Annotated in this window: 52 protein-coding genes and 1 riboswitch (2 of these 53 only partly in view); of the genes, 25 read left to right on the top strand and 27 right to left on the bottom strand. The window is 72.3% G+C overall.

Annotated elements, in window-relative coordinates:
* The 3 genes in view from AW274_RS27150 to AW274_RS27140 are tightly spaced (each overlapping or abutting the next) and all read right to left on the bottom strand, a layout consistent with a single transcriptional unit that may run on beyond the window.
* A protein-coding gene (locus AW274_RS27150) for an N-acetylglucosamine kinase (RefSeq protein ID WP_083974947.1) crosses the window boundary here: on the bottom strand, positions 1-753 show its 5' portion. Its footprint begins 189 nt before the window's first position; 753 of the gene's 942 nt are visible here — the first part of the coding sequence; the start codon lies at positions 751-753; the stop codon falls past the left edge of the window.
* Entirely contained in the window at positions 753-2,009 is a 1,257-nt protein-coding gene (locus AW274_RS27145; protein ID WP_062437428.1) for a 6-phospho-beta-glucosidase, read from the bottom strand. Before AW274_RS27145 ends, AW274_RS27150 begins: the two co-directional genes overlap by 1 nt.
* Positions 2,010-3,191: an ROK family transcriptional regulator gene (locus AW274_RS27140; protein ID WP_062437427.1), complete on the bottom strand. Its 1,182-nt coding sequence runs from the start codon at positions 3,189-3,191 to the stop codon at positions 2,010-2,012.
* A gap of 95 nt (positions 3,192-3,286) precedes the next feature.
* On the opposite strand from AW274_RS27140, the gene AW274_RS27135 reads away from it, so the two are divergent.
* From AW274_RS27135 to AW274_RS27110, 6 genes are all read left to right on the top strand, one after another.
* On the top strand, positions 3,287-5,497 hold the full coding sequence (locus AW274_RS27135) for a HelD family protein (protein WP_062437424.1): 2,211 nt from the start codon (positions 3,287-3,289) through the stop codon (positions 5,495-5,497).
* Positions 5,498-6,059: 562 nt separating this feature from the next.
* Positions 6,060-7,622, top strand: coding sequence for an apolipoprotein N-acyltransferase (gene lnt, locus AW274_RS27130; RefSeq protein ID WP_083974849.1), 1,563 nt, complete (start codon positions 6,060-6,062; stop codon positions 7,620-7,622).
* A 9-nt stretch (positions 7,623-7,631) separates the two neighbouring features.
* A complete protein-coding gene (locus tag AW274_RS27125) occupies positions 7,632-8,375 on the top strand; it encodes a polyprenol monophosphomannose synthase (protein ID WP_062437422.1) in 744 nt (247 codons plus the stop codon).
* A gap of 65 nt (positions 8,376-8,440) precedes the next feature.
* Entirely contained in the window at positions 8,441-8,914 is a 474-nt protein-coding gene (locus AW274_RS27120) for an FxsA family protein (protein WP_062437420.1), read from the top strand.
* A 64-nt stretch (positions 8,915-8,978) separates the two neighbouring features.
* Positions 8,979-9,533, top strand: a complete 555-nt coding sequence (locus AW274_RS27115) for an RNA polymerase sigma factor (RefSeq protein WP_062437417.1) — start codon at positions 8,979-8,981, stop codon at positions 9,531-9,533.
* A complete protein-coding gene (locus AW274_RS27110; RefSeq protein ID WP_062437415.1) occupies positions 9,526-10,470 on the top strand; it encodes a hypothetical protein in 945 nt (314 codons plus the stop codon). Before AW274_RS27115 ends, AW274_RS27110 begins: the two co-directional genes overlap by 8 nt.
* A 65-nt stretch (positions 10,471-10,535) precedes the next feature.
* Here the strand turns inward: AW274_RS27110 and AW274_RS27105 are convergent, their stop codons facing one another.
* From AW274_RS27105 to AW274_RS27075, 7 genes are all read right to left on the bottom strand, one after another.
* Positions 10,536-10,880: an RNA polymerase-binding protein RbpA gene (locus AW274_RS27105; protein WP_030453745.1), complete on the bottom strand. Its 345-nt coding sequence runs from the start codon at positions 10,878-10,880 to the stop codon at positions 10,536-10,538.
* 147 nt (positions 10,881-11,027) lie between these two features.
* Complete coding sequence (locus AW274_RS27100) at positions 11,028-12,386, bottom strand: MFS transporter (protein ID WP_062437412.1); 1,359 nt, start codon at positions 12,384-12,386, stop codon at positions 11,028-11,030.
* Positions 12,387-12,388: 2 nt separating this feature from the next.
* Complete coding sequence (locus AW274_RS27095) at positions 12,389-13,189, bottom strand: glycerophosphodiester phosphodiesterase family protein (RefSeq protein ID WP_062437410.1); 801 nt, start codon at positions 13,187-13,189, stop codon at positions 12,389-12,391.
* Positions 13,190-13,302: 113 nt separating this feature from the next.
* On the bottom strand, positions 13,303-13,641 hold the full coding sequence (locus AW274_RS27090; RefSeq protein ID WP_063813677.1) for a peptidase inhibitor family I36 protein: 339 nt from the start codon (positions 13,639-13,641) through the stop codon (positions 13,303-13,305).
* A gap of 108 nt (positions 13,642-13,749) precedes the next feature.
* Positions 13,750-16,545 (bottom strand): M14 family zinc carboxypeptidase, encoded by a 2,796-nt coding sequence (locus AW274_RS27085; protein WP_198169432.1) that lies wholly within the window; start codon positions 16,543-16,545, stop codon positions 13,750-13,752.
* 405 nt (positions 16,546-16,950) lie between these two features.
* The gene (locus AW274_RS27080) at positions 16,951-17,505 is read right to left on the bottom strand and encodes a YdeI/OmpD-associated family protein (protein ID WP_062437405.1); all 555 of its coding nucleotides are present in this window, start codon (positions 17,503-17,505) and stop codon (positions 16,951-16,953) included.
* Entirely contained in the window at positions 17,502-17,888 is a 387-nt protein-coding gene (locus tag AW274_RS27075; protein WP_062437402.1) for a VOC family protein, read from the bottom strand. Before AW274_RS27075 ends, AW274_RS27080 begins: the two co-directional genes overlap by 4 nt.
* A 72-nt stretch (positions 17,889-17,960) precedes the next feature.
* On the opposite strand from AW274_RS27075, the gene AW274_RS27070 reads away from it, so the two are divergent.
* Positions 17,961-18,893 (top strand): helix-turn-helix transcriptional regulator, encoded by a 933-nt coding sequence (locus AW274_RS27070; RefSeq protein ID WP_062437400.1) that lies wholly within the window; start codon positions 17,961-17,963, stop codon positions 18,891-18,893.
* A 48-nt stretch (positions 18,894-18,941) separates the two neighbouring features.
* Positions 18,942-22,076, top strand: a complete 3,135-nt coding sequence (locus AW274_RS27065) for an ATP-binding protein (protein WP_198169431.1) — start codon at positions 18,942-18,944, stop codon at positions 22,074-22,076.
* Here AW274_RS27065 and AW274_RS27060 read toward each other — a convergent pair.
* Positions 22,031-22,927, bottom strand: coding sequence for a bile acid:sodium symporter family protein (locus AW274_RS27060; RefSeq protein WP_062437397.1), 897 nt, complete (start codon positions 22,925-22,927; stop codon positions 22,031-22,033). The two genes, AW274_RS27065 and AW274_RS27060, sit on opposite strands and share 46 nt — an antisense overlap.
* 117 nt (positions 22,928-23,044) lie before the next feature.
* Here AW274_RS27060 and AW274_RS27055 point away from each other — a divergent pair, with 117 nt between their 5' ends.
* Genes AW274_RS27055 through AW274_RS27035 form a run of 5 tightly spaced genes read left to right on the top strand, consistent with a single transcriptional unit; the run spans position 23,045 to position 27,751 of the window.
* Positions 23,045-24,313, top strand: coding sequence for an MFS transporter (locus AW274_RS27055; protein ID WP_198169430.1), 1,269 nt, complete (start codon positions 23,045-23,047; stop codon positions 24,311-24,313).
* Between the two features lie 60 nt (positions 24,314-24,373).
* Positions 24,374-25,276 carry an ABC transporter ATP-binding protein gene (locus tag AW274_RS27050; RefSeq protein ID WP_062437394.1) on the top strand — a complete coding sequence of 301 codons (903 nt, stop codon included), beginning with the start codon at positions 24,374-24,376 and terminating at the stop codon, positions 25,274-25,276.
* Positions 25,273-26,010, top strand: a complete 738-nt coding sequence (locus tag AW274_RS27045; RefSeq protein ID WP_062437392.1) for an ABC transporter permease — start codon at positions 25,273-25,275, stop codon at positions 26,008-26,010. The genes AW274_RS27050 and AW274_RS27045 overlap by 4 nt, the downstream gene beginning before the upstream one ends.
* A 2-nt stretch (positions 26,011-26,012) precedes the next feature.
* Positions 26,013-27,131 (top strand): sensor histidine kinase, encoded by a 1,119-nt coding sequence (locus AW274_RS27040; protein WP_232320396.1) that lies wholly within the window; start codon positions 26,013-26,015, stop codon positions 27,129-27,131.
* Positions 27,128-27,751, top strand: coding sequence for a response regulator (locus AW274_RS27035; protein WP_198169429.1), 624 nt, complete (start codon positions 27,128-27,130; stop codon positions 27,749-27,751). Before AW274_RS27040 ends, AW274_RS27035 begins: the two co-directional genes overlap by 4 nt.
* On the opposite strand, the gene AW274_RS27030 is transcribed toward AW274_RS27035, so the two are convergent.
* Positions 27,748-28,362, bottom strand: coding sequence for a TetR/AcrR family transcriptional regulator (locus AW274_RS27030; protein WP_157520750.1), 615 nt, complete (start codon positions 28,360-28,362; stop codon positions 27,748-27,750). The genes AW274_RS27035 and AW274_RS27030 overlap by 4 nt on opposite strands.
* Positions 28,363-28,412: 50 nt before the next feature.
* Here AW274_RS27030 and AW274_RS27025 point away from each other — a divergent pair, with 50 nt between their 5' ends.
* The 5 genes from AW274_RS27025 (at position 28,413) to AW274_RS27005 (ending at position 34,159) form a co-directional block, all read left to right on the top strand.
* Positions 28,413-29,327 carry an NADP-dependent oxidoreductase gene (locus AW274_RS27025; protein WP_062437387.1) on the top strand — a complete coding sequence of 305 codons (915 nt, stop codon included), beginning with the start codon at positions 28,413-28,415 and terminating at the stop codon, positions 29,325-29,327.
* Between the two features lie 187 nt (positions 29,328-29,514).
* The gene (locus AW274_RS27020) at positions 29,515-30,609 is read left to right on the top strand and encodes an alcohol dehydrogenase catalytic domain-containing protein (protein WP_062437385.1); all 1,095 of its coding nucleotides are present in this window, start codon (positions 29,515-29,517) and stop codon (positions 30,607-30,609) included.
* The gene (locus AW274_RS27015) at positions 30,606-31,352 is read left to right on the top strand and encodes an SDR family NAD(P)-dependent oxidoreductase (RefSeq protein WP_062437382.1); all 747 of its coding nucleotides are present in this window, start codon (positions 30,606-30,608) and stop codon (positions 31,350-31,352) included. Before AW274_RS27020 ends, AW274_RS27015 begins: the two co-directional genes overlap by 4 nt.
* 14 nt (positions 31,353-31,366) lie before the next feature.
* Positions 31,367-33,085: an IlvD/Edd family dehydratase gene (locus tag AW274_RS27010; RefSeq protein WP_232320394.1), complete on the top strand. Its 1,719-nt coding sequence runs from the start codon at positions 31,367-31,369 to the stop codon at positions 33,083-33,085.
* 18 nt (positions 33,086-33,103) lie between these two features.
* The gene (locus tag AW274_RS27005) at positions 33,104-34,159 is read left to right on the top strand and encodes a LacI family DNA-binding transcriptional regulator (protein WP_062437378.1); all 1,056 of its coding nucleotides are present in this window, start codon (positions 33,104-33,106) and stop codon (positions 34,157-34,159) included.
* On the opposite strand, the gene AW274_RS27000 is transcribed toward AW274_RS27005, so the two are convergent.
* The 7 genes from AW274_RS27000 to AW274_RS26970 all read right to left on the bottom strand — a co-directional run bounded on the left by AW274_RS27000 (position 34,144) and on the right by AW274_RS26970 (position 41,791).
* Positions 34,144-35,133 (bottom strand): Gfo/Idh/MocA family protein, encoded by a 990-nt coding sequence (locus AW274_RS27000; protein WP_062437376.1) that lies wholly within the window; start codon positions 35,131-35,133, stop codon positions 34,144-34,146. The genes AW274_RS27005 and AW274_RS27000 overlap by 16 nt on opposite strands.
* A 58-nt stretch (positions 35,134-35,191) precedes the next feature.
* Positions 35,192-37,498, bottom strand: a complete 2,307-nt coding sequence (locus AW274_RS26995; protein WP_062437374.1) for a glycoside hydrolase family 3 N-terminal domain-containing protein — start codon at positions 37,496-37,498, stop codon at positions 35,192-35,194.
* Positions 37,495-38,421 carry an aldo/keto reductase gene (locus AW274_RS26990; RefSeq protein ID WP_062437372.1) on the bottom strand — a complete coding sequence of 309 codons (927 nt, stop codon included), beginning with the start codon at positions 38,419-38,421 and terminating at the stop codon, positions 37,495-37,497. Before AW274_RS26990 ends, AW274_RS26995 begins: the two co-directional genes overlap by 4 nt.
* Before the next feature lies 1 nt (position 38,422).
* Complete coding sequence (locus AW274_RS26985; protein ID WP_062437370.1) at positions 38,423-39,268, bottom strand: SMP-30/gluconolactonase/LRE family protein; 846 nt, start codon at positions 39,266-39,268, stop codon at positions 38,423-38,425.
* On the bottom strand, positions 39,268-40,284 hold the full coding sequence (locus AW274_RS26980) for an NAD-dependent epimerase/dehydratase family protein (protein ID WP_062437367.1): 1,017 nt from the start codon (positions 40,282-40,284) through the stop codon (positions 39,268-39,270). The genes AW274_RS26985 and AW274_RS26980 overlap by 1 nt, the downstream gene beginning before the upstream one ends.
* A gap of 11 nt (positions 40,285-40,295) precedes the next feature.
* Positions 40,296-40,661 carry a tautomerase family protein gene (locus AW274_RS26975; protein ID WP_062437365.1) on the bottom strand — a complete coding sequence of 122 codons (366 nt, stop codon included), beginning with the start codon at positions 40,659-40,661 and terminating at the stop codon, positions 40,296-40,298.
* 83 nt (positions 40,662-40,744) lie between these two features.
* Complete coding sequence (locus tag AW274_RS26970; RefSeq protein ID WP_232320392.1) at positions 40,745-41,791, bottom strand: LacI family DNA-binding transcriptional regulator; 1,047 nt, start codon at positions 41,789-41,791, stop codon at positions 40,745-40,747.
* Between the two features lie 356 nt (positions 41,792-42,147).
* Between AW274_RS26970 and AW274_RS26965 the strand changes: the two genes are divergently transcribed.
* Genes AW274_RS26965 through AW274_RS26950 form a run of 4 tightly spaced genes read left to right on the top strand, consistent with a single transcriptional unit; the run spans position 42,148 to position 46,676 of the window.
* The gene (locus AW274_RS26965) at positions 42,148-43,539 is read left to right on the top strand and encodes an ABC transporter substrate-binding protein (RefSeq protein ID WP_062437362.1); all 1,392 of its coding nucleotides are present in this window, start codon (positions 42,148-42,150) and stop codon (positions 43,537-43,539) included.
* Between the two features lie 18 nt (positions 43,540-43,557).
* Positions 43,558-44,511: a carbohydrate ABC transporter permease gene (locus AW274_RS26960; RefSeq protein WP_198169428.1), complete on the top strand. Its 954-nt coding sequence runs from the start codon at positions 43,558-43,560 to the stop codon at positions 44,509-44,511.
* On the top strand, positions 44,504-45,292 hold the full coding sequence (locus tag AW274_RS26955) for a carbohydrate ABC transporter permease (RefSeq protein ID WP_062437359.1): 789 nt from the start codon (positions 44,504-44,506) through the stop codon (positions 45,290-45,292). The genes AW274_RS26960 and AW274_RS26955 overlap by 8 nt, the downstream gene beginning before the upstream one ends.
* Positions 45,293-45,305: 13 nt before the next feature.
* On the top strand, positions 45,306-46,676 hold the full coding sequence (locus AW274_RS26950) for a glycoside hydrolase family 5 protein (RefSeq protein WP_062437357.1): 1,371 nt from the start codon (positions 45,306-45,308) through the stop codon (positions 46,674-46,676).
* Here the strand turns inward: AW274_RS26950 and AW274_RS26945 are convergent.
* The gene (locus AW274_RS26945) at positions 46,673-47,560 is read right to left on the bottom strand and encodes an NmrA/HSCARG family protein (protein WP_062437354.1); all 888 of its coding nucleotides are present in this window, start codon (positions 47,558-47,560) and stop codon (positions 46,673-46,675) included. The genes AW274_RS26950 and AW274_RS26945 overlap by 4 nt on opposite strands.
* Positions 47,561-47,657: 97 nt before the next feature.
* On the opposite strand from AW274_RS26945, the gene AW274_RS26940 reads away from it, so the two are divergent.
* On the top strand, positions 47,658-48,206 hold the full coding sequence (locus AW274_RS26940; RefSeq protein ID WP_062437352.1) for a TetR/AcrR family transcriptional regulator: 549 nt from the start codon (positions 47,658-47,660) through the stop codon (positions 48,204-48,206).
* Here AW274_RS26940 and AW274_RS26935 read toward each other — a convergent pair.
* The 5 genes from AW274_RS26935 to AW274_RS26915 all read right to left on the bottom strand — a co-directional run bounded on the left by AW274_RS26935 (position 48,187) and on the right by AW274_RS26915 (position 53,033).
* On the bottom strand, positions 48,187-49,377 hold the full coding sequence (locus AW274_RS26935) for an aminotransferase class V-fold PLP-dependent enzyme (RefSeq protein WP_232320390.1): 1,191 nt from the start codon (positions 49,375-49,377) through the stop codon (positions 48,187-48,189). The two genes, AW274_RS26940 and AW274_RS26935, sit on opposite strands and share 20 nt — an antisense overlap.
* Before the next feature lie 16 nt (positions 49,378-49,393).
* Positions 49,394-49,509, bottom strand: a riboswitch (SAM riboswitch).
* Between the two features lie 31 nt (positions 49,510-49,540).
* Positions 49,541-50,281, bottom strand: a complete 741-nt coding sequence (locus AW274_RS26930; protein ID WP_062437347.1) for a GntR family transcriptional regulator — start codon at positions 50,279-50,281, stop codon at positions 49,541-49,543.
* Positions 50,278-51,057: a tryptophan synthase subunit alpha gene (gene trpA, locus AW274_RS26925; protein ID WP_062437345.1), complete on the bottom strand. Its 780-nt coding sequence runs from the start codon at positions 51,055-51,057 to the stop codon at positions 50,278-50,280. The genes AW274_RS26930 and trpA overlap by 4 nt, the downstream gene beginning before the upstream one ends.
* Positions 51,054-52,223, bottom strand: coding sequence for a tryptophan synthase subunit beta (gene trpB / locus AW274_RS26920; protein ID WP_062437343.1), 1,170 nt, complete (start codon positions 52,221-52,223; stop codon positions 51,054-51,056). The genes trpA and trpB overlap by 4 nt, the downstream gene beginning before the upstream one ends.
* 60 nt (positions 52,224-52,283) lie before the next feature.
* Entirely contained in the window at positions 52,284-53,033 is a 750-nt protein-coding gene (locus AW274_RS26915) for a nitroreductase family deazaflavin-dependent oxidoreductase (protein WP_062437340.1), read from the bottom strand.
* A 355-nt stretch (positions 53,034-53,388) separates the two neighbouring features.
* Between AW274_RS26915 and AW274_RS26910 the strand changes: the two genes are divergently transcribed.
* On the top strand, positions 53,389-54,165 hold the full coding sequence (locus AW274_RS26910) for an isoprenyl transferase (RefSeq protein ID WP_157520774.1): 777 nt from the start codon (positions 53,389-53,391) through the stop codon (positions 54,163-54,165).
* Between the two features lie 4 nt (positions 54,166-54,169).
* On the opposite strand, the gene AW274_RS26905 is transcribed toward AW274_RS26910, so the two are convergent.
* Both AW274_RS26905 and AW274_RS26900 read right to left on the bottom strand, forming a co-directional pair.
* A complete protein-coding gene (locus tag AW274_RS26905) occupies positions 54,170-54,658 on the bottom strand; it encodes a hypothetical protein (protein ID WP_062437335.1) in 489 nt (162 codons plus the stop codon).
* A gap of 94 nt (positions 54,659-54,752) precedes the next feature.
* Positions 54,753-55,607, bottom strand: a complete 855-nt coding sequence (locus AW274_RS26900) for an alpha/beta fold hydrolase (RefSeq protein ID WP_062437333.1) — start codon at positions 55,605-55,607, stop codon at positions 54,753-54,755.
* Positions 55,608-55,661: 54 nt separating this feature from the next.
* Here AW274_RS26900 and AW274_RS26895 point away from each other — a divergent pair, with 54 nt between their 5' ends.
* On the top strand, positions 55,662-55,797 hold the 5' end (the start) of the coding sequence (locus AW274_RS26895) for an AfsR/SARP family transcriptional regulator (RefSeq protein ID WP_062437331.1). The gene runs 1,748 nt beyond the window's last position; the window shows 136 of its 1,884 coding nt (coding positions 1-136); it begins with the start codon at positions 55,662-55,664; the stop codon falls past the right edge of the window.

Raw genomic sequence — 55,797 nt, 5'->3', positions numbered from 1 at the left:
CAGGACCACCTCACAGGGCCCGTCGAGCAGGCCGACGCGGCGCATCGCCACCACGCCGAGCACGGCGACCTCGTCGGCCTGCCGGGTGACGACCGACCGGGCGACCGGGTCTCCGGCGCGGGCGGTCTCCAGCAGCGGGGCCACGAGTTCGTGCAGGCGGTCGAAGGGGAGGTCGCCGAAGTGCAGGGCGATCACGGCCTCCTCGACCGTCGCCGTGCCGAAGGCCCGGCAGACCGCCGACGCCAGTTCGGTGGCCGGGCCCCGGCCGTCCTCGGCCCTGGCGGCGTGCCACAGGGCCTCCTCGGCTAGGCCCCCGCCGCCGCCCCAGTCGCCGGACAGGCGGCCGAGCGCGGGGAAGCGGGCCACGCGGCCGTCGGGGGCGACGGCCACCGCGTTGATCCCGGCGCCGCACACCACCGCCGCGCCCCACGGGCCGCTCGCGCCCGCCCGGAGCAGGGCGAAGGTGTCGTTGCCGACGACGATTTCGGGGGCGAAGCCGCGCCGGGCCATCTCGTCGCGGAGCCGGACCTCCTCGATGGGCAGGTCGGCCCCGGCGACGTAGGCGAAGACGTGGTCGGCGTGCGGGCCCGGCCCGCCGAGGGCCTGCTCGATCAGGTCGATCGCGGCCACGACGCCGCTGCTCTGCGGGGTGAACGGGCCGCCCCGCCAGGTGCCGAGCACCGAGCCGTCGGCGCCGACCAGCGCGAGGTCGGTCTTGCTGTTCCCGCCGTCGATCGCCAGGATGGTCCGCATCAAACGGCCCAGGGCAGGTGCGCGCGGTTGGCCGCGATCAGCCGGCTCGCCAGGCCCGTCGCCAGGTCGGCCTGGCCGATGAGCGGGTGGGCCAGCAGCGCGTCCCGCACGCGGCGTTCCCCGCCGTTCCTGGCCGCGTCCAAGGCCATCTCCTCGTACGCCGACACGTTCGCGATCAGTCCCCGGTAGAGCGGCTCGACGGCGGGCACCGGCAGCGGCGCGGCGCCGGACGCGCCGATCACGGCGGGCACCTCGATGACCGCCTCCGGCGGCAGGAACGGCAGCGTGCCGCCGTTGCGGGCGTTCACCACCTGCACGTCGCCCCGGTCGCCGGCCAGCGAGGCGATCAGCGCGACGGCGGCCTCGGAGTAGTAGGCGCCGCCCCGCTTGGCCAGCAGCTCGGGCTTGGTGTCGCTGGCCGGGTCGGCGTAGACGTCGAGCAGGGTCTGCTCCATCGCGGCCACCTCGGCGGCCCGCGACGGCTTGGTCCGCTGCTCGGCGACCACGGTGTCGTGCTCGTAGAAGTAGCGCAGGTAGTACGACGGCACGACGCCCAGGTCGCGCACGACCCACTCGGGCACCCCGACCTCGGCGGCGATCGCGGCGGCGTGCTCCTCGATCAGCGCGGGCAGCACCTCGCGCCCGTCGACGGTCACCGACCGCTCCCAGGTGAGGTGGTTGAGGCCGACGTGGCCGAGCCCGATCGACTGCCACGGCACGCCGAGCAGCCCGGCGAAGCGCCGCTGCATGCCGATGGCCACGTTGCACAGGCCGATGGCGCGGTGGCCCTCGTCGAGCAGGGCGCGGGTCACGATGCCGACCGGGTTGGTGAAGTCGACGATCCACGCGCCGGGCGCGCGGCGGCGCACCTCCTCGGCGATGTCCAGCACCACCGGAACGGTCCGCAGCGCCTTGGCCAGGCCGCCCGCGCCGGTCGTCTCCTGGCCGACGCAGCCGCACTCCAGCGGCAGCGTCTCGTCGACGTTGCGGGCCGCCTGCCCGCCGACGCGCAGCTGCAGCAGCACCGCCCCGGCGCCCTCGACGCCCGGCGCGACCGAGGCGTGCTCGGTCACGATCGCCGGGTGCCCGGCGCGGGCCAGCATGCGGCGGGCCATCCCGGCGACCAGGGACAGCCGGTGGGCGTCCGGGTCGACGAGCGCGATCTCACTCAGCGGCAGCTCCTCGCGCAGCCGCGCGAAGCCGTCGATCAGCTCTGGTGTGTACGTCGAGCCGCCCCCGACAACGGCGAGTTTCACTCATCCTCCTTGTAGTTTCGATCCGAAGACCTCGTCCCGGACCACGTCGAGCCCCAGGTGCAGCGCCCCGGCCAGCACCGGGTTGCCCTCGACGGCCGACAGCCGCAGCGGCGGCCGGGGCAGCGTGAGGGCGTGCAGTTCGCGTTCGGTCAGCGCCCGCAGCGTCTCGCCGCCGGCCAGCGGCATCCCGCCGGCCAGCACGATGACCTCGGGGTCGAGCACGGAGGTGATCGCGGCCAGCCCCATGGCGAGCCGCCGGGCGATCTCCCGCAGCCCCTCGGCGGCCTCCCCGGCCCGCTTGCCGCCCTCCTCGGCGACCCGTACGGCACGCTCCACGGCCTCGGCCGCCGACGTTCCACGGATGCCGCGCGCCCGCAGCAGCCGCAGCACGGCCTGGCCGCCGGCCAGCGCCTGGAAGCCGTGGTCGACCCGCTTGCCGACGTCGCGCGCGGTCGGCGCGCCGACGGCCGGCATGTAGCCCACCTCGCCCGCGCCACCGGTGGCGCCCCGGTGCAGCCGGTCGCCCAGCACGATCGCCGAGCCGATGCCGGAGTCGACCCACAGCAGCACGAAGTCGCGGTGCCCGCCGTGGGCGCGTTCGGCCAGCGCGACGAGGTTGACGTCGTTCTCCACGTCGACGGGCGTGCCGACGCCGTCCGACAGGGTCGGGACGAGGCCGGGCACGTGCCAGCCCGGGATGTGGGCGGCGTAGCCGAGCCGGCCCGTCGACGGGTCGACGGCGCCCTGGATGCCGATCACCACGCGGTTGACCCGGTGGGGCCAGGCCCCGGCCAGGGCGGTGCGCACCCGCTCCACGACGTCGCCGCCGGCCCGGCCGGGCGTCGGCAGCGTGGAGGCGCCGACCACGGCTCCGGTCAGGTCGGCCACGGCGACCTCGATCCGGTCGCGGGTCACGTCGAGGGCGGCGACGTGGGCGGCCCCGGCGTTGATGCGGTAGAGCTCGGCGGTCCGGCCCGGCAGGCCCTCGCGGATGCCGTCGAGCACGACCAGACCGGCCTCCTGCAGGCGCAGCAGCAGCTGGGAGGCGGTCGGCTTGGACAGGCCCGTGAGGGCGCCCAGTTCGGGCCGGGTCAGCGGACCCCGGTCGAGGAGGACCCGCAGGGCCGCGCGGTCGTTGATGGCCCGCAGCAGGCTGGGGGTTCCTGGAGTCGGCTGGCTCACTTTGGAGAAAGTAAAGAAACCTTCCAAACGAGTCAAGGGGCCGACACCGCATCGTGACCGGCAGGCTCGGGGGGACGCGTAGAATCTATCGGCCTATGCCACAGTCATCCGCGCCCGAGCTGACCCGTGAACGCGACTACGTCGCCGGCCTCTACGACCGGCTCGACCAGTTGCGGGTGCGCACCCGCGCGCAGCTCGACGGCGTGCTCGCCCAGGGCGCGTTCGGCACCCACCAGAACCGGTCGGAGCGCGACAACTTCGCCGTCATGTACTCCCAGCGCCTGGCCCGGTTGTGGGCCGTGGAGCGCGGCCTGTGCTTCGGCCGGCTCGACCTGGCGCCCGGCGCCGAGGAGACGCGCTTCTACATCGGCCGCATCGGGCTCACCGACGACGAGCAGCACCGGCTGCTGATCGACTGGCGGGCCCCGGTGGCCCAGCCGTTCTACCGCGCCACCCCGGCCGCGCCGATGGGCGTGACCCGCCGCCGCCACCTGCACATCAAGGGCCGCGAGGTCGTCTCGGTCGACGACGACCTGCTCGACCTCGACGGCCTGACCGCCGACGACCGGGCCACCCTCAACGGCGAGGCCGCCCTGCTGGCCGCGCTCTCCGAGACCCGGACCGGCCGGATGCGCGACATCGTCGCCACCATCCAGGCCGAGCAGGACCGCATCATCCGGGGCGACCTGTCGGGCGTCATGGTCGTCCAGGGCGGGCCGGGCACCGGCAAGACCGTGGTCGCCCTCCACCGGGCGGCCTACCTGCTCTACACGTACAGGGAGAGGCTGGAGCGCCGCGGGGTGCTCATCGTCGGCCCGAACCTCACGTTCCTGCGCTACATCGAGCAGGTGCTGCCGTCGCTGGGCGAGACCGACGTGCTGCTGTCGACCGTGGGGGAGCTGTTCCCCGGCGTCACCGCCACCCGGGCCGAGCCGGCCGCCGCGGCGGCGCTCAAGGGCGGGCTGCGGATGGCCGACGTGCTCGGCCGCGCCATCGCCGACCGGCAGCGCATGCCGGCCAAGCCCGTCGACATCAAGCTCGACCGCTACACGCTGCGGCTCGACCGGCAGAGCTTCGAGGCGGCCCGCAACCGGGCGGTCAAGTCGCGCCGCCCCCACAACCAGGCCCGCTCGGTGTTCGTGCGCCACCTGCTCAACACGCTGACCAAGCAGGCCGCCCGGCACCTCGGCCGCGGCGTGCTGTCCGACGAGGACTTCGCCGACCTGCGCGAGGACCTGCGCACCGAGGAGCCGGTGAAGGCCGCCCTCAACCGCCTGTGGCCCTACCTGACGCCCCAGCAGCTGCTCATCGGCCTGTTCACCTCGGCCGACCGGATGACCGCCGCCGGGCTCGGCCGGGCCGAGGCCGCGCTGCTGCTGCGCGAGCCGCCGCGCAAGGGCGAGCGCTGGTGGAGCGAGGCCGACGTGCCGCTCCTCGACGAGGCCGCCGAACTGCTCGGCGACATCGACGAGGGCGTGCTGCGGGCCGCCCGCCGCGCCGAGGAGGAGCGCGAGCAGCAGCTCGCCTACGCCCGCGAGGTCCTGGAGATGACCGGCCTGGCCGACATCATGGACGCCGAGCGCTTCGCCGAACGGCAGCAGGCGGAAGAGGGATATCTCACAACGGCCGAGCGCGCCGCCCGCGACCGGACGTGGGCTTTCGGCCACGTGATCGTCGACGAGGCGCAGGAGTTGTCGGCGATGGCCTGGCGCACCCTGATGCGCCGCTGCCCGTCGCGGTCGATGACGATCGTGGGCGACATCGCGCAGACCGGTTCGGCGGCTGGCGCGCCCAGCTGGAAGAGCGTGCTCGACCCCTACGTCCAGGGCCGCTGGCGCGAGTCGCGGCTGACCGTCAACTACCGCACCCCGGCCGAGCTGATGGCCGTCGCGGCCGACGTGCTGACCCTCGTCGACCCCTCGCTCAAGGCCCCCGACTCGGTCCGCGAGAGCGGCGAGAAGCCCACCTCCGTCCGCACGAACGACCTGGTCGCAGACCTGCCGGGGATCATCGAGCGGCAGAAGGTGGCCGACGGCCGGCTGGTCGTGATCGTCCCCGACGGCCTCGACGTCGGGATGGCCCGGATGACCGGTCCCGAGGCGCTCGACGCCGACGTGGCGGTGCTGTCGGTGACCGAGGCCAAGGGCCTGGAGTTCGACGCCGTCGTGGTGGTCGAACCGGCCCGGATCCTGGCCGAGTCACCCCGTGGCGCGAGCGACCTTTACGTGGCCCTGACCAGGGCGACCCGACGTCTTTGCGTCGTCCACACCGGCCCCTTGCCCGAGGTGCTGGCGGGCCTCCGATAGCGCCCCTTGTACCAGCCTGTCCCACCTGCGAAAACTTGGCGTTCCCGCTGCTGGGGAGCTGGTTGACATCTGCGCTCAGGTCGGTAGTTTGCTGCGCAGTCCAGCACGGGACTGACCGGTTGGCCGTCCTCAGACATCGTCGGATTCCGCGTCCGTGACGGAGCGTCGCCCCACATTCGGGACGCTCCGTAGCTCAGCCAGGCGCGGCGCCGGCGCTTTTGTCGGGCCGGGGCACCACAACCGGGTGGGGGGTTGGACCCGGGAGGGGTCCCGGCGCCCAGTAGACAACGGAACTCCGCGCCCGCCGCCGACGGGACGGAACCGGTCCGAAGGGCGCTCAGGGCTCCGAACCGTCTCGTGAGATGGGCCTGGGCACGTGGCACCCGTGCCCTGTGCGTAGCCGGATGGTCCTTGAGTTCTCCTGTGGCCACAGGAGAACTCAAGGACCATCGCTGTCGAAGCTGTGAGTTCCCTGGGATGTTCCAGTGCCTGTTTTGGGGCCTGCCGTCCGGCGCGGTACCGTTCCGACCAGCCCATCATTCGGTCTGGTCAAAGGAGACGCGTGCTCGCAACGGCGACCCCGCGGTCGACCGCCCCGGCGTTCGCCCCGCCCGTCTGGGCCCGCGCGGGACTGGCCGTCGTCGGCGGCCTGCTGATCTTCCTGGCCTTCCCGCCGCTCGGCTGGTGGTTCCTGGCCCCCGTCGGCGTGGCCTCCGTGATCCTTTCGGTGTACGGGGTGCGTCCCCGCCGCGCGCTGTGGATCGGCTTCCTGGCCGGGCTGGCGTTCCTGTTCCCGGCCATCGCGTGGGTGCGGCCCATCGGCGTCGACGCCTGGGTGGCCCTGGTCGTCATTGAGAGCGCTTTCTGGGCCGTCCAGGGGGTGCTGGTGTCCCTGGTGCTCCGCGTGCGGCTGTGGCCCCTCTGGGCGGCGTGCCTGTGGGTGCTGCAGGAGTGGGCCCGCAGCACCTTCCCGATGGGCGGCTTCCCGTGGGCCCGCCTGGTCTTCAGCCAGGGCACCGCGCCCTACCTGAAGTACGCCTCCCTGTTCGGCGCCCCGTTTGTAACTTTCACCGTCGCCCTGACCGGTTCCCTGCTGGCCTACCTGGCCGTTCACCTGTTCACCCGCGACTACCGCGAGCGCGTGGTCGCGCTGACGGCGGTCGGGGTGGTAGCCCTACCGGTGGTGGGGATGCTCGTCCCCCTCCACGGCGACGAGGGCAAGACGGTGAACATCGGGGTGATCCAGGGCAGCGTGCCCCGCAGCGAACAGCTGGGGTTCCACGGGGGCGAGCCGGCCGTCGTGCTGAAGAACCACGCCGAGGAGACCCACCGGCTCGCCGAGGCGGTCCGGGCCGGAAAGCAGCCCAAGCCCGACGTGGTGGTCTGGCCCGAGAACTCCACCGACATCGACCCGTTCCGCGACCCCGCCGCCTACGCGATCATCGACGCCGCCGTGAAGGACGTCGGCGTGCCGGTCCTCGTGGGGGCCGTGGTGATCCTCGGCGACGACGCGCGGGCCACCCGCAGCATCGTGTGGGACCCGGTCACCGGGCCCGGCGTCCACTACGACAAGCAGAAGCTGGTGCCGTTCGGGGAGTTCACCCCGTACAAGGACCTGGTGCTGGCCCTGTTCGAGCGGGCGAACCTGGTCGGGCGGCAGTCGATCCCCGGCGAGAAGCCCGGCGACCTGAAGGCCGGCCCGGTCACCCTCGGCGCGGTCAGCTGCTACGAGGTGGCCTTCGACACGATCGTCAACGGGACCGTCCGCGCGGGCGGCTCGCCGCTGGTGGTGCAGACCAACAACGCGACCTACGAGTTGTCGAACCTGCCGCCGCAGCAGCTCGCCATGTCGCGGATCCGGGCCGTGGAGCACAACCGCGCGGTCATCCCGGTGGCCACGACCGGCGTCTCGGCCCATGTGGCCCCCGACGGGCGCATCCTGTGGGAGACGCCCGAACTGGTGGCCGCGAGCGCCGTGGTCACCGCCCAGGTGCGCACGCGTGACACCGTGGCGACCCGGGTAGGTGTTCTGCCCGAGATCATTTTGATGGTGGCGGGATCGGGCGCGGCCGTCTTCGCGGTGGCAGCCGCGCGGCGGAGCCGACGGGACTTCGAAGGTCACTAGGAGGAGCCGATGGACCGGATGCTTGGACGCGTGCTCGTGATCGTCCCCACCTACAACGAGCGCGACAACCTGCCGCGCATCGTCGAGCGGCTGCGCGCGGCGCTGCCCGACGTCGACCTGCTGGTCGCCGACGACAACAGCCCCGACGGCACCGGCAAGATCGCCGACGAGCTCGCCGAGCGCGACGACCACGTCCACGTGCTCCACCGGCCCGGCAAGCAGGGCCTGGGCGCCGCCTACATCGCCGGGTTCCAGTGGGGGCTCGACCGGGGCTACGACGTGCTCGTCGAGATCGACGCCGACGGCTCCCACCAGCCCGAGGAGCTGCACAAGCTGCTCGCGGCCGTCGAGGGCGGCGCCGACCTGGCGATCGGGTCGCGGTGGGTGCCGGGCGGGAAGGTCATCAACTGGCCGGCCTCGCGCGAGTTCCTGTCGCGGGGCGCCAACACGTACACGCGGATCATGCTCGGCATGCCGGTCCGCGACGCGACCGCCGGGTTCCGCGCCTACCGGGCCACCACCCTGCGCAAGATCGGCGTCGAGGGCGTGCAGTCGCAGGGCTACTGCTTCCAGGTCGACCTGACCCTGCGCACGGTCCGCGAGGGGCTGCGCATCACCGAGGTGCCGATCACCTTCGTCGACCGGACCGTCGGGCAGAGCAAGATGAGCCGCGACGTCATGACCGAGGCGTTGTGGCGCATCAGCGTGTGGGGCGTCACCGGCATCCCGGGCCGGTTTCGCCGTCGGCGTTAACGGGAACCCGCCTCGCGCGCGCAGGCGTTCCAACCCTCGTAGGCTCGCGTGTGGAGGTGTGACGAATGCTGCGAATCGGGCTGTTCCTGGCGTTTCTCGTGGTGCCGGTGCTCGAGATCTGGTTGCTGATCCAGATCGGTGAGGTCATCGGCGGCTGGACCACGGTGGCGCTGCTGATCGCCGACAGCCTGCTGGGCGGCTGGCTGGTGCGGCGCGAGGGCCGCCGGGCCTGGGCCGCGCTGCAGAAGGCGATCGAGTCGGGCCGCATGCCCGACAAGGAACTCGCCGACGGCGCCCTGATCGTGGCGGGCGGCGCGCTGCTGCTGACCCCTGGCTTCATCACCGACGTGTTCGGCTTCTTCATGATCCTGCCCTTCACCCGGCCGTTCGCCCGCAGCCTGGCGACCTGGTTCCTGGGCCGGCGAGTGAAGTCGATGGCCGCCCGGTCCCCCTACGCCCCCTTCATCTCCGCCATGCCCCGCCACGACCAGCCCCGGCAGCGCGACAACGTGGTGCGCGGCGAGGTCGTCGACGACTGAGTGAACCCTCCGGGCGGCTCGCGGTGATGGACAGGTGCCAGCCCGCTCCGCCCGAGAGGATCCCATGAGGGAATCCGTCGTGACGGCCCGGGACAACGACCTCGTTCGCCTGTCCCTGACCGACCCCGAGTGCTTCGCCGTCCTGTTCGACCGGCACGCACCCCACCTGCACGCCTACGTCGCCCGCCGATTAGGGCCCGACGTGGCCGACGACGTCGTCTCCGACGCCTTCCTGGACGCCTTCCGCCGCCGCCACGTCTACGACCCGGCCCACGCCGACGCCCGCCCGTGGCTCTACGGCATCGCCTCCAACCTGGTCGGCAAGCACCGCCGCCGCGAGACGGCCCGCTACCGCGCCTACGCCCGCACCGGCCCCGACGAGACCGTCGCCGCTTTGGTGGAGGAGGGCGTGACGACCCTGGCCGTGAACCGGCCGCTGCTGCGCGCGCTGGCCGCGCTCAAACCGGGCGACCGCGACGTGCTGCTGCTGGTCGCCTGGGCCCAGTTCACCTACGGGGAGGTGGCGCTGGCCCTGTCGATCCCGGTGGGCACGGTCCGCTCCCGGTTGAACCGCGCCCGCACCCGGGTGAAGACCGCGCTGGAGGCGGCCGATGCGTGATCTCGAGACCCTGTTCGCCCGCCCCCCGGCCACCGAGGCCGATCTGGCCGCCGCCCGCGCCCGCTTCGTGGCCGCCGCCGAGAGGAGCGGCCCCCGGGGCCGCAACCTGCTGAAACCGCTGCTGGCGGCCCTGGTGACCGCGCTGCTCGCCATCACCGCCGCCGTCACCCTCCGGCCGCTCCCGGCGACCCCGCCGCCGCCCAAGCCGCCTGAGCCGTCCGAGGCCCAGCAGGCTCTGCTGACGGCGGCCGACGCCACCGCGGCGCAGACGTCCGCCTTCGAGCCGGGGAAGCCGGGGGAGTACCTCTGGGTGGTCTGGTTCCACCAAGGATGGGATGACCGCAAGGGCGAGGTCACGACGTACCTGGTCGAGAACTGGAGCCCCAGCGACGGCGAAGGCCCGTGGCTGAGCAGCACGGGGAAGCGGGAGACGCTGTTCACGCGCCTCTGCCCCTCCGAGGACCCGTCCGCCTGGTCGCCGGACCTCCGCGCCGAGATCACCGCCGGGGACGTCCCCGGCCGCTTCGATCAGATCGCCGCCATGCTGGAGTGGACCCGCTTCCACCCGGAACGCGCGGCCACCCTGCTGCGGCTGGCCGCCGAGCTGCGCGGCCTCACCGTGACCAGGGGACAGACCGACGCCAAGGGCACACCGGCGTTCACCGTCGGCCTCGCCCTCGACGGGGTCCGCGAGGAGCTGGTCTTCGACGAGCTCGGAAACGCCCTGCTGGGGCGGCGAACCGTGGTGACCAGGGACATCCCCCAAGGGGAAGGCAAGAAGATCCCGGCCGGCACCGTCATCGGGCACACCATCGACCAGTACGGCGTCGAGCGGAAGCTGCCGCGCAAACCCGCCAAGTCGGCCTTCATCGGCGACGAGCCGCCGCTGAGGGCCGATCAGGTGACGCGGGTCAAGAAGAACGTGACCTGCGACTGAGAAACGCGACAGGGCGCCCTCCGGATGATCCGGAGGGCGCCCTCGCGTCGGTGGTGGGATGGGGCCTATGCGCTCTTGCGCCGCTGTGCCCGCAGAATGGCCAGTCGCTCGTTCAGGACCTCTTCGAGGTCTTCGATCGAACGCCGCTCCAGCAGCATGTCCCAATGGGTGCGCGGGGGCTTGGCCTTCTTCTGCTGGGGCTGCTCGGCGTCGACCCGGAGCGCGGGGGAGCCGCAGTGACGGCACTCCCAGCTCGCGGGGATCTCGGCCTCAGCGGCCAGTGGAACGGTGGTGTGGTGACCCCTGGGGCAGGTGTAGGACACCTCCTGGCGGGGTGCCAGATCGGTGTTGCGGTCGTTCTCGTAGCTGGTCGCGCCGAGCCGGGTACCGCGAAGTGCACGCTCGCCCATGTTCTAAGCCTCCTGAGGGTCCCCCTATACGACACAGCTATAGAGGGGTTGGTCTCCACCGGGTACAACGCCTGATACCGTGTGTGGATTCCCACCCAAGACGTGATCCAATCGCGCTTTTTCCGGCGCTCGTGAACCGATTCGCCGTCAAATCCGTTCTGGCACGTCGTTGCCCGCGGCCCTGATCGCCTTCGGCAGGTTCACGGTCGCGAGGAGCACGCCGCCGATGACGAAGAAGATCACCAGCGAGACGATGCCGAACCGGTAGCTGTCGGTCAGCTGCAGGGCCAGGCCCAGGGTGAAGGATCCGATGAGTGTCGCACCCTTGTCACTGATCTCGTAAAGGCTGAAATATTCTGCTTCCCGCCCCTTTGGGATCACGTGGGAGAACAACGACCGCGACAGGGCTTGTGTTCCCCCCATCACGATCGCGATGGCGAACCCGAGGGCGAAGAAGAGCAACGGCTGCTTGGGCGGCACGAAGTAGGCGGCCGCGACGACGCCCGTCCAGCCGACCAGCGACCACAACACGGTCTTGCGGGTGCCGATTTTGACCGCCACCCGGCCCAGCAGGATCGCGCCGAAGAAGGCCACGAACTGGACCATGAGGATCGCGCCGATGCGGGTGGTGTCGTCGAGCTGGAGTTCCTTGTCGGCGTAGGTGGCCGAGAACGAGATGACGGTCTGGACGCCGTCGTTGTACGCCAGGTAGGCCAGCAGGAAGACCAGCGTCAGCGGGTAGCGGGTGACCAGGTCGCGGATGGTCAGGCCGAGTTGCCTGATGCTGACCCCGACGGCCTTCACGGCGCCCTCGCCGGCCGCCGCGTCGCCGCGGCGGTTGCGCAGCCGCAGCAGCGGGATGATGGTGAACGCGCCCCACCACAGGCCGGCCGAGGCCAGCGCGAGCCTGACGGCCGTGCCCGTCTCGATGCCCAGGGCCTCGGCGTTCAGGAACAGGGCCAGGTTGACCACCAGCAGCAGGCCGCCGCCCAGGTAGCCGAACCCCCAGCCGCGGGCCGAGACGGTGTCGCGTTCCTCGGGGGTGGAGATCTGCGGCAGGAACGAGTTGTAGACCACCATGGCCGCCGCGAAGCTGGTCTGGCCGACGATGAACAGGATCCCGCCCAGCAGGTAGGCGCCGTCGGAGACGAACCACATCGCCAGCGTGGCCGCCGACCCCAGGTAGGCGAAGAACCCGAGGATCTCCTTCTTGCGGCCGGTGTGGTCGGCCACCGCCCCGGCGATCAGCATCACCACGATCTGGCAGACCGCCGCCACGCCGACCACGAAGGAGTAGTAGGCGCTCGGCCGGACGTCGAAGCCGATGACGTCGACGAACGGCGCCCCGTTGGCGGCGGTCTCGGCCACGTCGGTGAGGTAGGGGCCGAGGAACACGGTCATGACCGTGGTCGGGAAGGCCGAGTTGGCCCAGTCGTACCAGTACCAGCCTTTTTGCTCGCGGGTTCTGGCCTGCGGGCTCTCGTCGATGACCTGGGGGGAAGCCATACCTACTCGCTCTCAGGTGGGCGGGGACTCCACTGGCCGCGTTCGGTGAGCACCTCGCGCAGCCCGGTGATGTTGTCGGTCATGATCCCGTCGACCCCGAGGTCGAGCAGGCGTTCCATGGTCGGCCGGTCGTCGATGGTCCACACGTGGACCTGCACGCCGATCTCGTGGGCGGCGCGCACGAACGCCGGGGTGACCACGCGCAGCCCGCGCCAGCCGACGGGCACCTGCGCGCACGGGACGCCCGAGCGGGCCAGCCCCGCCAGCAGTCGGCCGTGGCCGCCGCGGGCCGAGGCGGTGCGCAGCGCCGCGATCGCCCTCGGCCCCATCGCCGAGCACACCTCGGGCCCGCAGGCCCGCCGGGCCTGCGCCAGGCGCATGTCGGAGAAGGAGGTCAGGCACACCCGCCCGGAGGCGCCGGTCCGCCGCAGCACCCGCGCCAGCGGCACGATCGCCGGCGACTCCTTCACGTCGATGTTGACCCGCACGTCGGGCCAGGCGCCGAGCAGGTCCTCCAGCAGCGGGATCTCGTCGACGCCGCCGATGCGGGCCCGCGCGACCTCGCGGTAGGGCAGCCGGGAGATGCGCCCGCGCCGGTCGGTGACCCGGTCGAGGGTGTGGTCGTGGAAGGCGACGAGCACCCCGTCGGCGGTCGCGTGGACGTCGGTCTCCAGGTAGGAGTAGCCCATGGCGACGGCCTTCTCGAAGGCGGCCATCGTGTTCTCGCGTCCCTCGGCGGCCCCGCCCCGGTGGGCGAAGGCCAGCGGCCCGGGATGGTCGAGGAAGGCGAACCGTCGCTGCACGAGCGTGAGTATGCCCGGTGTGAGGGCCCCCGTTCCACTCGCCGTCCCGGCGCCGAACGCCCTGTTTCGTCACCGGAGACGTCCCGGCGAACGGTGTGAGAAGGACAGGTGAACTAACACTTGGGGGCGACGGCGTCGACCTTGCCGCCGAAGTCGTCGTCGTACACCTTGCGGAAGTCGCCGCTGCGGACCACCCGGGTCTCCTTCTTCGACGGCACCTCGATCCAGTTGATGAAGCAGCCGTCGGACATGGCCCGGAAGGAGCCCACGTTGTCGTGCAGCGCCGGGGGCATGTCGACGTAGCCGTTGCCCGGGTTCCAGCACCACGACGAGCCCTTGTAGTCACGGCCGCTGAACATGCAGATGTCGCCGGGCGTCGCCTGGGCGGCGGGCGCGGCGGCGGTCAGGGAGGCGAGGGCGAGCAGGCCGGCGAGGGCGGCGTAACGGATCATGTTGCCGACCATAACCCTGGGTGATCGTGGGGATCCGGTAGGCGACGTACAGGAAATGGGAAAAGCCCGGCCGGGGTGGCACCCGGGCCGGGCTCTTTCTCAGAAGGGTCAGCCGACGACCGAGCGGAGCGGGATGCCCGCCACGTTCAGCTCGTTGACCAGGTCACGCAGGAAGGGGTGCTCGTGGATGTCGAGGCCCTCCGGGTTCGGGATCGTCAGGTAGGACGACCCGGCCGCGCTGGCGACCGTCGCGGTGCCGGTGTACTTCGCGACCACGGCCTGGGTGCGGGCGAGGTCGGCGTCGGCCACCTGGATCTGGAACGGACGCCACTCGCCGCCGATGAGCGGGGTCTCCTCCGCCGGGGCGGGGGCGGTGGTGCGGGCCAGGGCGCGCTTCTGGACGGCCGGGGAGGCGGCGCCCTCCGGCATCAGCAGCGCGTTGGCGACCAGGTGGATGCCGTTCTCGTTGTACGCCCGGAACAGCGGGTTGTACGCGAACAGCACCGCGTGCCCGGCGCCCGTCGGCTCGTTGGTCAGCGCGACGGTGCCCTTGAGGGCGTCGGCGCCGTTGGTGGTGCCGTTCACCCACCAGGTGCCGTCGGCCGGGTAGGTCAGGACGTTGGTCCCGGTGGTCGACGGGTTGAGGATCGGGTCGCCGTTGTTGAACTGGAAGTCCTCGGCCGGGCGGCCCAGGGCGACGGCGTCCGACGTCGCGGTGTCGACGCGGAAGTGCGAGCCGATGACCTGGTAGCCGGTCGGCTTGGTCTTCTCGGTGGTGCTGGTCAGACCGGCCGCGCGAGCGACGCGGGTGCCCTGGTTGCGCAGGCCGATGTAGGTGCCGCCGTTCGCCACCCACGCCTTGAGGTTGGCCTGGCCCTGGGCGGTGAGGCCGCCGGTGGAGTTGCTGCCGTCGGGCATCAGCAGGACGCCGCGCTCGGTGAAGGCGGCGGTGTTGTTGTTGACGTCGGCGGTGGTGACCGGCTTGAGGGTCAGGCCCCACTTGGCGCCCAGGACGAAGCGGGCCTCGCCGTAGGAGCCGGAGGTGGTGCTGACGCCCGTGCCGTTGTAGAGGCCGACGTCGGGGGTCTTCAGCGGGGTGCCCGAGGGGGCCGCGCCGCTGCCGGTGACGGTCACGCCGAGGGAGGTGGCGAGCGCGTCGAGGTCGGCGCGGCCGATCTCGCCCGGCGAGAAGGAGACGACGCCGGTGGAGAGGTCACGCTTGAGCGCGACGCCCTGGCCGAGGAGCTTGAAGGTCAGCTCGGAGGCCGAGGAGGAGTCGAGCGGGTAGGAGAACGAGCCCTTCTTGGACGCGCCCTGGGCGACGCCGCCCTCCATCTTGCGGACCAGCTCGGCCTGGGGCGACACGACGTCGCCGCTGTAGACCGTGTCGACGCCCGCCAGGAGCGGGTTGCTCCAGGAGGAGACGTCGTAGAAGTACGGGAACGGCACGTACGGGTCCTCGCCGAGCGTCGCCTGGATCCAGTGCTTCTGCGGCTGGGCCATCGGGATGTAGTACGAGCCCTCCGGAATCACCTTGTCCGCCTCCGACCGGCCGCCGAAGATCTTGGCGTTGGGCACGGTGAGCGGCTTGGTGAGGCGGTAGACCTCGACGTCCATCTGGCGCAGGCGCTCGACCAGCTTGCGCACGTCGCCGAGCTGGCGGTCGTTCAGCAGGAAGTACGAGCGGATCTTGACGTCCGGGACCGGGAACTGGACCGTGTTGGTCGGCTGCACGACCTCGTTCGGCTCCAGCACGCCCTGCTCGCCCTCGGCGAGCGCGGTCTTCCAGATGTCCCAGTAGCTGCCGAGGATCTCGTGCTTGTTGGCGGCGGCCCAGCCCGTGGTCGCCCACTGGGTGTTGAACTGCTGCTGCACGCGGTCGGGGACGGCCGAGGAGGAGCCCTTCTCGAACGTCATGCCCGCGGCGCCGAAGCCGGTGGCCGGGACGGTGTCGCCGTAGCCCATGTAGAACATGTCGTACGTGGCGTAGTTGAAGTAGCACTCGACGGTCACCGAGCCGCCGCAGGCGCCGTTGAAGCCGAAGCCGGCCTTGTTGGCCTCGCCGATGCGGTTGATCCAGTCGACCGGCTGGTCGGCGATCTCGTGGTGGATCGGGTCGGCGTTCGGCGGGAAGAAGTACTGCCGCCCGCCCATCTCGTGAGCGTCGATGAAGACCTGCGGCGGGTACCGGCGCAGCAGCTCCAGCTTGGCGTCGGTCTCCTTCTGGGTGCGCGCGAACCAGTCACGGTTGAGGTCGAAGCCGTACTCGTTCTGCCGGCGGCTGGCGTCGCGGCCGTCGGGGTTCTGCGTCGGCACGATGATCGTGAGCAGGTTGTCGTTGCGGTTCTTCACGTCGCACGACAGGCCCGAGGCGAGCTCGTAGAGCGTCTGCAGCGAGGCGTCCGCGCCGCTCTTCTCGCCGCCGTGCACGTTGCCGGCGACGTACACGATCGCGGGGATGTCCTGCGCGATCTTGGCGGCCTTGGCGTCGGTCTGGGTGCGCGGGTCCCGCAGCGACAGGATGTCGTCCGCGATCTTCTTCAGCCGCGCGTCCGTCACGTTGGCCGCGTCCGAGACGATCGCGTAGGGCATCTCGGTGCCCAGGACGCTGTTCGTCATGACGCCGAGCTTCACGCGGTCGGAGGCGGCGCCGACGGCGTGGGTGTAGTCGATGAGCTCCTGGCTGGTCAGGATCCGGGTCTGGCCGGTGCCCAGCGGGAAGCCGAAGAACTGCTGAGGGCTCGGGACCGACGCGATGTGGGCGGCGGGGTCGGTGGAGCAGTCGGCCGCGGCCGACTGCGCCGAGGCGGTCGGCGTCAGGGTGAGACCGGCCGCCACCAGCGTCGCGGCGCCCAGTGCCGCGACGTAGGGGGATCTTCTGCGCATGATCGCGCGAAACCGCATGTCGCCTCCAGGGCGGAGGGGACGGGGGTGCTCGGGAGAGGGAACCCGTCCGAGGGAGGAAAAGCCACTGCGGACGGTAATGGAACGGTAAAAACAGGACAAGGGACAGGAAAACTCAACAAAACACTGTCAAAACCTGTGGTATCTCACATATTACCAGGTCACATCGCTCCCGTTGGTCCCTGATGTCCCTTTATAACGCCCGGTAACAACTGGGCGTCGTCTTGGCAACCAGCGGAACTCCCTCTCCCGCCGCCCGTGGTCAACGGCTTCTTTCCGTTACGGCTCCGCCCGGCCGGCCACCCGACCGCCTCGGGCCACCCGTCAGGACCGGACCTGCCCGGCCGGAGGGGCGGTCACGGTAGTGGCGCCCCAGCCGGAGTAGACGATCTCCGTGGGACGGTCTCACTTCTCGACGGTGGGTGGCGGGTCGCCGCGGAGGGCGTCCAGGGCCTTCTTCAGGCGGGCCGCCCGCGTTTGCGGGGTGCGGGCTTTGAGCAGGGGCAGGACCAGCAGGTAGCGGGCGGTGCGGTCGAGGGACTCGAAGGCCGTTCGCTGGGCGGGGTCGAGGGCCGCTTCCAGGTCGGCGGGTACCGCGAACTCGCTCTGGGCCGCGTAGGCGGCCTGCCAGCGGCCGTCGGCGCGGGCGCGTTCCACCTCGGCCAGGCCCGGGGGGCGCATGCGGCCGGCCTCGGTGAGGGACTCGACGCGGCGGACGTTGACCCGCGACCACGGGCTGCCGGGCCGCCGCTTGGAGAAGCGCTGGAGGTAGCTGTGCTCGTCGTGGCCCCTGCGCTGACTGTCGATCCAGCCGTAGCAGAGGGCCACGTCGAGCGCCTGGCCGATGGTGATCGCCTCCAGGGGCGCGCCCTTCTTGGCGATGCGCAACCACACGCCCTCGCCGGTGTGGTTGGCCGACAACCAGGTCTCCCAGGCCGCCGCGTCGGGGAAGTGCATCATCGGGCCAGCATCTCCAGGTAGTGGGGGTTGTACATGACGCCCAGCACGTTGCCGAACGGGTCGGCGACGGACGCCGTCACGAAGCCCTCGCCCCGATCGGTCATTGGGAGGTGCGGGGTCGCGCCCAGTTTCAGCAGCCGGTCGAGGGTCTCCGCCACGTCGTCGACGTGCCAGTGGAGCACCGCGCCGCCGGGGCGGGCCGGGGGGCCGGGGGCGTACCGGGAGTCGGCGACGCCCAGTTCCGCCTGGTGGTCGCCGATGCGCCACTCCAGATAGCCCGGCACCTCGAAGTAGGGCTCGATGCCGAGGAGCTCGGTGTACCACTCCCTGGCGGCCTTCAGGTCGTCGGCCCAGAACGTGATGGTGGCCGGTCCGCGCAACATGGGTCGCTCCTTTCGTCTCCTCGCACAGTAGGAACGATCGCGGAACGTGCGGTTCCGCGATTGACTGGGAGCATGCTGGAAACCTCCGTCAGGCTGCTCCGCCTGCTGTCCCTGCTCCAGTCGCGTCCCGACTGGGGCGGGCCCGAGCTGGCCGCCCGGCTCGGGGTGACCGGCCGGACCGTGCGCAACGACGTGGAGCGCCTGCGGATCCTCGGCTACGAGATCCGGTCGACCCCGGGTGTGGCGGGCGGCTACCGGCTCGGCGCGGGCGCGGCGCTGCCGCCGCTGCTGCTCGACGACGAGGAGGCGGTGGCCGTCGCCGTCAGCCTGCACGCCGCCGCCGGAGGCACCGTCACCGGCATCGAGGAGACCTCGCTGCGGGCGCTGACCAAGCTCCAGCGGCTGCTGCCCTCCCGGCTGCGCCACCGCATCGACGCCGTCGGCGTGGCCACGGTCTCGGTCGCCCGGCGCGGGCCGACCGTCGACGCCGCCACCCTGACCCACATCGCCGCCGCCGTCCGCGACCGCGAGCGCCTGCGCTTCGACTACCGGCTCCGCGACGGCACGCCCGGCGTCCGCGAAGTCGAACCGCACCGGCTCGTCTACACCGGCCGCCGGTGGTACCTGCTCGCCTGGGACGTCGCCCGCGCCGACTGGCGCACCTTCCGCGTCGACCGGGTGCGCCCGCGCACGCCGAACGGGCCGCGCTTCGTCCCGAGGGAGCCCCCGGCCGACGCCGCCACCCAGGTCATGCGCGGGGTCGGCTCGGCCGCCTACCGCCACACGGCCCGGGTGCGGCTGCACGCCCCGATGGAGCGGCTGACCGAACTGCTCACCCCGGCCGCCGGGGTGCTCACCGACGACGGCGTGCTGGAGACGGGCGGCGACTCGCTGGGCGACCTGGCGGCGTTCCTCGGCAGCCTCGGCGTCGACTTCACCGTGCTCGACCCGCCGGAGCTGACCGATCACCTCCACCGCCTGGCGCGGCGGTACGCCCGAGCCTGACTACACTCGGCACCCGAGTCCGTGATGTCCAGACGGGAGCCGAGCGACGTGACCGGGCCTGCCCACCCCGACGGCCGAGGTCCCCTGCGCCTGCGGATCCTCGGCCCGCTCCGCCTGTGGCGCGACGGCGCCGAACTCGACGCCGGGCCCCGGCAGCAGGCGCAGCTGCTGGCCCTGCTGCTGGCCCGCGCGGGCCGCCCGATCACCACCCGCGAACTGATCGACCTCCTGTGGGGCGACGACGCCCCCGCCAGCGCCCTCAACATCATCCAGAAGTACGTCGGCGCGCTGCGCCGCCTGCTCGAACCGGCCCTGCCCGCCCGCGCGGCCGGCGGCTACCTGCACCGGCGCGGCGACGCCTACGTGTTCGAGGCCGGGCCCGGCGCCCTCGACCTGGTCGACTTCCGCCGCCACCTCGTCGCCGCCCGCACCGACCTGGCCGCCCGGTCGCCCGACACGGCGCTCGACCACTACGTCACGGCGCTCGGCCTCTGGCACGGCCACGCGGGCGACGGGCTGTCGCTCGAACCGGCCGCCGCGCCGGTCCTGACCGCGCTCGACGACGAGTTCCACGCCGCCTGCGTGGCGGCGGCCGAGCTCGCCGTGGCGGCGCACCGGCCCGAACGGGTGCTGCGCGCGCTGCGGCTGGCCGCCACGATGGCGCCGTTCCACGAGCCCGTGCACGCCGCCCTCGTCACCGCCCTGGGCGCGGCCGGACGGCAGGCCGAGGCGCTGTCGGCCTTCCAGGCCATCCGCGACCGGCTCGCCGAGGAGCTCGGCATCGACCCCGGGCCGGCGCTGCGGGCCGCGCAGGAGAGCGTCTTGACCCAGGCCGCGCCGGTGCCGGACGCCCCCAGGCGGGCGGCCGGGCTGGTCGGCCGGGCCGAGGAGCTCGCCGGGTTGCGGCGGGCCGTCGAGGCCGCGTACACGGGCGGCAGCGGGCTCGGCGTGGTCGAGGGCGAACCGGGGGCGGGGAAGACGCGCCTGCTGGAGGAGACGGCCGCCGCCGCGGCCAGGCGCGGTGCGCTCGTCGTCCGGGCCTCCTGCCTGGAGGGCGACGGCACGCCGTCGATGTGGCCGTGGGAGCAGGCGCTCACCGGGCTGCTCGACGCCCTGCCCGCCCCAGCGCGGGAGAAGTGGCGGGCCGGGGAGCTCGGCCGTCTCATCGAGGGCGGCGGCGACCAGGCCGGGCCGCCGGTCACCGGGAGCCGGGCCCAGTTCCGGCTGTTCGAGCAGGCGGTCGGCGTCATCGCCCAGGCCGCCGCCGACCGGCCGGTGCTGCTGGTCATGGACGACCTCCAGTGGATCGACCCGGCCTCGCTCCAGATGTTCGGCCACGTGGTGGGGCGGCTGCCCGCCGGGGCGGCGATCGTCTGCGCGCTGCGCGACCGCGCCCCCACCCCCGGCGCGGCCCTGTCGCAGGCGCTGGCCGCCGCCGGACGGCTGCCCGGCCACCACCGCGTCAGGCTCGGCCCGCTCGGCCTGACCGACGTCGCCGAGCTGGTGCGCCGCGAGACCGGCCACCATCCGGGCGCCGAGGCGACCCGCGACATCCACGCCCGCACCGAGGGCAACCCCTTCTTCGTACGCGAACTCTCGCGGCTGCTCAGCGACCGGGGCGCGCTCGGCGACGCGGCGGCCCGGCCGGGGGTGCCGGCGACCGTGCGCGACGTCGTCCGCGACCGCATGGCCGGCCTCGACGACGAGGTCAGGGAGCTGGTCCACCTCGCGGCGGTCATCGGCCGCGACGTCGAGCTCGGCCTGCTGGCCCACGCCGCCGGGATCGGCGTCGCCGACTGTCTGCGGCGCCTCGAACCGCTGCGCGCCCTCGGCCTGCTCGAATGCGATCCGCACGACTCCTTCGCGTGGCGGTTCGCGCACGACCTCGTCCGCGAGTCGGTCACCGAGACGACCGAGCACTGGCGGGCCGTCCGGCTGCACCTGAGCATCGCCGACGCGCTGGAGCGGCAGGGGGCCGACGACGAGTCGGTCACCGAGCGGCTCGCCTTCCACCTGTGGGCGGCCAGGGTGCTCGCCGACCCGGTCCGCGTCGTGGAGGCGCTGAAGCGCGCCGGACGGCGTGCGGCGACCAAGCTCGCGTTCGCCGCCGCCGACCGCCACCTGGAGTCGGCCGCCGACCTCGCCCGCAGCGCCGGGCTCCCCGAGCTCGAACTGTCGGCCCTGTCGCTGCTGGCCATCGCCCCGCGCCGGCAGGCCGGGTTCGGCGGCACCACCTTCGACCTGCTGGAGCGCGCCGAGCTGCTGGCCCGGCGGCTCGGCCGCGAGGTCGAGGCGGCCGGGCTGCTGTTCGCCCGCCTGTTCGGGGCGTACACCTTCATGGAGTGGGACCGCGCCGCGCTGGTCCGCCGCCTCCACGAGCAGGGGGAGGCGTCGGCCGATCCCGTCGTGCGCGTCTACGGCCGCCAGGCGTGGGGACTGCACCAGTGGGACGTCGGCGAGATCGGCGAGGCGTACCGGTTCTTCCGCGCCAACGACACCGCCCTCCTGGAAGGGGTCGTCTCCGCGCACAGCGACAGCCCGATCAGGCGCGACGTGTCGGGGGAGTGGCCGGGCTGGCTGGCCGTCGTGACGGCCATGCACGGCGACGTGGACGCCGCGGTCGCCGTCATCGACCGGTGGAACGGGCCTGACGACTCCTACGCGGTCGCGACCTGGGCGTACTACAGGTCCATCATCGCGTCGACGGCCGGCGACCCCGATTCGGTGATCCGCACCATCGACCGGTGGATCGCGGTGGGCACCGGCCGCGCCGCCCTCCAGCAGGAGCTCTACATCCGGCTGAACTGGTCGTGGGCCCGCGCCCTGACCGGCGACGACCCGGTCGGCGTCACCGAAGAGGCCGAACGGCTGCTCGCGGGCTTCATGGAGCCCCCGCGCTGGGGCCTGGCCCACCACCACGCCCTGATCGCCGAGATGTGGCTGGCCGCCGGCGACCCCGGCCGGGCGGCCGCCGCCCTCGGCCGGGCCGAGCAGGCGCTGGAGGCCCACGGCCAGCGGTACGCCGAAGGGCTCGTCCTGCTGCTGCGCGCCCGCCTGCTGCATGCCACGGGCGAGCCCGCCGACGCGGTGCGGGCCGCCGCCGAGGAGGCCCGCGACCGGTCGGCCGCACGCGGCGGTCACCTGTTCGCGGGCCGCGCCGCGAGGTTCCTCGCCGGGCTCTGACCCCGGGTGACGGCCCAGCCGAACGCGGCGGCGGTGCCGAACATGACGACGCCGTAGACCGCGCCCGGCACCGCCATCTGGGCGCTGTCCAGCATGGCCGGGCTCAGCGCGATCGTGATGGCCAGCGCGGTGTTGTGGACGCCGATCTCGAACCCCGACGCGACGGCCGCGCCGTGGTCGACCCCGGCCAGGCGCGGCACGCCGTAGCCGACGGCCATGCTCACGACGTTGAAGGCCAGCGCGGCCAGCCCGACCACCGCGAAGTAGCCGAGCAGGTTCGCCCGCTCGGCGTACAGGACCGCGGAGATGACCGCGGCCAGCACCACCACGGACAACAGCCGGACCGGCAGGTCGAGGCGGCGCGCCGCCGCCGGCGCGAAGGCGCGCACCAGCATGCCGAGCGCGACCGGGCCGAGCACCATCACGAAGAGCTGCTGCAGCTTGCCGGCCTGCAGCCCGAGGGCCGCCCCGCCGGGCAGCAGATGGGCGGCCGACAGGTTCACCACGACCGGCAGGGTGACCACGACCAGCACCGAGTTGACCGCGGTGAGGGTGATGTTCAGCGCGACGTCCCCGCCGAACAGGTGACTGAACAGGTTGGCGGTGGGGCCGCCGGGCGAGGCCGCGACCACCATGAGCCCGACCGCGAGCTCGGGCGGCAGCCCGAAGGCCAGCACGAGGCCGAAGCAGACCACCGGCAGCAGCACGATCTGGCACGACAACGCGACCACGACCGCTTTCGGATGGCGGCCCACCCGGCGGAAGTCGTCGGCCGTCAGCGTGAGTCCCAGCCCGAACATGACGATGCCGAGGGCGTAGGGGAGGGCGGCCAAGAGGAGGGGCGAGTCCATCGCCCCAGTGTCGGCGGGCCCGACTGGACGGGCAGTGAACCGCCCGTTCAGTGGGCGTCCAGTGCCGGAGAAGACCATGGGCGCCATGACCACGAACCGTCGACCGGCGCCGGCCCGGTGACCGTGCACGTCCGCGCGTACGAAGCCCAGTGCGCCGCCGAGGAGGCCCGGCACGTGCCCGCCGGGAAGGGCGCCGCCCGGCCGAGACTCGCCCTGTTCGCGCTGGCGCTGGGCGCCTTCGCCATCGGCACCGGCGAGTTCGGCAGCAACGGCGTCATCCAGCTGTTCGCCGCCGACCTGGGGGTGTCGATCCCGGTCGCCACCCACGCCATCACCGCCTACGCCCTCGGGGTGGTGGTCGGCTCACCCCTCATCACCCTGCTGGCCGCCCGCGTCAACCGGCGCACGCTGCTGCTCGGCCTGGCCGTGCTCTTCCTCGTGGGCAACGGGTTGTCGGCCCTGGCCCCGGAGATCACGCTGCTCGTCGTCTTCCGCTTCGTGGCGGGCAGCGTCCAAGGGGCGTTCTTCGGCGCCGGGGCCGTCGTGGCCGCCTACGTCTACGGGCCGGGCCGGGGCGGCAAGGCGTTCGCCACCGTCATGGGCGGGCTCACCGTCGCCACCGTCGCGGGCTCGCCGCTCGCCACGTACATCGGGCAGCAGGCCGGGTGGCGGGTCATGTACGCCGCCGTGGTCGCCGTCGGCCTGCTCGCGGGGCTGGCGCTGTGGGCCTGGGTGCCGCGCACCGCCGACCTGCACGGCGGCCCGATCAGGAGCGAGCTGACCGGCCTGCGCCGGGGCGGGGTCTGGGTGATGGTCGCCGTGGCCTCGCTCGGCATCTCCAGCATCTTCGCCGTCTACACGTTCATCGGCCCGTTCGTCACCGACGCGGCGCGCCAGGACCCCGCGCTGATCCCCGTGGCGCTGGCCGTGTTCGGCCTCGGCATGGCGGTCGGCAACCACCTCGGCGGCCGGGCCGCCGACCGGTGGGAGCACCGCGGCCTGACCTGGGGATACGGCGGGGTGCTCGTACTCCTGGTGGTGATCGGGGTGGCCGGCGGCGACTGGCTCGTGCTGCTGGCGTGCCTGTTCGGCGTCGGCGCGACCATGATGTTCGCGATCCCCACCATCCAGGTCAGGCTGACCTCCTTCGCGCCCGACGCCCCCACCCTCATGGGCGCGCTCAACCTGGCCGCCCTCAACCTGGCCAACTCGCTCGGCGCGATCGGCGGCGCGATCACCCTGGCGGCCGGCTGGGGCGCCCTGTCGACGGTGTGGGCCGGCTTCCTGCTCACCTCGGCGGGGCTGGCGCTCTATCTGGTGACGCCGAGAACGCCTCGTCCAGCCTCGCACGGACCGGCGGCGGCGGGGAATCCACCGATCGGCTGATCCCGATTCCCGACCGCCGGTCGGTGCCGGGAGGGGGCCCCGCCGGAGCACTCTTGGGCCATGCCACCAGTGATCGAGGTCACCAGCCTCCACAAGCGCTACGGCGACAAGGTCGCCGTCGACGACGTCTCCTTCACCGTCGAGCAGGGTGAGATCTTCGGCATCCTCGGCCCGAACGGCGCCGGGAAAACCACCACGGTCGAGTGCGTCGAGGGTCTCCGCACCCCCGACGGGGGAACCGTCTCCGTCCTGGGCCTCGACCCGCTCCGCGACCACCTGGAGCTGACCCGCCGGCTCGGCGTCCAGCTGCAGGCCGGCTCTCTGCCGGAGAGCCTGCGCGTGGGCGAGGCCCTGGAGCTGTACGGCTCCTTCTACCCCGACCCCGCCGACTGGCGCGTCCTGCTCGACGACCTCGGCCTGCCCGCCAAGGCCACGTACGCCGCCCTCTCCGGCGGCCAGAAGCAGCGCCTGTCGATCGCGCTGGCCCTGATCGGCAACCCCGACATCGCGGTCCTGGACGAGCTGACCACCGGCCTCGACCCGCAGGCGCGCCGCGACACCTGGGCGCTGATCGAGGGCGTGCGGGCGCGCGGGGTGACGATCGTGCTCGTCACCCACTTCATGGAGGAGGCCGAACGCCTCTGCGACCGGGTGGCCCTGATCGACGCGGGCCGGGTCGTGCTCATCGACACCCCCGCCGGGCTGGCCGACCGCGCCCAGGTCGAGCAGCGCATGCAGTTCCGCCCCTCCCGCCCGCTCGACGACGCCCTGCTCGCCGGCCTGCCCGGGGTCACCGGCGTCACCCGCCGCGGCGAGTTCGTCGTCGTGACCGGCGACGACACCGTGGTGAACGCCGTCATGGCGGTGCTCGCCAGGAACCAGATCACGGCCGAGCGGCTCCGCGTCGAACAGGCCGGCCTCGAAGCGGCCTTCGTCCAGCTGACCAGGAAGGACCCCAAATGACCGGCGCGACGTGGCGGCTCATCGCCGTCGAGGGCAAGCTGGCTCTCCGCGACAAGGTCGCCCCCATCTGGGGGGTGGCCTGCCCGCTGGTGGTGCTCGTCATCCTGGGCAGCATCCCGGCGCTGCGCGAGCCCATCACCGCCGACCTGACCATCTTCGACGTGTACGTCCCGGTGCTCATCCTGTTCAACATCGCCATCCTGGCGATGACCGCGCTGCCCACCACCCTGGCGGGCTACCGGGAGAACGGGGTCCTGAGACGGATGCGGACCACCCCCGTCGGGCCGGTGCGGGTGCTGGCCGCCCAGCTCGCCGCCAACTTCGCCATCGCGCTGGTGGCGATGGCGCTCTTCCTCCTGGTGGCCGCGCTCGGGTTCGGGGTCGACCCGCCGCGCCACCCGCTCGGGTTCGCGGTCGCCTGGTTGCTGGCCACCGCCGCGCTGCTGTCGATCGGACTGCTGGTCACCGCGCTGGTGCCGTCGCGGGCGGCGGCCACGGCCATCGGCACGCTGCTGTTCTTCCCGATGATGTTCTTCGCCGGCCTGTGGGTGCCGATCGCGCAGATGCCGCCGCTGCTCCAGGACATCAGCGCCTACACGCCGCTCGGCGCGGGCATGGCCGCCTTCCAGGACGCCTACCTGGGCGGCTTTCCCTCCTGGCCGCCGCTGGTGATCCTGGTGGCCTACGCGGCGGTGTGCGCGGCCGTCGCGGTCCGCTGGTTCCGCTGGGAGTAGGGTTGCCGTTCTTACTGGTCACCGTCGTGCCGTACACACTGCTGGCCGGGCTCGCGGTCCTGGTCGTGGCCGCCGGGTTCCCGGTGACGGAGCTGCTCCCGGCGGCGGTGTGGATGGTCGTGCTCTACCGGTGGCGCGACAAGCCGGCGTTCTTCGCCGGGCTGCTCGCGATCACCGCCGTGATGGTGCTGCAGAACCCGCTGTACGGGCTGTTCACCCCCGTCCCCTACGTCTACGCCTTCACGGTGCTGACCTGGCCGTGGCGGCTGGCCGGGGTGGGCCTCACGGCGGTGGTCGCCGGGATGGCGCAGGCGTCGGCCGCGTCCGGGATGGCGACGCTCCAGGGGGTGATCATCGTGGTCAACGTCGTGATGATGGTGACGACCGCCTGGGTGCTGCACACCGCCGACGTCGAGCGGGAGAAGCGGCTGGCCGCCCTGGAGAAGCTGGAGGCGGCGCTGGAGGAGAACGCCGGGCTGCACGCCCAGTTGCTCGTCCAGGCCCGTGAGGCCGGCGTGCTCGACGAACGGCAGCGTATGGCCCGCGAGATCCACGACACCCTCGCCCAGGGGCTGATCGGGATCATCACCCAGCTCCAGGCCGCCGAACAGCGCCACGAGGTGCCCGCCGCCTGGCGGCGGCCGTTCGACGCGGTGATGGGGCTGGCCAGGGAGAGCCTGGCCGAGGCCCGCCGCTCGGTCGAGGCGCTGCGCCCCGCCGACCTCGAGACCGCCCGGCTCGGCGAGGCCCTGGAGACCGTCGCGGAGAAGTGGTCGGCGCTGCACGGGGTCCCGGTCGGGTTCACCGCCACCGGGACGGCCCGGCCGCTCGCCCCCGCCATCGAGGTCGCCCTGCTGCGCACCGCCCAGGAGGCGCTGGCCAACGTCGCCAAGCACGCCGGGGCGACCCGGGTCGGGGTGACGCTCTCCTACCTGGCGGACGAGGTGGCCCTGGACGTACGGGACGATGGGACCGGTTTCGATCTCTCCGGCCGGAGCGAGGGGTTCGGGTTGGCCATCATGCGGCAGCGCGTCGAAGGGCTCTCCGGGAGCCTGCGCGTCGAATCGGAGCCCGGCGGCGGCACCGGCGTCTCCGCCTGCGTCCCCTGGAGGTCCGCGTGATCCGGCTGCTGGTCGCCGACGACCACCCCATCGTCAGAGACGGCCTGTGCGCCATGTTCGCGGCCGCCCCCGGGTTCGAGGTGGTGGGGGAGGCGGCCGACGGCGCCGAGGCGGTGCGGCTGGCCGCCGACCTGCGGCCCGACGTGATCCTGCTCGACCTGCGCATGCCGGAGCTCGACGGGCTGGGCGCGATCACCGAGCTGGCGCGGCTGGGCGTGCCGTCGAAGATCCTGGTGCTCACGACGTACGACACCGATGCCCACGTGCTGCCCGCCATCGAGGCGGGCGCGACCGGCTACCTGCTGAAGGACTCGCCCCGCGAGGAGCTGCTGCGCGGCGCGCGGGCCGCCGCCCGGGGCGAGAGCGTGTTGTCGCCGTCGGTGGCGGCCCGGCTGCTGACCCGGGTGCGCACGCCCCCGCCGCCGCTCAGCCCACGGGAGCTGGAGGTGCTCGAACTCATCGCGGCCGGCAACTCCAACCGCGAGACGGCGGCCCGGTTGTTCATCACCGAGGCCACGGTCAAGAGCCACCTGCTGAACATCTACGCCAAGCTCGGCGTCAACGACCGCGCCGCGGCCGTCGCCGAGGCGTTCAACCGCGGCCTGCTGGTGCCCCGCTAAGCCCGCGACAGCGGCAGCCTGACCGGCGGCGGCAGCGGCACGGCGACGGGGTCGGCCATGAACGACTGGATCATCAGCGCCGCGAAACGGCGCGACGCGGCGGCCCGCGCCGCCGGGGACTCGGCGCGGATGCCCTCGTTGGCCATCAGCGCCAGGCTCAGATCCTCGATGACGAAGTCGCGGCGCAGCGGCCCCGCCTTCTTCGCCCGGCCGACGAGGTCGAGCAGCATCCGCAGCGTGCGGTCGCGGTCGGCGGCGAAGACCGCCTCGGGGAGTCGCGAGGCGAACACCCGCGCGAACCCCCGGTCGAGCGCGTGCAGTTCCATCAGCCGCTCGACCACCAGCCGGAACCCCTGCCACGGGTCGGCCGCCGCCAGCCCCTCGGCCACGATCGCCGAGCACGTCTCCATCTGCTCGGTGAACGCCTCGGCCAGCAGCGCGTCCTTGGTCGGGAAGTGGCGGTAGAGGGTCGCGGGGCCCACCTCGGCGCGGCGGGCGATCTCGCGCAGCGGCACCTCGACGCCCTCGGTCGCGAACGCGAGCCGGGCCACCGCGAGGATGCGCTCGCGGTTGTCACGGGCGTCGGACCGGAGCCTCACTTGTGCCGTCACCACTCTCACTTTAGACAACCGGACGGGGTGTTCCGTTACCGTCCCCGGACATGAGAGCAGCGCAGTTCACCGCATACGGCCCGCCCGCCGTCGTCCACGTCACCGAGGTCCCCGAGCCGCACGCCGGGCCGGGGGAGATCCGCGTCGCCGTGCGCGCGTCGGGGGTGGCCGCCGGCGAGGTCGCCCTCCGCTCCGGACGCCTGCGCGACCTGATGCCGGTCGCCTTCCCGTTCCGGACCGGCTTCGACGCGGCCGGGGTGGTCGACGAGGTCGGCGCCGGCGTCACCGGCGTGCGCGTCGGCGACGCGGTGTTCGGCGCGGCCGGCTTCGCCCGGCGCGGGACCAACGCCGACCTCGCCGTGCTGACCGCCTGGGCGGCCAAACCCGCCGCGTGGGACTGGGCCGAGGCGGCCGGCGCGGCGGGCGCGGCCGAGACGGCGGCCCGGGTGCTCGACCGGCTCGCCGTCGCCGCCGGGCAGACCGTGCTCGTCCAGGGGGCCTCCGGCGGCACGGGCGCGGTCGTCGTCCAGTTCGCGCTCGCGCTCGGGGCCGTGGTCGTCGGCACGGCGAGCGAGCACAACCACGACTACCTGCGCTCGCTGGGGGCGGTCCCGACGACGTACGGGCCGGGACTGGCCGGCCGGGTGCGCGCGCTGGCACCTGGGGGCGTCGACGCCGTGGTCGACTGCGCGGGCGGCGCGCTGCCCGATCTCGTCGGCCTCGCGGGCGACCCGGCGCGGGTGGTGACGATCGCCGACTTCGCCGCGCGGGAGCACGGCGTCCACCTGTCCCACGGCGGGGCCGACGCCCCGGCCTGGCACGGGCTCGCCGTCGCGGCGGGCCTCGCCGATGAGGGGCGGCTGCGGGTGCCGGTCGCGGCGGCGTTCCCGCTCGACGAGGTCGTCGCCGCGCACGAACTCGCCGAGACCCGGCACGCCCGGGGGAAGATCGTGCTGACGTCCTGACAGAAAGTTTCGGTCCCTCGGCGGCGAAGTTCCGAAACCGGGACTCGGCCGATCGGCGCAGCTGAAACCGGCTCACCCCGGCTGATCGGCGCGGTAACCAGGGTGAAAGTTTCGAAACTATTGACCACTACGTTCGTTACATCTACGTTTGCTGCGATCGAGTTCGGTAGATGGAGGGACGGGTCTGATGAGAGCTGCGCTGCTGGAAAAGGTCGGAGCGCCTCTCGTGGTGCGCGACCTCGACCTCGCGCCACCGGGCCCCGAAGAGGTGCTCGTCAGGATCGAGGCGGCGGGCGTCTGCCACAGCGACCAGCACTACCTCGCGGGCGACCTCAGGTGCCCCCTCCCGGTCGTCCCGGGCCACGAGGGCACCGGCGTCATCGAGGCCGTCGGCCCCGGGGTGACCCGCCACAAGGCCGGCGACCGCGTCTGCCTCATGTGGCGGCCCCGGTGCGGCCAGTGCCGCAACTGCCTCGTCGGACGGCCCGCCCTGTGCGAGGCCGCCGGGATCATGGTCGGCTCGGGCGGGCTGCTCGACGGCACCACCCGGCTCAGCGCCGACGGCGAGAAGGTCCACCACCTGCTCGGCGTCTCCTGCTTCGCCGAGTACGCCGTGGTCTCCGAGCGCGCGGTCGTGCCGGTCCCCGACGGGGTGCCGCCGGAGATCGCCGCCATCGCCGGGTGCGCCGTCATCACCGGCGTCGGCGCGGTGCTCAACGCGATCGGCGAGTGCGCCGGCGACGGCGTCGTCATCTTCGGCGCCGGCGGCGTCGGCCTCTCGGCCGTCCTCGGCGCGGTCCTGGCGGGCGCGAACCCCATCGTCGTCGTGGACGTCGTCGCGGAGCGCCTGGAGACGGCCGAGCGCCTCGGCGCCACCCACGTCGTCGACGCCTCGGCCGGCGACGTCGCCGCGGCCATGGCGGAGATCCGCCCCGGCGGCGCCGAATGGGCCATCGAGGCCATCGGCCGCCCCGAGACCCTGGAGACCGCCTTCGAGGTGCTCCGCCCCGGCGGCACCCTGGTCGCCGTCGGCCTCGGCAAGGTCGGCCAGACCTTCAACGTGCCGGTCAACCTGCTCGTCCAGCGCGAGAAGCGGGTGGTCGGCAGCCTCTACGGCTCCGCCAACCCCCTCATCGACCTGCCCAAGATCTTCGAGCTCTACCTCGCCGGACGCCTGCCCCTCGACCTGCTGATCGGCAGGCGCTACCGGCTCGACCAGATCAACGAGGCGTTCGCCGACCTCACCGGTGGCGCCGTCGGCCGTGGAGTGATCGTGCCATGAGCGAGTACGCCGTCTACCCCAGCCTGCGCGACCGGGTCGCCCTCGTCACCGGGGGCTCCACCGGCCTCGGCGCCGAGTTCGTCGCCCAGCTCGCCGCCCAGGGCGCCAAGGTCGCCTTCCTCGACGTCGACGACGCCGGCGCGCAGAAACTCACCGACCGCGCCCTCTACATCCACGCCGACGTCACCGACGTCGACGCCCTGCGCACCGCGATCGTCATGGTCGAACAGGCCCTCGGCCCCGTCTCCATCCTGGTCAACAACGCGGCCAACGACACCCGCACCGGCATCGAGACCCTCGAACCCGCCGACTGGGACCAGGGCATCGCCGTCAACCTCCGCCACCAGTTCTTCGCCGCCCAGGCCGTCTTGGCCGGGATGCGCGCCCTCGGCGGCGGCTCGATCATCAACCTCGGCTCGGTCAGCCCCCACGTCGGCCTGCTCGGCCTGCCCGCCTACGTCTCCTCGAAGTCGGCCATCGAGGGCCTGACCAAGATGATGGCCCGCGAACTCGGCGGCGACCACATCCGCGTCAACTGCGTCATCCCCGGCTGGGTCTTCACCGAGCGCCAGCTCACCCATTGGGTCACACCGGAGGTTCGCGAGAAACTCGCGGAGGTGCAGTGCCTGCCCGACAACCTGGAGCCGTCCGACGTGGCGCGCCTGGTGCTCTGGCTGGCCGCCGACGACAGTGCCATGTGCACCGGACAGAACTGGATCGTGGACGCCGGATGGATGATTTGAGCGAGAACGCGAACGTGACGCGACGCAGTCAGCACTGGTTCGGGGCCGAAGGGCGCTCCGGCATGCTCTACCGCTCCTGGATGCGCAACCAGGGGTTCGGTCCCGAGGTGTTCGACGGCCGGCCCGTCATCGGGATCGCCAGCACGTGGTCGGAGCTGGCGCCCTGCAACGCCCACCTCGACCGGGTGGCCGACGCCGTCAAGCGGGGCGTCTGGATGGCGGGCGGATTCCCGCTCGTGTTCCCGGTGATGTCGACCGGTGAGACGCTGCTGCGGCCGACCGCGATGCTCTACCGCAACATGCTGGCCATGCAGGCCGAGGAGCTGATCCGGGCCAACCCGCTCGACGGCGTCGTGCTGCTGTCGGGGTGCGACAAGACCACGCCGGGGCTGCTGATGGGCGCGGCCAGCGTCGACCTGCCCGCGGTCATGGTGACCGGCGGGCCGATGCTGAACGGCAAGTTCCGGGGGCAGGACGTCGGCTCGGGCACCCACGTGTGGAAGTTCGAGGCCGAGATCAAGGCCGGGCGCATGTCGGTCGAGGACGGCTACGTCGCCGAGGGCTGCATGGCCCGCTCGAACGGCCACTGCATGACGATGGGCACCGCCTCGACGATGGCGTGCCTGGCCGAGGCGCTCGGCATGCAGCTGCCCGGGTCGGCGACCTGGCCGGCCGTCGACTCGCGCCGCTACGAGGTGGCGCAGGAGGCGGGCAAGCGGATCGTGGCCATGGTCGAGGAGGACCTGAAGCCGAGCCAGATCATGACGCGCGCCGCGTTCGAGAACGCGATCCGGGCCAACGCCGCGATCGGCGGCTCGACCAACGCGATCGTCCATCTGACGGCGCTGGCCGGGCGGCTCGGCGTCGACCTGCCGCTCGACGACTTCGACGCGCTGGCGCGCGACGTGCCGACGATCGTCGACCTGATGCCGTCGGGCCGGTTCCTGATGGAGGACTTCTGCTACGCGGGCGGCCTGCCGGTCGTGCTGAACCAGCTCGACGAGGCCGGGCTGGTCAACCCCGGCGCCCTCACGGTGACGGGGCGCACGCTCCGCGAGAACGTGCGGACGGCGGTCAACTGGAACACCGAGGTCATCCGGCCGATGGCCGCGCCGCTGCAGCCCGCCGGGACCGGCACCGCGATCCTGCGCGGCAACCTGGCGCCGAACGGCGCGGTCATCAAGCAGTCGGCGGCCTCGCCCGCGCTGATGACGCACACCGGCCGGGCGCTGGTGTTCGACTCGCCGGAGGCCTACCACGCGGTCTGCGACGACGACGACCTCGACGTCACGCCCGACGACGTCCTGATCATCCGGGGCGCGGGGCCGAAGGGCTACCCGGGCATGCCCGAGGTGGCGAACGTGCCGCTGCCCGCCAAGCTGCTGCGCGCCGGGGTGACCGACATGGTGCGGATCAGCGACGGCCGGATGAGCGGCACCGGCTTCGGCACGGTCGTCCTGCACGTCTCGCCCGAGGCGGCCGTGGGCGGCCCGCTGGCTCTCGTCCAGACCGGTGACCTGGTCGAACTCGACGTGCCCAAGCGGAGTCTGACCCTGCTCGTACCGGACGACGAACTCGACCGGAGAAGGGCCGAATGGACGCCGGCCACCCATGAGGACCTCGGCGGCTACCGGTGGCTCTACCGGGAGCACGTGCTCGGGGCCGACGGCGGCGCCGACTTCGGGTTCCTGCGGGGCGGCCGTGGCAGTGACGTGCCGCGCGACTCCCACTGACCTCGGTACGATCGGTTGATGCCCGACCCGTTAGATTCGCGCGTGACCGTCGCCGACATCGCCGCCGAGGCGGGGGTGTCGCGCGCGACGGTCTCGAAGGTGCTCAACGGCCGGTCCGACGTGGCGCCCGCCACCCGGTCGCAGATCGAGGCGCTCCTGGCGACGCGCGGATACGTGCCGACCAAGCGCACGAAACGGCCGCTGCACCTGCCGCTGCCCAGAGCCGCCGCCCGGCGGGGCGGGCTGCTGGAGCTGGTGGTCAACGACGCGGGGTCGCCGTGGTCGGCCGAGGTGATCCGCGGCGCCGAGCAGGAGGCGCGGTCGGCCCGGGTCGGCGTCGTGGTGTCGGTGTTCGACGGCGCGCCGGGGCACGGGCAGCAGTGGCTCGAGGACATCGCCGACCGGGCGCCGGGCGGCCTCATCCTCGCCCTGTCGGAGCTGACCCCGGCCGACCTGGCCCGCATCGCCAAGCTGGGGCTGCCCGCGGTGCTGGTCGACCCCGTCGGCGACGCCGACGGCACGATCCCGTCGATCGGCGCGGGCAACTGGGGCGGCGGCATGGCCGCCGCGCACCATCTGATCGAGTCGGGCCACCGCCGCATCGGCGTGCTCACCGGGCCGATGCGCATGCTCTGCAGCCAGGCGCGGCTGGCCGGGTGCCGCGCGGCGGTCGAGCGGGCCGGGATGACGCTCGACGACGACCTCGTCCAGCACGGCGACTTCCACTACCACAGCGGGTTCTCGCTGACCCAGGCCCTGCTCGACCGGCCCGAGCCGCCGACGGCGATCTTCGCGGGCAACGACGAGCAGGCCCTCGGCGTCTACGCCGCCATCCAGGACCGGGGCCTGCGGGTGCCCGCCGACGTGAGCGTCGTCGGGTTCGACGACGTGCCGATGGCGCAGTGGATGGCCCCGCCCCTGACGACGGTCCGGCAGCCGATCGCGAAGATGGCGGCGCTGGCGGTCCGGTCGCTGCTCGGTCACCAAGACGGCGCGGAGATGACCGAGGGCCGGGTCGAGTTGTCGACCAAGCTGGTGGTCCGGGCCAGCACCGCCCGCTATTCGCCGGGGTAGCGCAGCCCGGCCTGGGCGCGCACCTCGTCCATGGTGCCCATGATCTGGCACGACTCCTCAAGGGTGAGGACCGGGCTCTCCAGCAGGCCCGCGCGCACGCAGCGGGCGACCTCCTCGGCCTGGAAACGCAGGCCGTTGCCGGGCACGTCGAAGGTGTAGCGCTCGGCCGCGCCGGCGCGGGTGGTGAGGGTGAACGACGTGGGGCGGTACCACCACGGGTCGATGTCGATGCGCGCGTCGGTGCCGGCGATCGAGGCCCGGTTGGGCAGGAACGCCTCCATGCTACTGGTCGCCACGCCCTGCCGGCCGCCGTCGTACTTGGCGAGCACGGCGGTCTGGCCGTCGACGCCGGTGTCGCCGAACTGCGTCGAGGCGGTCACCGACAGCGGTTCGCCGAAGACCATCGACAGGAACGAGACCGGGTAGACGCCCAGGTCGAGCAGCGCGCCGCCGCCGAGGGCGGGGTCGAACATGCGGTGGACGGGGTCATGGCGGAACCAGACGCCATGCTCGGCCACCACGAGGCGCACGTCGCCGAGCCGCCCTTCGGCGAGCAGTTCGCGGATGCGGACCATGTGCGGCAGGAAGCGGCTCCACATGGCCTCCATCAGGAACACGCCGCGCGCGCGGGCCGCCGCGACCAGTTCCTCGGCCTCGCGCCGGTTGACGGTGAACGGCTTCTCGACCAGGACGGCCTTGCCCGCCTCGATCGCGGCCAGGGCGCCGGCGTGGTGGGCGGGGTGGGGCGTGGCGACGTACACGGCGTCGACGTCGTCGGAGGCGAGCATCGCGGCCTGGTCGCCGTAGGCGCGGGCCGCGCCCACTTCGGCGGCGAACGCCTCGGCGCGCTCCTGGGTCCGCGAGCCGACCGCCACGAGTTCGGCGGCCTCCGTCAGGCGCAGGTCGTCGGCGAACTGGCGGGCGATGCCGCCGGTGCCGATGATCGCCCAGCGCAGGGGAGGGGAAGAGGTCATCACAACTCCTGGGAGAGAAAAAGGGGGCGGCCCGGCCGACGGACCGCCCCCGGATCCGTCAGACGACGGATGCTTCCATGACTCGGTCGAATCCGACAAAACGCCGGGGGCCGGTCATCGTGACGGCGAGCACGCCGCGGATGTCGGCGCTGGACGCGCCCACCCGCAGCTCGACGTCGCCGGGGTCGACCTGCCGCCGCCACGACGCCCCGGTGTAGGAGGTCTGGTCGGCGTGCAGGGTGAGGGTGAGCTCGCGGCTCTCGCCGGGGGCCAGGTCGACGCGCCGCGCCGCGATGAGCGCCTGCACCGGCCGGGCGACCTCGGCGACCGGGTCGTGCAAATAGACCTGGACGACCTCGGAGGACTCCCGGTCGCTCTCGTTCCGCAGCGTCACCGTGACGTCGAACGTGCCGTCGGTGCTCCACGAGGCCGGGCCGGCGACCTCGCCCCAGGTGACCGGGGCGTACGACAGGCCGTGGCCGAAGGCGAACAGCGCGGTCGGGTCGACGGTGCTGACCTCGTTCTGCTGCGCCAGGGGCGCGCCGAGGTAGGTGGCGGGCTGGTTGCCGCCGTCGCGCGGGAAGCTCACCGGCAGGCGCCCGGCCGGGTCGGCCCGGCCCGACAGCACGTCGGCCAGCGCCGAGGCGCCCTCCTCGCCGGGGAAGAACCCGCACACCACGGCGGCCAGGCGGTCGATCTGCCGGCCGAGCTCGTAGGGACGGCCGACCAGCAGCACCAGCACGACCGGCTTGCCGGTGTCCAGCAGCGCCTCCAGCAGCTCCTCCTGGCGGCCGGGCAGCGCCAGGCCGGGGGCGTCGCAGCCCTCGCCGGAGGTGCCGCGCCCGAACAGCCCGGCCTGGTCGCCGAGCACCGCCACGATCACGTCGGCGTCGGCGGTGGCCGCGACGGCCGCCGCGATGCCCTCGTCGTCGCCGCCGGTCACCGGCACGCCCTGCGCGTGGGTGACGGCGTACTCGTCCTTGAGCGCGTCGAGCAGGGTGGGGATCTCCACGCCCATGCCCGTCTCCGGGTGGTGCACGCCGACGTGCATCGGGAAGGAGTAGCAGCCCATCATGGCCTGCGCGGTGTCGGCGCGCGGCCCCACCACGGCCAGCTTCGCGCCGGGGGCCAGCGGCAGCGCCGCGTCCCGGTTGTGCAGCAGCACGATGGAGCGGCGGGCCAGGCGGCCGGCCAGCTCGCGGACCTCGGGCCCGTCGAGCACCGGGTCGGCCTCGCCCAGGATCGGCGGCTCGGGGTTCCAGTCCTCGTCGAGCAGGCCGAGCTCGGCCTTCTGGACCAGCACCCGGCGCAGCGCGCGGTCGATCAGCGCGAGGTCGACCTCGCCCCGCTCCACCGCCTCGACCAGCGCCGGGCCGAAGGTGTTCACGGTCGGCAGCTCGACGTCGATCCCGGCGGTCAGCGCCAGCCGGGCGGCGTCGGTGGGCGAGGCGGCGACGTGGTGCAGGGTCTGCAGGAACGCCACCGAGAAGTAGTCGGCCACGACCGTGCCGGTGAAGCCGTAGGTGTCGCGCAGCAGGTCGGTCAGCAGGGTCACGTCGGCCGCGACGGGGGTGCCGTCGATGTCGGCGTAGGAGTTCATCACCGACCCCGCGCCCGCGCGCAGGGCCATCTCGAACGGCGGCAGCAGCACGTCGGCCACCTCGCGGCGGCCCGCCGACACCGGGGCGAGGTTGCGGCCGCCCTTGGACGCCGAGTAGCCCACGAAGTGCTTCAGCGTGGCGACGACGCCCTGCGACTGCACGCCCCTGATGTAGGCGCTGCCGATGACGCCCACCAGGTGCGGGTCCTCGCCGATGGTCTCCTCGACCCGGCCCCAGCGCAGGTCGCGGGCGACGTCCAGGACCGGGGCCAGCCCCTGCTGGACGCCGAGACGGCGCATGGTCGCGCCGATCTGGGCGCCCATCTCCTCGACCAGCTCGGGGTCGAACGTGGCGCCCCAGCACAGCGGGTTCGGGTAGACGCCCGCCTGCCAGGCGGCCACGCCGGTCAGGATCTCCTCGTGGACGAGCGCCGGCACGCCCCAGCGCCCGGCCGTCATGAGGGAGCGCTGCGCGGCCGCGAGGGTCGCCGCGCCCTTGACCGGGTCGACCGGCGTGGTGCCGAACGGCCGGGTGAGCTGGCCGATGCCGTCCTTGACCAGGTCGTCCCACGGGACCGGCAGCGCGGTGAACTCGTGCTGGTGGGGCGCCATCTCACCGTCGGTGTTGTCGATGCCGACCCACACCCCGTACAGCTGGGCGATCTTCTCCGGCAGGCTCATCCGCGCCATCAGCGCCTCGGCCCGCTCCTCGGGAGAGCGTCCCGCGTCCTTCCAGGGGGCGGCGGGGGTGTCCACGATGGTCATGTGTCTCTCCGGTTGATGCGGTCGAGTTCGTCCCACAACTCGGCGGGGATCGGGATGGACGCCAGGTCCATCGTCGCGGCGACGCGTCCGGGTTCGGAGACGCCGACGATGGTGGAGGTCACGCGGGGGTCGCGCAGCGAGAACTGGAGCGCCGCCGCCGCCAGGGGCACGCCGTGGGCGGCGCACGCCGCGGCCATGGCCCTGACCGCCTCGCGGACCGACTCGGCGGTCTCCCGGTAGGCGTAGCGGGGCTGGGCGTCGGGGCCCTTGACGAGCATGCCGCCGCCGTAGGGGGCGCCGTTGACGAAGGCGACGCCCTTCGCGGCGGCGTCGTCCATCAGCGGCTCGGCCGAGCGGTCGACCAGCGTCCAGCGGTTGTGGTTGATCACGGCGTCGAACACGTCGGTGCCGACGAAGCGCCGCATGAGGTCGACCGGGCCGCCCGCGATGCCGAGGTGGCCGACGACGCCTTCGTCGCGCAGCGCGATCAGCGCCTCCACGGCGCCGCCGGGCGCCATCGCCTCCTCGAAGGTGATGTGGTACTCGGGGTCGTGCAGGTACATGACCGGCACGAAGTCGACGCCGAGGCGCTCCAGGCTCTCCTCGACCGAGCGGCGCACCCGCTCGCCGTCGAAGTCGCCCGTGTCGGGGTCGGCGTCGGCCTTGGTGGCCAGCACGAACCCCTCCGGCAGGCCGCGGCGGCGGATCACCGCGCCGATGCGGCGTTCGGCGCTGCCGGCGCCGTAGTTGTTGGAGGTGTCGAGGAAGTTGACCGGGCCGTCGAAGACGTCGGCCACGGTCGCCTCGGCGCGGGCGTCGTCGACGGCGTAGCCGTACAGGGCGGGCATGCTGGCCAGCGGGCTGGTGCCGACGCAGATCGGCGTCACCGCGAGGCCCGTCCGGCCGAAGGGCCGTTTGTCCATCTCAGATCACGAACCTGTTCGCGGGTCGGCCGCGGTGGCCGGGCTCGGCCCGGAAGATCGCACCGGCGGCGGGCTGGTCGCGGAGCTGCGCGGGGGAGAGCTCCTCGGTGGAGGTCGAGATGTAGAGCAGGCCGAGGTCCGGCCCGCCGAACGCGCACGAGGTGACCTGGGTGACGGGCAGCTCGACGACGACGTCGGGTTCGCCCTCCCAGTAGCGCACCACCCGGCCGCCGCCCCAGAACGCCACCCACACCCCGCCCTCGGCGTCGACGGTCAGGCCGTCGGGCATGCCGGGCTGGTCGGAGGTGTCGGCGTAGGTCCGGCGGCCGGTCATGCCGGCGTCGAAGACGTCGATCCGCCGGGTCGGGGTGTCGACGTAGTAGCAGCGGGCGCCGTCGGGCGACCAGTCGATCCCGTTGCTGCACGTCACATCGGTGAGCACGGTGTGCAGGGACCGGTCGGCGTCGAGCCGGTAGAGGGCGGCCGCGCCGGTCGTGAAGGCGTAGGCCATGCTCCCGGCGAAATAGCGCCCGGCCGGGTCGACGTTGCCGTCGTTCATCCGGATCTCCGGCCGGCCCGCCAGCGGCGCGGCCAGCCGTTCGGTGACGACCCCGCCGGAGGTCAGCGCCATGCCGTCGCCGTCGGCGATCAGCAGGGTGGCGGGGTCGGTGGTCATGTGCACGGCCGTGACCGGCGCGGGCAGGTCGACCCAGGTGACGTCGCCCTCGGGCCCGGCGTCGAAGACCCGGCCCCGGGGGATGTCCACGAACCGCAGGCGGCCCGCGACGTCGTCCCAGGTCACTCCCTCCAGGTGGACGCCCCCGACGTCCAGCCAGACGTCCGCCATCAGCGGGCCGGCGGGGTGATCGCCGCCAGGGCGGCGTGGTGGGCGGCGACGAGCCGGCCGAGCACCTCGTCGGTCTCGGCGTCGGGGCGGGTCTGCTCGGGGTTGGCCGACCGCCAGGCGTGCAGCCGCCGGGCGCCCTCGGACCACGTGATGGTCGGGTTGAAGGCCGGCACGAACCGCTTGATCTTGCTGTTGTCGAAGACCGCCGTGTGGGCGAGGTCGCCGAGGATCAGCGTCGACCAGAACCAGTCGGGCGCCACCGTCGGCAGGAACTCCGAGGGCAGGTGCACGAGCCGGGGCTCGACGTGCTCGGTCCTGGCGATGATGCCGTAGATCTCGTCCCAGGTCAGCGACTCGTCGGAGGTGATGTGGAAGTCCTCGCCGATCGCCTGCCAGTTGCCGATCAGGCCCGCCAGGCCGACGGCGAGGTCGCGGGCGTGGGTGAGCGTCCACAGGCTGGTGCCGTCGCCGGGCACGACCAGTTCGTCGCCGCGCGCGATGCGGTCCCAGGCGGTCCAGTCGCCGGGCAGCGGCGGGTTGGCGTCGTCGTAGGTGTGCGACGGGCGCACGATCGTGACCGGGAACGCGCGCTCCTCGTAGGCGCGGTGCAGCACGTCCTCGGCGGCGATCTTGTCGCGGGCGTAGGCCAGGTAGGGGTTGCGCCGGGTGGTCGACTCGGTGACCGGCCACTGCCGCACCGGCTTGTGGTAGATCGAGGCCGAGCTGATGTGGACGTACTGGCCGACGCGGCCGTCGAGCAGGTCCACCATGGCGGCGGCGTCGCCGGCGCCGAAGCTGAGGAAGTTGACCACGCTGTCGAACGCCGTGCCCTCGAAGACCTCGGCGAGCGACGCCGGGTCCTGCACGTCGCCGGTGATGGGGGTGACCCCGGCGGGGAGGGGGCGCTTGCTGGTCTTGCCGCGGTTCAGGACGTACACGTCCTGGCCCTGGCGGACCGACTCGGCCACGCACGACGAACTGATCGTGCCGGTGCCGCCGATGTAGAGAACCTTCATCGTGAAATCTCCTAGTTGCGGGACTTGCCGGCGTACCAGTCCTCGAAGCCGTTCTCCACGACGCTGATCAGCAGGTCGTCGTTGCGGATGCCGAGGTCGGCCAGGTTCTTCGCGATCAGGTCGAAGGTCGCCCACTTGGTGGTCACGTCGTACATGTGCACCATCTGGATCTGGATGCTGATCAGGTCGCGGCGGTCGACGCCGTTGTACCCCGGGTCGGCGATCAGCTCGCCGGGGGCGTGCGTGCGGAAGATCTGGAACTTGTCGGTCGGGTCCATCCCGAGCCCGTCCACCAGAGCCTGGTGGACGCCTTCGCTGATCTGTGGGCCCAGCCGTTCGGCGAGGGAACGGTCGAGGTCGATCTGCACGAGAGGCACCGGGGACTCCTTTAAAGAAAGTTTCGGGAATTATCCGAAACTCCGAGCATTCGGAGACACCGTAGGGCTGACTTTTCCGGACGTCAAGACTGTTTCGAGGAAGTTTCGGACGGCGCGGCGGTGCTGTCCCTGATCACCAGGCTGGTCGAGAGCTCCAGCCGCAGCGGCTCCTCGGCCGGGTGGTCGGCCTCCAGCACGTTGCGCACGGCGAGCATCGCCATCTGCGCCAGGGGCTGCCGGATCGTCGTGAGTTTCGGGGTCGTCCACTCGCAGACCTCGGTGTCGTCGAAACCCACGACGCTGAGGTCGTCGGGCACCCGCAGGCCGCGCGCGTGTACCTCCTCGTAGACGCCGGCGGCCTGCTGGTCGGAGGCGGCGAACACGGCGGTCGGAGGTTCGGGCAGGTCAAGCAGGTCGGCCGCGCCCTGACGGCCGCTCTCGGGGTAGAAGTCGCCCGGCCGGATGAGGCGCTCGTCGACCGGCAGCCCGGCCCGGCGCAGCGCGGCCCGGTAGCCGTCGAGGCGCTCCATGCTGCACGGCACGCCGTCGGGCCCGGTGATCATGCCGATGCGGCGATGGCCCAGGTCGATGAGGTGCTCGGTGGCCGCGAAACCTCCGGCCCAGTTGGTCGCGCCGATGGTCGGGATGTCCTTGTCGAAGCCGCCGACCTGGTCGACGACCACGAACGGGGCGTCGATCGTGCGCAGCCGGGCCGCCCCCAGGTGCTGGGCGCCCGACCCGACCAGGACCACGCCGTCGGTCGGCCGCGAGGCGAGGGCGGCCAGCCACTCGCGCGGATTGGCCTGCCGGTCGTGGGTGACGGTGAGCACCAGCCGGGCCCCCAGCCGGTAGGCCTCCTGCTCGGCTCCGCGCAGCAGCTCGCTCGCCCAGGCGGTGTCGAGCTCGGTGATCACGAAGTCGACCAGACCCACTTTGCGCGGCTCTGACCTGGCCCTTCGCTGGTAGCCTGTGGCCTCCAACGCATCCTGCACGCGCCGCCGGGTCTCCGGACCCACGGCGTCACGGCCGTTGAGCACCTTGCTCACGGTCGGCACGGATACCCCCGCCGCCGTGGCGACCATCGCGATGGTCACCCGGTCGGCGCGCCTGGTTGTGACCCGCTTCGGCACGACACCTCATCATGCGTAGATTCGATCTGTCGAAACTTTCCATCACCGTAGCACCGGCAGGGTCGGTGCCGTCCAGAGCGCTTCTGAACTGCAAAGACTTTGATCAGTTCAGTGGACGGCAGCCGCGAACGGCGGTGGACACGCGGCTGACAAGATCGAGAGTTTCGAAACTCGACGGAAACAATTTAGCCCAAATTCTTGACACTTCCGAGAGCTCGGTGTTTCTCTCTTTCGAGACCGCTTTCGAAACTTTCGGAGTTTTCGGAAGCCTTGCCTGATCCGGCTCTCGACTTCTCACAGGGCGCGGAACGGCGTCAGTACCACGGTGCGTGCCTATCACGCGCAAGGAGAGACACATGCTGGGATCTTCGCGAATCTGGAAGCGTCGTCCCCTCGGGTTCGCCGCCGCGATCATGAGCGGTGCGCTGGTGCTCGCCGGGTGTGCCGGCGGCGGGGCGCCGGCGCAGAACGGCGCCCAGAACGCGGATCAGGGATCCGCCGACTCGGGCGAGATCACCTGGTGGGGCTGGACCCCCGATGCCGCCCCCGCCAACGCGTACATCAAGGCCTTCAACAAGGTCTACCCGAATATCAAGGTCACCTTTAAGAAGCTCACCATCGACGGCTACGACGCGGCGATCCGGCCCGCGCTCGCCTCGTCGGTCGGCCCGGACGTCTTCGACGTCGCCCCGGGCGCGGCCAACGGGTCGGTCGACATCTACGGCGTCAACGCCATCGACCTGAAGCCCGCCGTGGAGAAGGTGCTCGGCGCCGACTGGGAGTCGAAGCTGGCCCCCATCGGGGTCTCCAGCCTCAAGAACGGCGACAAGCTCGCCGCGCTGTCGGTCGGCTCGGTGTTCTCCGGCACGGTCTGGATCAACAAGGACCTGTTCGACAAGTACAACCTGCAGCCCCCCACCAACTACGACGAGTGGAAGAAGGTCTGCGCGACCTTCAAGGCCAACAACGTCGGCTGCTTCGTGCAGGGCGCGGCCCAGACCGCGTTCAACGAGGACACCCTCCAGGCGATCTCCAACAACGTCCAGCCGGGCGTGTGGGAGAAGGCCCTCAAGAAGGAGGTGCCCTGGACCGACCCGACGATCGTCAAGGCGCTGACCCTGTGGAAGGGCCTGTTCGACGACGGGATCATGCAGGAGGGCGCCCTCGGCACCCAGCAGTACCCCGACGCCAACAACGGCTTCATGTCCGGCAAGTACGCCATGGTCATGATGGGCAGCTGGTACATGCAGTACTCCACGGTCGAGGGCATGACGGCCGCCATCTCCGGCGCCGGCGTCGCCGACCCCAAGCCGTTCACCCAGCTCCCGATCGCCTTCCCCGACATCGCCGGCACCGGCAACGTCGGCTCCCTCTACGGTGACGCCGACTTCGGCCTGGCCGTGAACCAGAAGTCGAAGAACATCGCCGCCGCCACCACCTTCGCGACCTGGCTCGGCACCTCCGCCGAGGGCCAGCAGGCGGTGGCCGACATCCTCAACGACATCCCCGCCCTGGTCAGCGCCCAGCCCAACTGGGACACCGTGAAGCTGGTCAACCCCGAGGCGCAGAAGCCCGCGCTGGAGAAGCTGATCGCCGACGCCGGCAAGTCGGACGAGCCCCGGCTGGCCACGGTCGTCGCCGACCTGCAGACCGCGATCGGCGTCGCGTCCACCACGGTGGCGGCCGGCGAGGCCACCCCCGAGGAGGCCGCGGCCACGCTGCAGGACACCGCTTCGAAGATCAAGTAACCCCCGAGGACGGAACCCTTGACCTCCACGACCACATCGAAGACCGGGGCACGCCGTCCTTCCGGATCCTCCGCTCCGGGACACGGTTCCCGGAGCGGGGCGATCCGCCCCTCCGGCCTTCCCTGGATCCTGCCCGCGTTCGTCTTCGTGGTCGGCATCCTCTACTACTGCATCGGCGAGACGGGCTACCTGTCGACCCTCGACTGGGACGGCACCAGCCCCACCCCCACTTCGGTGGGCCTGCAGAACTACCAGGACATCCTGGTCGACCCCATCTTCTGGCAGGCCATCTGGCACACCGTGATCTTCTTCCTGGTGACCTTCACCGCCCAGACGGCCATCGGCTTCACGTTCGCGGCGCTGCTGCACTCGAAGGTCAAGCTCGCCACCGTCTACAAGGTGATCGTGTTCACCCCGGTCGTCATCGCGCCGGCCACGATGGCGCCGGTGTTCCGGCAGATGTTCGCCGCCGACGGCCAGCTCAACTGGTTCCTCGACCACGTCGGCCTGGGCTTCCTCTCTCAGCCCTGGCTGGCGCAGTCGAGCACCGCGATGCCGGTGATCATGTTCATCACCGTCTGGAACTTCACCGGCCTGACCTTCGTGCTCTACTACGCCGCGATGGGCCAGATCGACCCCGAGGTGCTGGAGGCCGCCCGCACCGACGGCGCCAGCAACCTGCGCACCCTCGTCAGCATCGTCTGGCCCGGCGTGCGCAGCACCACGGTCGCGCTCGCCATGCTCAGCGTCATCGGCGCGCTGAAGACCTTCGACATCCCCTACCTGGTGACGATCGGCGGCCCCAACTACGCCACCGAGTTCCTCGGCACCTACATCTACCGGATCAGCATCCCCAGCGCCCACGTCGGCTACGGGGCCGCGCTGTCGATCATGCTCCTCGTGCTGGCCCTGCTCGGCGCCATCGCCGTCGCCGCCCGCTCCAACCGGAAGGACGGTGAGAGCGGTGTTTGAGGCCCGCCGCCCGTCGGCCAGGCTGCTGCTCCAGATCCTGGTCACCGCGATGGTCATCCCCTACCTGTTCCCGCTGGTCGTGATGGTCCAGGGGTCGCTGGCGGGGGAGGGCTGGGGCAACTACCGCGCCGTCTTCGAGGTCGGCACGATCGGCACCTTCTTCAAGAGCAGCGTCATCATCTCGGTCTCGACGATCGTCATCGTGTACATCCTGACGATGCTCGCCGCGTTCGGGTTCTCCAAGCTGCGGGTGCGCCGCAAGGAGGTCTACTTCTGGATGATCCTGGCGGCGCTGACGCTGCCCGAGGTCGTCCTGCTCACCCCGCTGTTCGCGACGACGCTGGCCCTCGGCGTGTACGACACCTACTGGGCGGTCGTGCTCCCGCTGGCCGCGCTGCAGATCCCCTTCACCGTGCTGATCGCCCGCCGGTTCGTCGACGGCGTGCCCGACGCGCTGTTCGACGCCGCCCGCATCGACGGCGCGAGCACGTTCACGTCCTTCCGCTACATCATCATCCCCATGACGCGGCCGATCGGGGCCGCGATCGTGGTGCTGACGCTGATCGGCTCGTGGAACGCCTACCTGCTGCCGCTGGTCCTCATCCAGGACCCGGCCCAGCAGACGGTGACCCTGCTGCCGCAGTTCTTCGTCAGCCAGTTCAGCAACGACCAGACCAAGGTCCTGGCCAGCGCGGTCATCACGGCCATCCCCGAGATCGTCGCCTACCTCTGCCTCCAGGGCCTGTTCGAACGCGGCCTCGCCGCGGGCGCCGTCAAGTAAAGGAACCCCTCACATGACCTTCCTCCGGGTCGAAGGACGCCAGATCGTCGACGAGTCGGGCGCAGCCGTCCGCCTGCGCGGCGTCGCGGTCGGCGGCTGGCTGAACATGGAGAACTTCATCACCGGCTACGCGGCCAACGAGGCGCTGATGCGCAGCACGGTCCGCGAGGTCCTCGGTGAGGCCCAGTACGAACTGTTCTTCGACCGCCTCCTGACCGCCTTCTTCAACGAGGACGACGCGAAACTGCTGGCCGAGATGGGCATGAACTGCGTCCGCCTCCCGGTCAACTACCGTCACTTCGAGGACGACGAGAGGCCGTTCGAGTTCAAGACCGAGGGCTTCAAGCACCTCGACCGGGCCGTGGAGGCGTGCGCGAAGCACGGCATCTACACCGTCATCGACCTGCACGCCCTGCCCGGCTCGCAGAACCACCACTGGCACTCCGACAACATCACCCACCGGCCCCTGTTCTGGGACCACCCCCACTTCCAGGACCGCGTGGTCAAGATGTGGGAGCACATCGCCGAGCACTACAAGGACAACCCCTGGGTGGCCGGCTACAACCCGATCAACGAGCCCGCCGACGAGTCGCGCAAGGTGGTCGGCCCCGTCTACACCCGCCTGGTCAACGCCATCCGCGCCATCGACGACCGGCACATCCTCTTCCTCGACGGCAACACCTACTCCACCGAGTTCGACGTCTTCGACGAGCCGTGGGCCAACACGGTGTACGCCGCCCACGACTACGCCGCCCCCGGCCTGGGCGGCGGCGGCCCCTACCCGGGCGAGACCGCCGGCAAGCACTGGGACAAGTCCACCCTGGAGGAGAAGTACGCCGAGCGCACCGAGTACAGCAACCGCACCGGCACCCCGGTGTGGGTCGGCGAGTTCGGCCCCATCTACACCGGCTCGGAGCCCCGCGACGCCGAACTCCGGCAGCTGCTCGCCGACCAGCTGGAGATCTTCAAGCGCGACGACGCCGGCTGGTCGATCTGGATGTACAAGGACCTGGGCCGCCAGGGCCTGGTCACGGTGCGCCCCGACTCCCCGTACCTGAAGCGGTTCGGCGACTTCGTCGCCAAGAAGGTGCGCCTGGGCGCCGACCAGTGGGGCAGCGACGGCAGGGGCGTGGCCGAGGTGACCGGCCCGTTCTACCAGATGATCGCCGACGAGTTCCCCGGCTTCGACCCCTACCCGTGGGGCCAGTACGACTGGGTCCGCACCCTCCTGCTGAACCTCACGGTGGCCCAGCCGCTCGCCTACGAGTACGCGGAACTGTTCCGCGGCCTCACCGACGACGAGCTGATCGCCCTGGCCGACTCGTTCGCGCTGGCCAACTGCGACGTCCGCACCACCCTGCGCGACCAGATGATGGCCGGTTAGAGGTACTGGCGCGACCACTCCTCGAAGGTGGTCAGCGGGATGCCGAGCGCCCGCGCGTACTCCGGACGCGCGGGCTGCCCGACCGCGCCGGTCCGCTCGTGCGAGACGCCCGCCCAGACCGGCATGCCCTGGGCGAGCGCCTCCTCCTCGGTCAGGTCGGGCGCGGTCAGCTCGGTCCCGAACGCCTTCGACAGCACCGCCGCGATCTCCGTCATCGACAGCAGCTCGCTCGCCAGCTCCAGCTCGACCCCGTGGAAACGCTCGGGCTCGGCGATCGCCGCCGCGGCGGCCCGCCCGATGTCGTCGACCGCGACGAGCGACAGCCGGGTCTGCGGCTTCAGCACCGTGACCAGGCCGCCCTCGATTCCGCGCGGCAGCAGGTAGGCGGCCGAGGGCAGGAAGTTCTCCATGAACCAGCCCGGATTGATCAGCGTCCAGTGGCGGAACCCGGCCTCCCTGACCCGGTCCTGGATGCCGGACTTGGTGGTGTAGTAGGGCTGCAGCGACGCCCACCGCTCGTTGGTGATCTTCTGCGCGGCCCCCGACACGGCGGTGTGCACGAACTGCGGCACCCCGGCGGCCAGCGCGGCCTCGATGAGGTTCTCCGCCTGGAGGCGTTCGCCGTCGAAGTCGATGGCGTCGCCGGTCATCGGCGGCATCTGCACCGAGAACACGGCTCTGACCCCCTGCGCCGCCGCGACCAGCGAGTCGCGGTCGAACAGATCCCCGGTCACCAGCTCGGCCCCGAGGGACTCCAGGGCCTTTGCCTTCGCCGCGCCGGGATCGCGGACCAGCGCCCGGACGGGCACCCCCGCCGCGATCAGGGCGCGGGCGGTCGCGCCTCCCTGCTGGCCGGTGGCGCCGGTGACGAGAACGCTGGACATGACGACTCCTCGGAGATCTAAACGGCGGGGCCCGCCGTTTCTTTTCCGATACGATACGGAGACCCCCGCCGTTTAGCAATCCCCGAGGTGAAGCCCCATGCGCGCCGACGCCCAGCGCAACTACGCGCGCCTGCTCGCCGTCGCCGAGGAGGAGATCGCGCTCAACGGCGCCGACGCGTCACTGGAACAGATCGCCCGCCTCGCCGGGGTCGGCTCGGGCACGGTCCGCCGCCACTTCCCCAACCGGCACGCCCTGCTCGCCGCCGTCTTCCGCGACCGCGTCGAAACGCTGTGCGCGCACGCCCGCGACCGCGTCGGCCGCCCCGACACCCGCGCGGCGCTGCTCGAATGGCTCGGCGAGGTGACCACCTCGGCCGCGACGATCAGGGGCCTGGCCATGGCCCTCAACCGCGACCGGTCGGCCGACACCGAACACGAACACTGCGCGACGACCCAGCTGACGGAGGCGGGCGAACCCCTGGTCCGTCAGGCGGCCGGCGTCCTGGCCCCGGGCGTCACCGTCGCCGACCTGCTGGCCCTGATCACGGGCATCGCCCTGGCGACGGAGGACCACCCCGACCCGGCGGGCGAGGCCGGCCGCCTGTTCGCCCTGACCGTCGCAGGCCTCAGCCCCGAACCTCGGTGAGCCTGCGCAGGGCCGTCAGCAGGCGGTCGACGTGTTCCTCGGTGCTGCCGAGCCCGATCGAGGCGCGGACCGCACTGCCGGAGTTCGCCCCCAGCAGGTGCCGCACGAACGGGTGCGCGCAGAACTTGCCGTCGCGCACCCCGATCCCGTGGTCGGCCGACAACCGCTCGGCCACCTCACGCGCCGTGTAACCGTCCACGACGAAGGACACGATGCCCACCCGCGGATGGTCGGCGGGCCAGAGCGCCAGCTCGTGCACGCCCTCGATCGCGGCGAGCCCCGTGCGCAACCGGGTGAGCAGGCGGTCCTCCTCCTCGATCAGGCCGGTCCAGCCGCTCCGGCTCAGGTGGTCGCAGGCCGCGGCCAGCGCGATGGCGCCCAGCACGTTGGGGGTGCCGGCCTCGTGCCGGGCCTCCACGTCGGACTGCCATTCGGTCTGCTCGCCGACGGCCACGGTCGCGCCGCCGCCCTTCAGGTAGGGCTCGGCCCGCTCCAGCCAGTCACGCCGGCCGATCAGCACGCCCGCGCCGAAGGGGGCGTACAGCTTGTGGCCCGAGAAGGCGACGTAGTCGAGGTCGAGGGCGGCGACGTTCAGCGGCCGGTGGGGCGCCAGCTGGGCGGCGTCGACCGCGATGCGCGCGCCGTGCCGGTGGGCGATGTGGGCCAGGCCGGCGATCGGCCACAGTTCGCCGGTCACGTTGGAGGCGGCCGTGACGACCAGCAGCGCCGGGCCCTCGATCGCGGCGAGCGCCTCGTCGGCGGCGCGGACCGCCTCGCCGGGCAGCGCGGGCGGCGCGAGGCGCACCGGCGCGGGCCAGGGGAGCAGGGTCGCGTGGTGCTCGGTGTCGAAGACGACCACCGTCGTGCCCTCGGGCAGGCTGCGGGCCAGCAGGTTCATCGCGTCGGTGGTGTTGCGGGTGAACACGAGCGCGTCGTCGGTCCGGGCGCGGGCGAACGCCTTGACGGTGTGCCGGGCCTGCTCGTAGCGGGTGGTGGTGAGCTGCGAGGCGTAGCCGGCGCCCCGGTGCACGCTGGAGTAGGCGGGCAGCGCCTCGGCGACGGCGCGGCTGACCGCCTCGAGACAGGGGGCGCTGGCGGCGTAGTCGAGATTGGCGTAGGGGACGAGGGCGCCGTCGCGGACGGGCACGTCAAGGGACAACACGGGGGACACAACGCCTCCAGGAGAAGCCACGCGCTTGCCCGCCGCACCCCGCGACGGACCAGGTCTTCACCCGGGGCACCCCGCCGCGGACGCGAGGGTTGCCGGCCAGCAAGCCGGGGCTGTGCGCTGGCACTCATGACCTTCGCGAGGACTATAACACCCCGTAACAGATCTACTTTGTAAAGGCGTCGGTCCAGTGCAGCGACAGGTCGGTCGCCTTGCGCTCGGCCCGGATCTCCATCCACTCGCCGAGGATCGTGGCGTGGTCGACGACGATCGGCGTGCCCCGGTCGTCGTAGGTGACACGCTCGCTGACGAACACCGGGCCGCCCGGGGGACGGTTCAGCCGGGCCGCCACGGGGGCGGTGAGCAGGGCGGGCCTGATGCGCTCGGCGGCCCGGTGGATGCGCGCGCCGGCCTCGGTGAGGGCGGTGTAGAGCGGGACCTCGGTGAAGTCGGCGCCCCTGACGGCCGAGGCGTGCGGCTCGGCGACCCAGGAGACCTGGTGGACGACGGGCCGGTCGCGCAGGTGGCGTACCCGCGTGAGCCGCAGGGCCCGCACGTCGCCGAGCAACGGCGTGAGGGAGCGCGGGGCGGGGCGCAGCGCGGCCGAGACCACTTCGGTGCGCAGGGGGTGGCCCTGCCTGCGCAGGTCGTCGCCGAGGCTGCGCAGGGTGTCGAGCGGATATTCGGCGCCGGGCCGCGCCACGTAGGTGCCGCGGCCCGCCCGCTGGTCGATCAGGCCCTCGGCGCTGAGGACCTGCAACGCCTGCCGCAGCGTCATCATCGTCACGCCGTAGGAGGCGCTGAGCTCACGCTGCGCGGGCAGTGCCTCGCCCGCGCGGTAGCGGCCCGACCTGATCTTGTCGCTCAGGTCGTCGGCGATGGCGCGGTAGCGGGGCGTACTGCTCATCGGGCTCCCTGGTCGAGTGCGCGGCGGATGCTCGCTGCATACTCTCCCAGTTCGCGCGGCCGGGCGCCGTCGAGGAGGCGGCGCATCAGCGCCGAGGCGACCACGACGCCGTCGGCGTGCCGGGCGAGGTCGGCGGCCGGGCGCGGGCTGGAGACCCCGAAGCCGAACAGGACCGGCCGGTCGGTGAGCTCCTTGAGGTCGCGGCCGAGCCGGGCGGCCTGCTCCGGCACCTCGTCGCGTTCGCCGGTGGTGCCCATGCGGGTCAGCGCGTAGACGAAGCCGCGGCTGCGCTCGGCGATGTCGCGCAGCCGGGGGCGCGGGGTCGACGGCGCGGCCAGCAGCACCAGGTCGAGGCCCTCCTTCGCGGCGGCGCCGGCCAGCTCGCCGCACTCCTCCAGCGGCACGTCGGGCACGATGAGCCCGCGCAGCCCGCTCGCGGCCAGCGCCGCGCAGAACTCCGCGCCGCTCCGCTGGAAGACCAGGTTCCCGTACGTCATCGCGACCAGCGGCACCCCCACGTCGAGCGCCGTGACCTCGTCCAGGATGGCGGTGACCGTGGTCCCGCGGGCGATCGCGCGATCGGAGGCCTCCTGGATGGTGACCCCGTCGAGCATCGGGTCGGAGAACGGGAAGCCGATCTCGACGGCGTCGGCCCCGGCGTCGGCGTAGGCGCGCACGACGTCGGTCCACCCGGGGGCGGCCCCGGCGGTGACGTAGGGCACCAGGAGGCGCCCGGTGGCGCGGCGGGCGAGCAGGGACTCTTCGAGCGTGGTCACAGCAGCTCCTTGATGGACGCGATGTCCTTGTCTCCCCGGCCGGAAAGCGTCAGCATCACGGTCGACCCCGGCGCGATCCCGCCGGACTCCGCGGCCCTGATCACCCAGGCCAGGGCGTGGGACGACTCCAGCGCGGCCACGATGCCCTCGGTGCGGGCCAGCCGCACGAGCGCCCGGACCACCTCGTCGTCGGTGACGGTCGCGTAGCGGGCCCGGCCGCCGTCGCGCAGGTGGGCGTGCTCGGGCCCGATGCCCGGGTAGTCGAGCCCGGCCGCGACCGAGTGGGCCTCCCTGACCTGGCCGTGCTCGTCCTGGAGCACGAGCGAGCGGAAGCCGTGCAGGACCCCGGCCCGGCCGGAGGTGGCCGCCGCGCCGCCCTCGGCCTCGACCCCGACGAGCCGGGCGGTGGTGCCGATGAACCCGGCGAACGTGCCGGCGGCGTTCGAGCCGCCGCCGACGCACGCGACCACGTAGTCGGGCACCGCGGCGGGCAGCTCGGCGGCGCACTGGGCGCGGGCCTCCTCGCCGATGACGCGCTGGAACTCGCGCACCATCCACGGGTAGGGGTGCGGGCCCAGCACCGAGCCGAGGCAGTAGTAGGAGTCGTCGGTGGACGCCACCCAGTGGCGCATCGCCTCGTTGCAGGCGTCCTTGAGAGTCCGGCTGCCGCTGGTGACGGGCACCACCTCCGCGCCGAGGACGTGCATGCGCAGCACGTTGAGCTCCTGGCGTTCGATGTCGCGCTCGCCCATGAACACCGTCGCGCGGAGCCCGAGGAGCGCGGCGGCGGTGGCGGTGGCGACGCCGTGCTGCCCCGCGCCGGTCTCGGCCAGCAGCCGCCGCTTGCCCATGCGCTGGGCGAGCAGCGCCTGGCCGACCACGTTGTTGATCTTGTGGGAGCCGGTGTGGGTGAGGTCCTCCCGCTTGAGCAGCAGCGTGATCCCGAGCTCCTCGGAGAGCCGCCGCGCGGGGGTCAGCGGGGTGGGGCGGCCGGCGTACACGGTGAGCAGCGTGGTCAGCCGGTCGCGGAACCCGGGATCGGCCCAGGCGTCCCGGAACGCGGCCTCGATCTCCTGGCAGGCCGGGATCAGCGACTCCGGCACGTATCGCCCGCCGTAGTCGCCGAACCGGCCGGTGGTCCCCGGGTCGTTCATCAGGGTGGTCATGGACGTCGTCCTCCGAACTGTTCTAGAACAGCATCTGTTCTAGAACAGTACCCCAACGGGTCACGGACGCGGCGGAGGCCACGGGATCTCGGCCAGCAGGGGCAAGAGCGCGGCCTCCTCGTGGTCGAGATGCGCGTTGAGTTCGGCCGCCATCCGGTCGAGCTCGGCCCGGAACCGCCGCGGATCGGCGGCCCCGATGTCGGCGAGCAGAGAGGCGAGCTCACCCTGAATGCGCGCCACGGCCCGGTGCTCGTCGGCGAGCCGCTCGAAGGTGGCTTTCAGGTGCGGGTGGTGCGGAGCCATGCCGGGGAACAGGTGCCCGTCCTCGCTGGTGTGATGGAACTCCAGCGCCTGACAGAACGCCAGACAACGCTGCCGGATCTGCAGACCCAGGCTCGGCGGTTCGCCCGGCTGCGCGGCGAAGTGCGCGTCGACCTCTGCTCGGACGTGCCGCAACTGCTCGCGGAGCCAGGTGTGGATCTCGACGAGCTTGTCCGCGAGATTGGCGACCTCACGCGGCTCCCCGAGATCGACCCGATCGAGGATCACGACGTAGCCGGAGTGCGCGACCTGCTTGAGCAGCTCGTCGCGACGGGCTCCTTCGGCGGGGACCGCCAGGGCTTCGAAGGTCTCGCCGGCGAGTTCGACTTGTACCGACGGATGGGCGAGCAGGTCGTCGTACCAGGCCGGGTCGGAGCCGACGACCAGTAGCAGGTCGTCGTGGTGGACGTAGGGCAGGGGAGTGGTGGTCTGCTCGCCGGATGTCGCGCCGGTGGTGGTGAGCAGTAGAAAGTCTGATGACGTGGGCATGCGGATGTGTCTCCGGAAATCAGGGGAAAGCGTGGCGGATCAGAGGGAGGGGGAGTGTGCACTCATTGGAGAGACCCCTCGCGGTCGGGATGCTCGCCCGATCACCGGCCGGCCCACTGCTCTTTGGCCGGAGTCACGCGACATCGAGGGTCATTAGACCGCCCGGAAGTCGTCCCGTCAACGCCGTTAGGAATCTACTTTGTAAAGGCGTCGGGCGGTGGCGAATGTCGTCCACGAACAGATCACGACCTTCAGCCAGGGACGCCGTGCCCGTGTTCGTGAAGGTCGGGTGAGGGTTCGGTGCAGGCGGTTGTCCGGGCGCTGAGGGCCGGTCGACGATGGCGTCATGGTGTGGATGCGACAGCGGGTGCGGGGTGTCCTCGACCGGATCTACGTGCGGCGCCTGGCGGGCCGGCTTCCCCGGGAGCTGATGCCGCGGCATATCGGGATCATGGTCGACGGGAATCGGCGGTGGGCGCGGTCGGCGGGGTTCCGGGATCCGGCCGACGGTCACCGGGCCGGTGGGGCCAAGATTCCGACGTTCCTGAGCTGGTGTGACGCCTACGGGATCGAACAGGTGACGATCTATCTGCTGTCCGACGACAACCTGGGCCGGGGCGAGGCGGAGCTGGCGGCTCTGCTGGAGATCATCGAGGGGGTCGTGGACGAACTGGCGGCGCCGGGCCGGCGGTGGGAGGTGACGCCGATCGGGAGCCTCGATCTGCTGCCTGACGCGACGGCGCGGGCGATCAAGGGGGCGGCCGCGCGGACGGCAGGCCGGCGGGGCGGGGTGAAGGTGAACGTGGCCGTGGGTTACGGGGGCCAGCGGGAGATCGCGGACGCGGTGCGGTCGGCGATCGGTGAGCGGCTGGCGGCGGGTGTGGCGTTGGAGGACATTCTCGACGGGTTCGACGCGGAGGCGATCGGGCGGCATGTGTACACGGCGGCGCAGGCGCCGCTCGACATGATCGTGCGGACCAGCGGCGAGCAGCGCCTGTCGGGTTTCATGTTGTGGCAGTCGGCCTACGCGGAGATGCACTTCTGCGAGTGTTACTGGCCGGATTTCCGGGAGATCGATTTTCTCCGGGCGCTTCGTTCGTATGCGGGCCGGGGCCGGCGTTTCGGCCGGTGAGCGGCTATTCGTGGCTGCTGGTGAACTGGTCGATGGTGGCGGTGGTCTGGGTGACGCCGTTGAGGACGCAGTTGGCGCCGAGGTCGAGGAGGCTGGTGGTGGTGCGTCCGCTGAGGTGGGCGGCGCCGCTGTCGACGGTGTAGCTGGTGAGGTCGCCTTTGTGGGTGGCCTGGTTGACGGTGGTCGTGGTGCCGTCGTTCCAGCTGATGGTGAGGCGGGTGTAGCCGGGGCCGATGGGGCCGGGGCACTGGCTGGTGAGGTTGCCCTCGATGCGGATGGTGCCGCCGGTGATGCCGGGGTGGGTCTGGGAGGCGCAGACGCCGAGGTCGCCGTTGGCGGTCATCCAGGTGGTGTTCCTCCGGTAGGTGACGCCGGGGGTGTAGTGGTGGCTGATGCTGCCGCCGTGGCAGGTGATCTCGCCGGTGTCGGCGGCGGCGGGTGGGAGGGGGGTGAGGGTGAGGGCCAGGGCGGCGATGGAGAGCAGGTGGCGCATGGGATGTCCCTTCTGTGGAAGGGCTCCATGATGTTCATGGCGGGGTGCTGCGGGGGCTTGACGACGTGCCAGGGTTTGCCGGAATTTGGCCTGGTCAGCGGGCCAGGAGCCGGCGGATGTGGCGGGTGGTCTCGGCGGGGGCCTCTTCGGCCATGTAGTGGCCGGCGGTGGTGGTGTTGTGGTGGAGGTCGGGGGCCCAGGCGCGCCAGAGGGCGGCGGCGTCGTAGCCGAGGGCGGCGCCCCAGTCCTGCTGGACGACGGTGACGGGCATGGTGAGGCGGGTGCCGTTGGCGCGGTCTTCGGCGTCGTGGTCGAGGTCGACGCCGGCGGAGGCGCGGTAGTCGGCGACGATCGAGGCGATGGCGTTGCGCGACGCGGTGAGGTAGGTGTCGCGGACATCGCTGAGCGCGGCGGGGTCGCGGGTCCAGGCGTCGAGGAAGTGGCCGAAGAAGGCGTCGGGGTCGGCGGCGATGAGGGCTTCCGGCAGGCCGGGGGGCTGGGCCATGAGGTAGAGGTGCCAGGCGACGGCGGCGGGGGCGCCGTGGAGGACGTCCCACATGTCGAGGGTGGGCAGGACGTCGAGACAGGCCAGGTGGGTGATGGTCTCGGGGTGGTCGAGGGCGGCCCGGAAGGCGACCAGGGCGCCGCGGTCGTGGCCGGCGAGGGCGAAGCGCTGGTGGCCGAGGGCGTGCGCGAGGGTGATGACGTCGGCGGCCATGCGGCGTTTGGAGTATCCGGTGGCGGGTTTGTCGCTGTCGCCGTAGCCGCGCAGGTCGGGGCAGATGACGGTGTGGGTGGTGGCGAGGTCGGCGGCGACGTGACGCCACATGAGGTGGGTCTGCGGGAAGCCGTGGAGGAGGACGACGGCGGGTCCGCTGCCGGCGACGGCGGCGTGGAGGGCGACGTCGTCGGTGACGGGGATGCGGTGGTGGGTGAATTCGGCGTTCATGGGGTCGAGGTTGCCGGGTGCGGATGAGCAGTGGATGAGCGTTAGCGTGGCGGTGTGTCCGTTGTGGTGGGGGTCCTCGGGCCGGTGGAGGCGTGGGACGCGTCGGGGTCGGTGATCGCGTTGCCGGGGCCGCGGCATCGTGAGGTGCTGGCGCGGCTGGTGGCGGCGGGCGGCCGGGTGGTGCCGGTCG

Source organism: Herbidospora daliensis (assembly GCF_001570585.1).
Classification (GTDB): domain Bacteria; phylum Actinomycetota; class Actinomycetes; order Streptosporangiales; family Streptosporangiaceae; genus Herbidospora; species Herbidospora daliensis.
This window is presented reverse-complemented; position numbering and strand designations above follow the sequence as displayed.

Excerpts from the sequence above, each read along its gene's own strand:
- AW274_RS26965 (WP_062437362.1), top strand. The coding sequence starts at position 42,148 with ATGCTGGGATCTTCGCGAATCTGGAAGCGTCGTCCCCTCGGGTTCGCC.
- AW274_RS27080 (WP_062437405.1), bottom strand. The coding sequence starts at position 17,505 with ATGATGCACTTCCCCGACGCGGCGGCCTGGGAGACCTGGTTGTCGGCC.
- AW274_RS26940 (WP_062437352.1), top strand. The coding sequence starts at position 47,658 with ATGCGCGCCGACGCCCAGCGCAACTACGCGCGCCTGCTCGCCGTCGCC.
- AW274_RS26930 (WP_062437347.1), bottom strand. The coding sequence starts at position 50,281 with ATGAGCAGTACGCCCCGCTACCGCGCCATCGCCGACGACCTGAGCGAC.
- AW274_RS27015 (WP_062437382.1), top strand. The coding sequence starts at position 30,606 with ATGAGCGAGTACGCCGTCTACCCCAGCCTGCGCGACCGGGTCGCCCTC.
- AW274_RS27110 (WP_062437415.1), top strand. The coding sequence starts at position 9,526 with ATGCGTGATCTCGAGACCCTGTTCGCCCGCCCCCCGGCCACCGAGGCC.
- AW274_RS27135 (WP_062437424.1), top strand. The coding sequence starts at position 3,287 with ATGCCACAGTCATCCGCGCCCGAGCTGACCCGTGAACGCGACTACGTC.
- AW274_RS27045 (WP_062437392.1), top strand. The coding sequence starts at position 25,273 with ATGACCGGCGCGACGTGGCGGCTCATCGCCGTCGAGGGCAAGCTGGCT.
- AW274_RS26905 (WP_062437335.1), bottom strand. The coding sequence starts at position 54,658 with ATGCGCCACCTGCTCTCCATCGCCGCCCTGGCCCTCACCCTCACCCCC.
- AW274_RS27090 (WP_063813677.1), bottom strand. The coding sequence starts at position 13,641 with ATGATCCGTTACGCCGCCCTCGCCGGCCTGCTCGCCCTCGCCTCCCTG.
- AW274_RS27125 (WP_062437422.1), top strand. The coding sequence starts at position 7,632 with ATGGACCGGATGCTTGGACGCGTGCTCGTGATCGTCCCCACCTACAAC.
- AW274_RS27050 (WP_062437394.1), top strand. The coding sequence starts at position 24,374 with ATGCCACCAGTGATCGAGGTCACCAGCCTCCACAAGCGCTACGGCGAC.
- AW274_RS27070 (WP_062437400.1), top strand. The coding sequence starts at position 17,961 with ATGCTGGAAACCTCCGTCAGGCTGCTCCGCCTGCTGTCCCTGCTCCAG.
- AW274_RS26950 (WP_062437357.1), top strand. The coding sequence starts at position 45,306 with ATGACCTTCCTCCGGGTCGAAGGACGCCAGATCGTCGACGAGTCGGGC.
- AW274_RS26910 (WP_157520774.1), top strand. The coding sequence starts at position 53,389 with ATGCGACAGCGGGTGCGGGGTGTCCTCGACCGGATCTACGTGCGGCGC.
- AW274_RS26980 (WP_062437367.1), bottom strand. The coding sequence starts at position 40,284 with ATGAAGGTTCTCTACATCGGCGGCACCGGCACGATCAGTTCGTCGTGC.
- AW274_RS27085 (WP_198169432.1), bottom strand. The coding sequence starts at position 16,545 with ATGCGGTTTCGCGCGATCATGCGCAGAAGATCCCCCTACGTCGCGGCA.
- AW274_RS26995 (WP_062437374.1), bottom strand. The coding sequence starts at position 37,498 with ATGACCATCGTGGACACCCCCGCCGCCCCCTGGAAGGACGCGGGACGC.
- AW274_RS26945 (WP_062437354.1), bottom strand. The coding sequence starts at position 47,560 with ATGTCCAGCGTTCTCGTCACCGGCGCCACCGGCCAGCAGGGAGGCGCG.
- AW274_RS26985 (WP_062437370.1), bottom strand. The coding sequence starts at position 39,268 with ATGGCGGACGTCTGGCTGGACGTCGGGGGCGTCCACCTGGAGGGAGTG.
- AW274_RS27115 (WP_062437417.1), top strand. The coding sequence starts at position 8,979 with ATGAGGGAATCCGTCGTGACGGCCCGGGACAACGACCTCGTTCGCCTG.
- AW274_RS27005 (WP_062437378.1), top strand. The coding sequence starts at position 33,104 with ATGCCCGACCCGTTAGATTCGCGCGTGACCGTCGCCGACATCGCCGCC.
- AW274_RS27060 (WP_062437397.1), bottom strand. The coding sequence starts at position 22,927 with ATGGACTCGCCCCTCCTCTTGGCCGCCCTCCCCTACGCCCTCGGCATC.
- AW274_RS27075 (WP_062437402.1), bottom strand. The coding sequence starts at position 17,888 with ATGTTGCGCGGACCGGCCACCATCACGTTCTGGGCCGACGACCTGAAG.
- AW274_RS27120 (WP_062437420.1), top strand. The coding sequence starts at position 8,441 with ATGCTGCGAATCGGGCTGTTCCTGGCGTTTCTCGTGGTGCCGGTGCTC.
- AW274_RS27100 (WP_062437412.1), bottom strand. The coding sequence starts at position 12,386 with ATGGCTTCCCCCCAGGTCATCGACGAGAGCCCGCAGGCCAGAACCCGC.
- AW274_RS27000 (WP_062437376.1), bottom strand. The coding sequence starts at position 35,133 with ATGACCTCTTCCCCTCCCCTGCGCTGGGCGATCATCGGCACCGGCGGC.
- AW274_RS27020 (WP_062437385.1), top strand. The coding sequence starts at position 29,515 with ATGAGAGCTGCGCTGCTGGAAAAGGTCGGAGCGCCTCTCGTGGTGCGC.
- AW274_RS27105 (WP_030453745.1), bottom strand. The coding sequence starts at position 10,880 with ATGGGCGAGCGTGCACTTCGCGGTACCCGGCTCGGCGCGACCAGCTAC.
- AW274_RS27025 (WP_062437387.1), top strand. The coding sequence starts at position 28,413 with ATGAGAGCAGCGCAGTTCACCGCATACGGCCCGCCCGCCGTCGTCCAC.
- AW274_RS26900 (WP_062437333.1), bottom strand. The coding sequence starts at position 55,607 with ATGAACGCCGAATTCACCCACCACCGCATCCCCGTCACCGACGACGTC.
- AW274_RS26990 (WP_062437372.1), bottom strand. The coding sequence starts at position 38,421 with ATGGACAAACGGCCCTTCGGCCGGACGGGCCTCGCGGTGACGCCGATC.
- trpB (WP_062437343.1), bottom strand. The coding sequence starts at position 52,223 with ATGACCACCCTGATGAACGACCCGGGGACCACCGGCCGGTTCGGCGAC.
- AW274_RS26915 (WP_062437340.1), bottom strand. The coding sequence starts at position 53,033 with ATGCCCACGTCATCAGACTTTCTACTGCTCACCACCACCGGCGCGACA.